The 57,671-nt window shown below is 63.9% G+C and carries 44 protein-coding genes (2 of these 44 cut by a window edge); 18 read left to right on the plus strand and 26 right to left on the minus strand.

The features are described 5' to 3' along the window. The 4 genes from ACYVHT_RS11070 to ACYVHT_RS11085 all read right to left on the minus strand — a co-directional run. Positions 1-7,223, minus strand: the 5' portion of a protein-coding gene (locus ACYVHT_RS11070; protein WP_460551213.1) for a T9SS type A sorting domain-containing protein. Its footprint begins 2,572 nt before the window's first position; only the first 7,223 of its 9,795 coding nucleotides appear in the window; its start codon is at positions 7,221-7,223; its stop codon lies off the left edge, out of view. A gap of 14 nt (positions 7,224-7,237) precedes the next feature. After that, entirely contained in the window at positions 7,238-8,236 is a 999-nt protein-coding gene (locus ACYVHT_RS11075; protein ID WP_460551216.1) for a hypothetical protein, read from the minus strand. A gap of 290 nt (positions 8,237-8,526) precedes the next feature. After that, positions 8,527-9,186, minus strand: a complete 660-nt coding sequence (locus ACYVHT_RS11080; RefSeq protein ID WP_460551219.1) for a Rossmann-fold NAD(P)-binding domain-containing protein — start codon at positions 9,184-9,186, stop codon at positions 8,527-8,529. Positions 9,187-9,289: 103 nt separating this feature from the next. Beyond that, positions 9,290-10,126, minus strand: a complete 837-nt coding sequence (locus tag ACYVHT_RS11085) for a CvfB family protein (RefSeq protein ID WP_460551222.1) — start codon at positions 10,124-10,126, stop codon at positions 9,290-9,292. A gap of 102 nt (positions 10,127-10,228) precedes the next feature. On the opposite strand from ACYVHT_RS11085, the gene ACYVHT_RS11090 reads away from it, so the two are divergent. The 3 genes from ACYVHT_RS11090 (at position 10,229) to ACYVHT_RS11100 (ending at position 12,796) form a co-directional block, all read left to right on the plus strand. Continuing rightward, positions 10,229-10,474 (plus strand): hypothetical protein, encoded by a 246-nt coding sequence (locus ACYVHT_RS11090; protein WP_460551225.1) that lies wholly within the window; start codon positions 10,229-10,231, stop codon positions 10,472-10,474. Positions 10,475-10,510: 36 nt separating this feature from the next. Next, positions 10,511-10,780 carry a hypothetical protein gene (locus ACYVHT_RS11095; RefSeq protein ID WP_460551227.1) on the plus strand — a complete coding sequence of 90 codons (270 nt, stop codon included), beginning with the start codon at positions 10,511-10,513 and terminating at the stop codon, positions 10,778-10,780. Between the two features lie 294 nt (positions 10,781-11,074). Further along, positions 11,075-12,796, plus strand: coding sequence for a lectin-like domain-containing protein (locus tag ACYVHT_RS11100; RefSeq protein WP_460551229.1), 1,722 nt, complete (start codon positions 11,075-11,077; stop codon positions 12,794-12,796). 69 nt (positions 12,797-12,865) lie between these two features. Here the strand turns inward: ACYVHT_RS11100 and ACYVHT_RS11105 are convergent, their stop codons facing one another. The 5 genes from ACYVHT_RS11105 to ACYVHT_RS11125 all read right to left on the minus strand — a co-directional run bounded on the left by ACYVHT_RS11105 (position 12,866) and on the right by ACYVHT_RS11125 (position 15,552). Continuing rightward, on the minus strand, positions 12,866-13,276 hold the full coding sequence (locus ACYVHT_RS11105) for an arsenate reductase ArsC (RefSeq protein WP_460551232.1): 411 nt from the start codon (positions 13,274-13,276) through the stop codon (positions 12,866-12,868). 69 nt (positions 13,277-13,345) lie between these two features. Beyond that, positions 13,346-14,011 carry an MIP/aquaporin family protein gene (locus ACYVHT_RS11110; RefSeq protein WP_460551235.1) on the minus strand — a complete coding sequence of 222 codons (666 nt, stop codon included), beginning with the start codon at positions 14,009-14,011 and terminating at the stop codon, positions 13,346-13,348. Beyond that, on the minus strand, positions 14,002-14,529 hold the full coding sequence (locus ACYVHT_RS11115) for a GNAT family N-acetyltransferase (RefSeq protein WP_460551237.1): 528 nt from the start codon (positions 14,527-14,529) through the stop codon (positions 14,002-14,004). Before ACYVHT_RS11115 ends, ACYVHT_RS11110 begins: the two co-directional genes overlap by 10 nt. A gap of 65 nt (positions 14,530-14,594) precedes the next feature. Further along, positions 14,595-15,158, minus strand: coding sequence for an ArsI/CadI family heavy metal resistance metalloenzyme (locus ACYVHT_RS11120; RefSeq protein ID WP_460551238.1), 564 nt, complete (start codon positions 15,156-15,158; stop codon positions 14,595-14,597). A 55-nt stretch (positions 15,159-15,213) separates the two neighbouring features. Then, on the minus strand, positions 15,214-15,552 hold the full coding sequence (locus ACYVHT_RS11125) for an ArsR/SmtB family transcription factor (protein WP_460551240.1): 339 nt from the start codon (positions 15,550-15,552) through the stop codon (positions 15,214-15,216). A gap of 380 nt (positions 15,553-15,932) precedes the next feature. On the opposite strand from ACYVHT_RS11125, the gene ACYVHT_RS11130 reads away from it, so the two are divergent. Further along, positions 15,933-16,388, plus strand: a complete 456-nt coding sequence (locus tag ACYVHT_RS11130; protein WP_460551242.1) for an energy transducer TonB — start codon at positions 15,933-15,935, stop codon at positions 16,386-16,388. 140 nt (positions 16,389-16,528) lie between these two features. Here the strand turns inward: ACYVHT_RS11130 and ACYVHT_RS11135 are convergent, their stop codons facing one another. Beyond that, entirely contained in the window at positions 16,529-18,487 is a 1,959-nt protein-coding gene (locus ACYVHT_RS11135) for a BamA/TamA family outer membrane protein (protein ID WP_460551245.1), read from the minus strand. A 290-nt stretch (positions 18,488-18,777) separates the two neighbouring features. Between ACYVHT_RS11135 and ACYVHT_RS11140 the strand changes: the two genes are divergently transcribed. Both ACYVHT_RS11140 and ACYVHT_RS11145 read left to right on the plus strand, forming a co-directional pair. After that, positions 18,778-20,046, plus strand: coding sequence for a putative DNA modification/repair radical SAM protein (locus tag ACYVHT_RS11140; protein WP_460551248.1), 1,269 nt, complete (start codon positions 18,778-18,780; stop codon positions 20,044-20,046). Between the two features lie 7 nt (positions 20,047-20,053). Further along, a complete protein-coding gene (locus ACYVHT_RS11145) occupies positions 20,054-20,320 on the plus strand; it encodes a hypothetical protein (RefSeq protein WP_460551250.1) in 267 nt (88 codons plus the stop codon). Between the two features lie 128 nt (positions 20,321-20,448). Here the strand turns inward: ACYVHT_RS11145 and ACYVHT_RS11150 are convergent, their stop codons facing one another. Further along, positions 20,449-20,829 carry a cupin domain-containing protein gene (locus tag ACYVHT_RS11150; RefSeq protein ID WP_460551252.1) on the minus strand — a complete coding sequence of 127 codons (381 nt, stop codon included), beginning with the start codon at positions 20,827-20,829 and terminating at the stop codon, positions 20,449-20,451. A gap of 82 nt (positions 20,830-20,911) precedes the next feature. On the opposite strand from ACYVHT_RS11150, the gene ACYVHT_RS11155 reads away from it, so the two are divergent. Continuing rightward, positions 20,912-21,844 carry a TIGR03915 family putative DNA repair protein gene (locus ACYVHT_RS11155; RefSeq protein WP_460551255.1) on the plus strand — a complete coding sequence of 311 codons (933 nt, stop codon included), beginning with the start codon at positions 20,912-20,914 and terminating at the stop codon, positions 21,842-21,844. A gap of 44 nt (positions 21,845-21,888) precedes the next feature. Here the strand turns inward: ACYVHT_RS11155 and ACYVHT_RS11160 are convergent, their stop codons facing one another. Beyond that, complete coding sequence (locus ACYVHT_RS11160; protein ID WP_460551258.1) at positions 21,889-23,514, minus strand: glycoside hydrolase family 43 protein; 1,626 nt, start codon at positions 23,512-23,514, stop codon at positions 21,889-21,891. Positions 23,515-23,642: 128 nt separating this feature from the next. Here ACYVHT_RS11160 and rfbD point away from each other — a divergent pair, with 128 nt between their 5' ends. After that, positions 23,643-24,506 carry an SDR family oxidoreductase gene (gene rfbD / locus ACYVHT_RS11165; protein WP_460551261.1) on the plus strand — a complete coding sequence of 288 codons (864 nt, stop codon included), beginning with the start codon at positions 23,643-23,645 and terminating at the stop codon, positions 24,504-24,506. A gap of 97 nt (positions 24,507-24,603) precedes the next feature. Here the strand turns inward: rfbD and ACYVHT_RS11170 are convergent, their stop codons facing one another. Next, the gene (locus ACYVHT_RS11170; protein WP_460551264.1) at positions 24,604-25,815 is read right to left on the minus strand and encodes an MFS transporter; all 1,212 of its coding nucleotides are present in this window, start codon (positions 25,813-25,815) and stop codon (positions 24,604-24,606) included. 112 nt (positions 25,816-25,927) lie between these two features. Beyond that, positions 25,928-27,271: an MFS transporter gene (locus ACYVHT_RS11175; RefSeq protein WP_460551267.1), complete on the minus strand. Its 1,344-nt coding sequence runs from the start codon at positions 27,269-27,271 to the stop codon at positions 25,928-25,930. A gap of 327 nt (positions 27,272-27,598) precedes the next feature. Here ACYVHT_RS11175 and ACYVHT_RS11180 point away from each other — a divergent pair, with 327 nt between their 5' ends. From ACYVHT_RS11180 to ACYVHT_RS11200, 5 genes are all read left to right on the plus strand, one after another. After that, positions 27,599-29,953: a TonB-dependent receptor gene (locus ACYVHT_RS11180; protein ID WP_460551270.1), complete on the plus strand. Its 2,355-nt coding sequence runs from the start codon at positions 27,599-27,601 to the stop codon at positions 29,951-29,953. A 135-nt stretch (positions 29,954-30,088) separates the two neighbouring features. Continuing rightward, positions 30,089-30,910 carry a DUF4249 domain-containing protein gene (locus ACYVHT_RS11185; RefSeq protein ID WP_460551273.1) on the plus strand — a complete coding sequence of 274 codons (822 nt, stop codon included), beginning with the start codon at positions 30,089-30,091 and terminating at the stop codon, positions 30,908-30,910. Positions 30,911-31,065: 155 nt separating this feature from the next. Next, positions 31,066-32,139: a sensor histidine kinase gene (locus tag ACYVHT_RS11190; protein ID WP_460551276.1), complete on the plus strand. Its 1,074-nt coding sequence runs from the start codon at positions 31,066-31,068 to the stop codon at positions 32,137-32,139. After that, entirely contained in the window at positions 32,117-32,836 is a 720-nt protein-coding gene (locus tag ACYVHT_RS11195; RefSeq protein WP_460551279.1) for a LytR/AlgR family response regulator transcription factor, read from the plus strand. The genes ACYVHT_RS11190 and ACYVHT_RS11195 overlap by 23 nt, the downstream gene beginning before the upstream one ends. A 61-nt stretch (positions 32,837-32,897) precedes the next feature. Further along, positions 32,898-33,875, plus strand: coding sequence for a bestrophin family protein (locus ACYVHT_RS11200; protein WP_460551283.1), 978 nt, complete (start codon positions 32,898-32,900; stop codon positions 33,873-33,875). A gap of 71 nt (positions 33,876-33,946) precedes the next feature. Here the strand turns inward: ACYVHT_RS11200 and ACYVHT_RS11205 are convergent, their stop codons facing one another. Beyond that, entirely contained in the window at positions 33,947-34,882 is a 936-nt protein-coding gene (locus tag ACYVHT_RS11205; protein WP_460551286.1) for a helix-turn-helix domain-containing protein, read from the minus strand. Positions 34,883-35,046: 164 nt separating this feature from the next. Here ACYVHT_RS11205 and ACYVHT_RS11210 point away from each other — a divergent pair, with 164 nt between their 5' ends. The 3 genes from ACYVHT_RS11210 (at position 35,047) to ACYVHT_RS11220 (ending at position 37,541) form a co-directional block, all read left to right on the plus strand. Further along, positions 35,047-36,576, plus strand: coding sequence for an aldehyde dehydrogenase family protein (locus ACYVHT_RS11210; protein ID WP_460551289.1), 1,530 nt, complete (start codon positions 35,047-35,049; stop codon positions 36,574-36,576). 205 nt (positions 36,577-36,781) lie between these two features. Further along, a complete protein-coding gene (locus ACYVHT_RS11215; protein ID WP_460551292.1) occupies positions 36,782-37,129 on the plus strand; it encodes a hypothetical protein in 348 nt (115 codons plus the stop codon). A 19-nt stretch (positions 37,130-37,148) separates the two neighbouring features. Continuing rightward, a complete protein-coding gene (locus ACYVHT_RS11220; RefSeq protein WP_460551295.1) occupies positions 37,149-37,541 on the plus strand; it encodes a DUF779 domain-containing protein in 393 nt (130 codons plus the stop codon). Between the two features lie 121 nt (positions 37,542-37,662). On the opposite strand, the gene ACYVHT_RS11225 is transcribed toward ACYVHT_RS11220, so the two are convergent. Next, positions 37,663-38,130 carry a MaoC family dehydratase gene (locus ACYVHT_RS11225; RefSeq protein WP_460551298.1) on the minus strand — a complete coding sequence of 156 codons (468 nt, stop codon included), beginning with the start codon at positions 38,128-38,130 and terminating at the stop codon, positions 37,663-37,665. A 93-nt stretch (positions 38,131-38,223) separates the two neighbouring features. Further along, on the minus strand, positions 38,224-38,973 hold the full coding sequence (locus tag ACYVHT_RS11230) for a DUF4197 domain-containing protein (protein ID WP_460551301.1): 750 nt from the start codon (positions 38,971-38,973) through the stop codon (positions 38,224-38,226). Positions 38,974-39,252: 279 nt separating this feature from the next. Between ACYVHT_RS11230 and ACYVHT_RS11235 the strand changes: the two genes are divergently transcribed. Further along, positions 39,253-40,473: an aminopeptidase gene (locus tag ACYVHT_RS11235; protein WP_460551303.1), complete on the plus strand. Its 1,221-nt coding sequence runs from the start codon at positions 39,253-39,255 to the stop codon at positions 40,471-40,473. 127 nt (positions 40,474-40,600) lie between these two features. Here ACYVHT_RS11235 and ACYVHT_RS11240 read toward each other — a convergent pair whose 3' ends face one another. From ACYVHT_RS11240 to pbpC, 8 genes are all read right to left on the minus strand, one after another. Continuing rightward, positions 40,601-41,344 carry an SDR family NAD(P)-dependent oxidoreductase gene (locus tag ACYVHT_RS11240; protein WP_460551306.1) on the minus strand — a complete coding sequence of 248 codons (744 nt, stop codon included), beginning with the start codon at positions 41,342-41,344 and terminating at the stop codon, positions 40,601-40,603. Positions 41,345-41,425: 81 nt separating this feature from the next. Beyond that, positions 41,426-42,739 (minus strand): glycoside hydrolase family 1 protein, encoded by a 1,314-nt coding sequence (locus tag ACYVHT_RS11245; RefSeq protein ID WP_460551309.1) that lies wholly within the window; start codon positions 42,737-42,739, stop codon positions 41,426-41,428. Between the two features lie 141 nt (positions 42,740-42,880). Beyond that, positions 42,881-43,486 (minus strand): 2,3-bisphosphoglycerate-dependent phosphoglycerate mutase, encoded by a 606-nt coding sequence (locus ACYVHT_RS11250; protein ID WP_460551312.1) that lies wholly within the window; start codon positions 43,484-43,486, stop codon positions 42,881-42,883. Between the two features lie 70 nt (positions 43,487-43,556). Beyond that, positions 43,557-43,949 carry a DUF4259 domain-containing protein gene (locus ACYVHT_RS11255; RefSeq protein ID WP_460551315.1) on the minus strand — a complete coding sequence of 131 codons (393 nt, stop codon included), beginning with the start codon at positions 43,947-43,949 and terminating at the stop codon, positions 43,557-43,559. Between the two features lie 130 nt (positions 43,950-44,079). Then, the gene (locus ACYVHT_RS11260) at positions 44,080-47,298 is read right to left on the minus strand and encodes an efflux RND transporter permease subunit (protein WP_460551318.1); all 3,219 of its coding nucleotides are present in this window, start codon (positions 47,296-47,298) and stop codon (positions 44,080-44,082) included. A gap of 129 nt (positions 47,299-47,427) precedes the next feature. Then, positions 47,428-48,567, minus strand: coding sequence for an efflux RND transporter periplasmic adaptor subunit (locus ACYVHT_RS11265; RefSeq protein WP_460551321.1), 1,140 nt, complete (start codon positions 48,565-48,567; stop codon positions 47,428-47,430). A gap of 103 nt (positions 48,568-48,670) precedes the next feature. Further along, positions 48,671-50,026 carry a TolC family protein gene (locus tag ACYVHT_RS11270; protein ID WP_460551324.1) on the minus strand — a complete coding sequence of 452 codons (1,356 nt, stop codon included), beginning with the start codon at positions 50,024-50,026 and terminating at the stop codon, positions 48,671-48,673. 171 nt (positions 50,027-50,197) lie between these two features. Continuing rightward, positions 50,198-52,660: a penicillin-binding protein 1C gene (gene pbpC, locus ACYVHT_RS11275; RefSeq protein ID WP_460551327.1), complete on the minus strand. Its 2,463-nt coding sequence runs from the start codon at positions 52,658-52,660 to the stop codon at positions 50,198-50,200. A 41-nt stretch (positions 52,661-52,701) separates the two neighbouring features. On the opposite strand from pbpC, the gene ACYVHT_RS11280 reads away from it, so the two are divergent. After that, positions 52,702-53,277, plus strand: coding sequence for a transposase (locus ACYVHT_RS11280; protein WP_460551330.1), 576 nt, complete (start codon positions 52,702-52,704; stop codon positions 53,275-53,277). A gap of 98 nt (positions 53,278-53,375) precedes the next feature. Here ACYVHT_RS11280 and ACYVHT_RS11285 read toward each other — a convergent pair whose 3' ends face one another. Beyond that, positions 53,376-57,671: the 3' portion of an alpha-2-macroglobulin family protein gene (locus tag ACYVHT_RS11285; RefSeq protein WP_460551333.1), read on the minus strand. 1,287 nt of this gene lie beyond the right edge of the window; 4,296 of the gene's 5,583 nt are visible here — the last part of the coding sequence; its start codon lies beyond the right edge, outside the window — the gene reads right to left on this strand; the stop codon is at positions 53,376-53,378.

A 57,671-nucleotide genomic window follows, 5' to 3' on the forward strand; every position in this document is an offset into this window, starting at 1 on the left:
GAGCCCGTGGCAATAGTGAAGTGGTGGAACGTCGTCGCCACCGCGCCGCCGATGGTTTGCAGCACCGTGCCGTTGAAGGTCACCAGCTTGCCATTGGCGAGGAAGCCGCCGTTGTTGGTCCAGTTGCCGGTCAGGAAGATGTTGTTCTGCAAGGTCACGCCCAGCACGTTGGCAAAAACCACGTTGTGGAAGGTGAGCGTGCCCGTCGAGTAGATGTTCTGGGCGATGCTGCCGTCGAAGTACACAATGTAGCCGCCGGCCGTAAACAGCGCCAGGTTGCGGAAGTCGCCGCGTACCCGGATGTTCTGGCCCAGGGCCACGCCCACCGCGTTGTTGGTCGTGATGTCGCCGAAGATGGTCGTGCTCGTCCCGCCGATGGTTTGCAGGGCGGTGCCGTTGAACGTCACGAGGTAGCCGGCGCAGCTGAAGAGGCCGTCATTCACCAGGTTGCCCCGGATGAAAATCGGCCCGGCTATGCTCACGCCGCCCACCGTGTTGCCGATGTTCAGCCCGAAGAACGTCGTGGTGGCCGAGCCGCCAATCAGCTGCGCGATGCTGCCATCGAAGTACACCGTGTAAGTGGCCGGGGCGAATACGCCGTTGTTCAACCAGCCGCCGCGCACCCGAATATCCTGCCCCAGCGTCACGGTGCCGGTATTGGCGAAAGTGATGCCGTAGAAGATGGTCGAGGTGCTGCCGCTGATGAGCTGCGCGATGCTGCCGGCAAACGTCACCGTGAAGTTGCCGTGCAGGAAGCTGCCGTTGTTGGTCCAGTCGCCGAGGATGGTGACCACGCGGCCCAGCTGCACCTGCGCCCCCGTGAGGATGGTGAGGTGGTGGAACAGTGTGGTGGCCGTGCCCGCAATGACCTGCGTCGCGCCCGTGCCGTTGAAGAACACCGTGTAGCCGTTGGCCACGAAGCCGCCATCGTGCGTCCAGCTGCCCAGCAGGTAGATGTTCGAGAGCAGCGTTATCGTCGTCGGGTTGTTGAAGCGCAGGTCGAAGAAACGTGTATTCAGGCCGGCCGTAATGGTCTGGACGGCCGTGCCGTTGAAGTACGTGAGGTAGCCATTGCCGAGGAACACGCCCGCGCCGGCCCAGTTACCGAGCACGGTGATGGGTTGCAGCAGCGACACCGAAACCGCGTTGGTGATGGTGACGTGGTGGAACGTGGTCAGTGCCGGGCCGCCGATGGTCTGGGCCACGTTGCCAATGAAATTGACGAGGTAGCCGTTGGCCAGGAAGCCGCCGTTGTTCAGCCAGTTGCCCCACACGCTGATGTTCTGGTTGAGCGTGATGCCCGCCAGGTTGTTCCAGGTCACGTGCCAGAACTCGAACACGCCCGTGCTGCCAATCAGGCTTTGGGCCGCCGAGCCGCCGAACGTGAAGGTGTAGCCCGTGTACACGCCGCCCACCAGGTTGTAGCCGTAGAAGGTGCCCAGGTTGCCGAAGCTGCCCAGCAGCGTCACGTTCTGAATCAGCCGGACGTAAGCGCCCGCCCCGATGCCCCAGGTGTGGAAGGTGAGAGGAATGTAGCCGCCCACCGTCTGCACCACCGTCGGGCCTTCGCTGCCGTTGAAGTACACCGTGTAGGTGCCGGGGTTGAAGCTGCCCGAGTACAGGTAGTAGTTGCCGGCGATGTAGATGCTGGTGGCCAGGCTCACGCCGGCCGCGTTGTCGGCGTAGAAGTGGTAGAAGTAGGTCGTGTTGTTGGCGGTAATCACCTGCGCCGTGGTGCCGCCGAAGCGCACGAAGTAGCCGTTGGTCACGCTGCCGCTCAGGTACCAGCCGTAGAACACGCCCGTGTTCACGAAGCCGCCCAGCACGTAGATGTTCTGGTGCAGCGTCACGGAAATCAGGTTCTGGAACGTCACGCTGTAGAAGTTCGTGACCTGCGTGCCGCCGATAATCTGGGCCACGGTGCCGGCGAAAATCACCGAGTACGTGCCGCCCGAGAACGCACCGTTGTTAATCCAGTCGCCGAGCACGGTGATGTTGTTTACCAGGCTCACGCCCACCGTGTTGTTGATGGTGATGCCGTAGAACGTGGTGCCGGTGCCGCCGATGGTCTGGGCCGCCGTGCCGTTGAAGGCCACGCCGTAGCCCGTCGCGTTGAAGAGGCCGGTCGCCGTCACGTTGCCCAGAAACACCGTGTTGATGCCCAGGTTGACCACCGCGCCGCTGCTCACCAGCACGTTGTAGAAGCTCGTGACGCTGCCGCCGCCGATGACCTGCGTGCCGCCCGCGCCATTGAACACCACGTTGTAGGCGCTGTTGCCCACGTAAAGGCCGTTGTTGGTCCAGCTGCCGTAGATGTTCAGGGTAGCATTCACGTTCAGCGTCACGCCGCTGTTGATGACGAAGCTGCCGAATTGCAGCGGGTTGCCGCTGATGGTCTGGCTGCCGCCCCCCACGAAGCTCCACGTCGAAGCCGTGCCGCTCAGCACCGTGCCGTTGTTGACGATGCTGCCGTAGAGGTTGAAGCTGGAATTGACCGTGAACGTGGCCGTGCTGGCGATGGTGATGTTCAGGGCCACGGCCGTGCCCCCGGTGATAACCGGGTAGAAGGTCGCGCCGCCCGGAATCGTGACCACGCTGGTGGCGGTGGGCACCTGCCCGCAGCTCCAGTTGGCGGGGTTGAACCAGTCGGTGCTCACGCCGCCCGTCCAGGCGAAGGTGAGGGCATTCACGGTCAGGTTCGCGCCGTTGTCGGAGCCCACGGCGGCCGGGTTATCGGCCACCACGCGCACGCGGTAGCCGCTGCCGGCCGGGGTGCTGGTCGGAATCACGGCCGAAATCGTGCCGCTGGCCGCGCTGCTGCTCAGCGAGCCGATGGTCACGGGCGAGGCAAACGAGCCGCTGGCATTCGAGAGCTGCACCGTGAAGGTATTGCCGCCGTTCACGCTGCCCGTCGTCACCGCGTACGGCACCGAAATGGCCGAGCCGGGGCAGAGCGAGCCGCTCACCGGGCCCGTGCTGATGGCCAGCACCGGCGCCCCCACCACCACCTGCACCTGCCGCGTCACCGAGCAGCCATTGAAGGTCACGGTGAAGCTGTAGGTGCCCGCGTTGGCCGCGTTGGCGTTGGCAATGCTGGGGTTGGGCTGGCTGCTGCTGAAGCTGTTCGGGCCGGTCCAGGCGATGGTGGCGCCCACCGGCACGCCGCTGCTGTTGAACTGAATCAGGGCGCCCGAGGCTACCGGCGAGTTGGAGCCGGCCGCCACGTTAATCAGGTTCGAGATGGTCAGGTTCGCGCCGTTGTCGGCGCTGGTCAGGGCCGGGCCGGTGCTCACCAGCCGAATCCGGTAGCCGGTGCCATCGGCCACCGAAGTCGGCATGGTAAAGCCGAGGCTGCCCGTGCCCGTGCCGTTGAAGCTCACGCTGCCCAGCGCAACCGGCGAAGCAAAGCTGCCGCTGGCATCCGACAGCTGCGCCGTGATGGTGCCATTGCTCAGGCCCGCGCCGCCCACGCTGTAGTTCACCGCGTAGCCCGTGCCCGCGCAAAACTGCCCGGAGAAGGCGCCCAGCGCCAGCGTGGTCGTGGCCGGCGGGTTCACCAGCACGCGCACGGAGGCCGAATCGGTGCAGCCGCCCTGCGTCACAAACACGTAGTAGAAGCCCGACGAAGCCGTGGTCACGTTGTTGAACGTCGGGTTCTGCTGGTTGCTGATGAAGGCCGTGCCGCCGCTGGTGTAGTTCACGTACCACTGGTAGGTGGCCGCGCCGTTGGGCCCGGCGTTCAGCTGCAGGGTGCCGCCCGAGGCAATGGGCGAGTTGCTGCCGGCCGTGGCCACCAGCGTGGTGGGCACGGTCAGGTTCGCGCCGTTGTCCGTGGTGCTGGTCACGGCCGGGTTCGAGCCCACGAGGCGGATGCGGTAGCCCGTGCCGGCCGTGGTGCCCTGCGGCACTAGGGTCGAAACCGTGCCGCTGCCCTGCCCGGTGAAAGCCACCGAGCCAATGGCCACCGGCACCGCAAACGAGCCGCTGGCATCGGAAAGCTGCGCCGTGATGGTGTTGCTCGCGCCAAACACGTTGCCCGTCACCGAGAAGCCGATGTTCAGGCCCGTGCCGGGGCAGAGCGAACCGCCGAACTGCGCAATGGCCAGAATGGGCTGCGCCGAGGGGTTCACCGTCACCTGCGTAGTCGCACCGGGGCTCTGGCAGCCGTTCACCGTCACGTAGAGGGTGTAGGTGCCGCTGTTGCCGGGCGTGGCATTTGGGATGGTCGGGTTCTGCTGGGTCGAGGCGAAGCCGGGGCCGAACCACTGGTAAGTAGCACCCGCCACGGGAGCGGCCGTGAGCTGAATGGTGCCGTTGTAGGCCACCGGCGAGTTGCTGCCTGGTGTGGCCGTGGGCTGGGTCGTGATGCTGATATTCGAGCCGTTATCGGTGGTGCTGGTCACCGCCGGGCTGGAGCCCACCAGGCGAATGCGGTAGCCCGTGCCGGTAGGCGTGCTGGTCGGAATGGTGGCCGAAATCGCGCCGCCGCCCTGGCCCGTGAAGGCCGCCGAGCCAATCACCGTGGGCGCGGCAAACGAGCCGCTGGCATCCGAGAGCTGCACCGAAATAGTGTTGCCGCTCAGGAAGTTGTTGCCCGTCACCGAGAAGCCCACGTTGAACGTGGCCCCCGCGCAGCCCGAGAAGCCGAACTGGCTGATGGCCAGCACCGGCACCGTATTCGGCTGCACCAGCACCCGCACGCTGGCCGAGTCCTGGCAGCCGTTGGCGCTGTTCACAAACACGAAGTATTTGCCGCTCTGCGTGGGCTGGGCGTTGTTCAGGTTCAGCGTCTGGCCGGCGCCCACATAGGCCGTGCCGCCGCTGGTGTAGGCCACGTACCACTGGTAGCTGCTCTGGCCCGTGGGCTGGGCCGAAAGCTGGATGGTGCCGTTGTAAGGCACGGTGGTTTGCGCCGCCGAGGCCGTGGCCGCCGGAGTGGCATAAATAGTCAGGTTGGTCCCGTTATCGGTGCCGATAATACTTGGGTTAGAAGCCACCACGCGCACCCGGTAGCCGGTGCCGGCTGGCGTGCGGAAGGCCACCGAGTCGCGCAGAATGCCGCCGCTGGCATTCTGGCTAATCAAAGTGCCGTACAGCCGCGAGCCGGCCGTGAACACGCCATTGGCATCCGAGAGCTGGAAGCTGAACACGTTGCCCGCGCCGTAGCTGGCCACGTTGGTCGTGAACGGCACTTGGATGAGCGTGCTGGCGCAAAACGCCGAAGCCGACACCGCGCCCGTCGCAATGGTGGGCGGGTAGGCGAAGCTGCCCGCCGAGCAGGCCGTGCCGGCCGGCGTGGTCACGCAGATGGGGCCGGTGGTGCCGCCCACCGGGGCCGTCACCGTGAGGCCGGTGCTGGTGTTGTTGACGATGGTGCTCACCACCGCCGGCACGCCGTTGAAGGTCACGGCCGTGGCCCCGCTCAGGTTGGTGCCGGTGAGGGTGACCACCGTGCCCGCGCCGCCGCCCGTGGGCGTGAAGCTGGTGATGCTGGGGCTGGCGCAGTTGAAGTAGTACGCGCCCACGCCGCTCACCACCACGTAGTTGCCGCCCGTTTGCTGAAGCACCAGGCGCAGCGCCCGCACGTTGGTGGCCGGGGTAGCCAGCGTGCGCGTCACCGGGTAGGTGGTGTTGGCGTTGAAGGTGGCGGTGTAGGTGTCCACGGTGGTGTAGGGGCCGGCCAGCGCCGGGGCCGTCTGAACCAGGAGCGTGAAGTTGGTGGGCGTGGGCGAGTTGGTGAACTTCACCCGCACCTCGCTGATGGTCTGGGCCGCGCCCAGGTCGGCCTGCAAATAGCTGCCGTTGTAGCCGTAGAAGGTGTTGCTGGTGGTGGGCGTGGCCGGGTCGGTGTTGAAAGCCGTTTCGGACAGGCCGTTGGTGCTGCCGCCGTAGGTGTAGCTGCTGCTGGCCAGGCCGGCCGCCAGGCTGGGCGAGGAGGCGCAGCCGTTTTTCACGAAGCTCTTGTTGCTCACCAGGCTCCACTTGCCGTTGGCATCGCGCGAGCGGATGAAGATGCGGTGCGCCCCATCGGCCAGGGCGCTGGCATCGGCCGTGAAGCTGAAGTTGGCCAAATCCTGAGCCGGCGTGGGCACCGGCACATCGGTGGCCGAGCCAAAGCCGGGGTCGGTATCGAAGTAATACTCGATTTTGTTGACGTTGGGCGCGGCGGCCAGCACCGGCTCGTAGTAAAACGTCCGGACGTTGGTCAGGCTCCACTTGCCGTTGGCGTCGCGGCTGCGCACGCTCAGGGTGTGGAAGCCGGCCGCCAGGCTGCTCAGGTTCACGTTGAACACCAGCCCGCTGAGGTCCGTGCCGGCCGTCACCGGCACATCCACGCCGTTGCCGAAGCCCGGCTCCGCGTCTAGGAAATACTCCACCTTGGTCACGTTGGGCAGGGCTGCCAGCGCGGCCGGCTCGTAGTAGAACGTGCGCCGGTTGGTGAGGCTCCATTTGCCGTTGGCATCCAGGCTGCGCACGCCCAATTGGTGGAAGCCGGCCGCCAGGCTGCTGATGTTCACGTTGAAGGCCACGCCGCTCAGGTCGGTGCCGGCCGTCACGGGCACATCCACGGCCGCCGCGAAGCCGGGGTCGGTATCGATGAAATACTCGACTTTGGTGATGTTGGGCAGCGCATTCAGCGCCGCCGGCTCGTAGTAGAAGGTGCGCCGGTTGGTGAGGCTCCATTTGCCATTGGCATCCAGGCTGCGCACGCCCAGCTGGTGAAAACCAGCTGCGAGGCTGGTCAGGCTCACGTTGAAGGCCACGCCGCTCAGGTCGGCGCCGGGCGTTACGGGCACGTCGGTGGCAGTGCCGGTGCCGGGGTCGGTATCGATGAAATACTCGACTTTCACCACGTTGGGCAAGGGCCCGAGCGCCGCCGGCTCGTAGTAAAACGTACGCCGGCTGGTGAGGCTCCAGGCCCCGTTCGCGTCCTGGCTGCGCACGCCCAGTTGGTGGAAGCCGGTGCTCAAGCCACTCAGCGGAATGCTGGCCGACAGCCCCGCCACATCGGCCGCCGGCGTGGCCGGCAGCGCGATGGCCGTGGCCGAGCCCAGGCCGGGGTCGGTGTCAATAAAATACTCGGCCCGGGCAATGGTAGCCTGGCCGTAGCTGCGCAAGGCCCCGCCAATGAGCAGCAGGAGCAGCAGCCCCAGCAGCCGAAGCCAGCCAGCGCGCGTGCGTCCGCCGCCCGGCATGGGGCGCGGTTTAGGAAAGCGTTGCATAAACCCGGAGCCGCTTAGTTATTGGAGCGGGTGCCCAGGGTCACGTTCAGCGTGTTGCCGGTCACGGCCTGGTTGAGCTGGTAGATGGACGGGATGGCCGGCAGCCCGCCGAAGTGGTAGCCGTAGCCGGTGGCGCTGCCCGTGGCCCCGATATCGACGCCGCCCTGGCCGCCGCCCACGGCGGGGTTGGTGCCGGTTTTCAGCTTGTACCAGGCATCAAACTGGCCGGGCGCGGTGGGGGCCAGCACGAAGATGGACGTCTGCGGCACGTTGGCCACGTTGTGGGTGCCCACCGTGCCCAGCGTGGGCAGGGTGGTCTGGGCAAAGAAGTTGTAGTCCCAGTTGGTGTTGGCAGTGGGCGTGAAGGTGGTGATGAAGTAGTTGTTGCGCACCGTGAAGTTGTTGAGGCTGGTGCCCCCGCCAATCACCGAGTTGTTGGTAAACTCGCCCGACGACCCTACCGAGTTGATGCTGGTGCTGATGTAGATGATGTTGTTGGTGATGAGCGAGTTGGTGCTGGCGCTCGATTCCTGCACACCGTAGAAATAGTTCTGGCGAATTACCGCGCCGGTCGTGACTGAGCCATACCCCAGGTAGATGTAGCCCGAGAGCTTGCAGCGCTGCACCGTGATGTTGTTGGCGTTGATGTACCACGTCGTGTTCGACTCGATGCCCGAAACCGTGGTGCCCGCGCTGCCCGGCGCGAAGGTGATGGTGGAAATAACCGCGCTGATGGTGTTGGCTTGCAGGGCCGGCGGCTGGTTTTCGCCCAGGAAATACCCCGGTCCCACAATGGTGAGCTGCTTGGTGCAGGTGAAAGACGGGTACTGCGTGGTGGAAGGCTCCACCTGAATGATGTCGCCGTTGCTGGCCGCCGTCTGTGCCGCCGTCAGGTCAGTATAAATATTCGTGCCCGTGATGCCGTTGTTGTTCACCCGGCGAATGGTTTGGGCCGAAAGCTGGCCGGCCAGCGCCAGCAGCACGAACAGGAGGGAAGCGGAGAGTTTTTTCATGGATAGGAACAGAAAAAATTGGTGGAGAAAGTGTCTGCTGATGCCCATCTCAGCCCCTTTTTACAGTAGCGCCAAAACAGGCCTTTGCAGAGGTAAAGTTGACCGCCATACCGGCCGCCATACAATCCGTGCTGTCCCGTATTTTCCCTGCTCCCGGCATCCGTGCCAGCACGGATGTAGTGCGCGAAAAAAGGCCTTCCCGCACTGGAAAGGCCTTGAAGACAAAAATTGAATTATAAATATATTTTGCCCCGATTCGCCGCTGCCAATCCGGCCGGCGCGGCCTCCGGTTACCCCTGGGAACGGCCGCTCAGCTCCGCCGATTCGTGCACCCGGATGCCGCCGCCATCGTCCTCGGCGGCGCGCAGCATGGCGGCGGCCACCGCCGCGCCGGTCACGGGCCGGTACTGCCGCAGCGGCCCGCGCATGACGGGCGTCAGCACCCGCAGCAGCACGGCCGCGATGCGCTCGCCCAGGCGGGGCTGGCTGCGCTCGCCGAGCAGCAGCGAGGGCCGGAAAATATGAATGGCCCGAAACGGCGTCTGGCGCACGGCGGCTTCCATCTCGCCCTTCACCCGGCTGTAGTAGATGCGGCTTTCGGCGTCGGCCCCCATGCTGCTCACCACCAGCAGCTGCGAGGCAAAATTGCCCGCCGCCACCGCCGCCAGCTGCACCACGTACAGAAAATCGACCTTGAAAAACGCCTCCTTCGAGCCGGCCTGCGCCATGGTGGTGCCCAGGCAGCAGTACACGTCGTCGGCAATGAGCCTGAGGCGCACGGCTTCCAGTTGGTCCAGCTCCGTGGTCACCTGCACCAGCTTGGGGTGGAGGATGGGCACGGCCCGGCGCCCCACCACAATCACCTTCGCATACCGCTCCGAAGCCAAAAGCAGCGGCAGCAGCTGCGAACCAATCAGGCCCGTGGCCCCGGCAAGTAAGGCAGTTTTCATAAGTAGGGTGCGGGGCTTGCCCCCGCCCTTCGGTGAACGAGTATCAGGGCGTTGAATATAGCGTCATAATTGTTCAACGGCGGGCGGGGGCAAGCCCCGCACCCTACTTCAACTGGGTCGCCTCCGGCTCCAGCAGCACCAGGCCCTGCCGAAACAGCGCGCCCAGCGCCTTTTTGAACACCTTTTTGCTCATGCCCACGCGGCGGTACACGTCCTCGGCCAGGCTTTTGTCGCCCAGCGGCAGGCGGCCGCCCGGCGCGGCCCTGAGGGCGTTGAGCAGCGTATCGGTGGCCGATTCTACTTCGCCGTAGCCCTCCTTGTGCAGGCGCACGTCGAGCTTGCCGTCGGGCCGGATTTGCTTGAGGTAGCCGGGCAGGGTTTCGCCCAGGCGCAGGGGCCGGAACACCTCGTTGTGAAACAGCAGCCCCTGGTGTGTCCCGTTCACGATGACGGGGTAGCCTAGCTCGGTTTCGTCGGCCACCAGCAGGCGCACCTCGTCGCCGGGCTGGCCTCTGAACGGGGTGTTTTTCAGGAACTGCTTCCACTTGGTGGAGGCCACCAGGCGGTCGCTTTCCTCGTCGAGGTACACGTACACAAACACCCGCTCGCCCACGCGGAGGTCGCGCCGCTGGTTGCGGTAGGGCAGGAGCAGGTCTTTCTCCAGGCCCCACTCCAGGAAGGCGCCGGCCGGGCCGTGGTCCTTCACGGTGAGGGCCGCAAAGCTGTCGACCAGGGCCAGGGGGCGCAGGTTGGTGGCAATGAGGCGGTCTTCCGAGTCGCGGTACACGAACACGCGCACGATGTCGCCCACGCGGGTGCCGGCCTCCACGTACTTTTCGGGCAGCAGCAGGTCGCCGTCGTCGGAGGTGAGGTAGAGGCCGATGCTGGTTTCGCGGGCTACTTCGAGGTCGTTGTAATCGCCGAGGAGGAGGCTGGCCATCTGAGAGGTATTTAAATTTGGGAAAGCTGCAAAGGTCGGCTTGTCTGACGGCTACCACAAGAATCACGAGCGGCTTTGTGCCAGGCACCCAAATGGCGGGAGATGATGAACGAGAATAACATGGTGCCCATCGAAACCGTGGGCTGGGCGCAACTGCAGCAGTACGTGTACGAAGCAGACGGCTCGTGGCGCGATATCTACGTGCTGGACGCGACCCGGGCAGACTGGAAACGCTGGGCCGATTTCGTCAATGCGAACTACCGCGTGGAATTCTGCGACGGCGAAAGCACCCGGCTCGACCGCATTGACTTTGCCGCAGTAGAGCGCTTCTGGGACAGCCACGGCTAGGCCAATATGCCCGGGGCGAGCTTTTTTGTGGGAGCAATGCCCATCAGATGCCATTTCTTCCGCGATGATGAGCTGGAGAATGATATTGACCCGCAAAAAGTCACTTCTTATGCAGTCCATCAGCAGCTGATGGATTATCTGACGCGGCTTTCCCTGGCGCTTGGGAAAGAAGTGGTGCTGACGCCCGAAAACGACACCCCGGCGGGGTGTAATCCGCAGTGGCCCGGGCCCTGGCAGCCGTTGCTTGCCGCCAATGGCAGGCAGGTATCGGTTCAGGCCTTTTGGTTGGGTGCTCAGCCGTCTTAGCAGTGCCCGCGCCGGAAGTCGAAAAACCGTTTGGCGTGGGACGGGCGTTGCGTTCATCGGCGCGGCAGGCGCGGTGTGGAGCTGCGGCCGAAAGGCCACTCGCGGTAGAGGCGAATGCGGCGATATTCATAGCCGGGAGCAGGTAGAATTGGATACCTGCGACGCGGGCCAGCAGGTGCGGTATTGCGTGGTGAAGGGGCAACGTCCGGGAGGAAATGCGGGGGCTCCCGGTAAGTAGCCCGAAATTGCCTTTGCGGCCGGCCAATGGCCACCGGATTCTACCTTTAGCCCAATATGTCAGCTCCTTTCCGCTACCCTCCTGCATTTGCCATCTTCCCGAGTCGTGCAGTCCGCACGTTCTGCATCCTGAGCCGACGGCCGGTGCGCCGCTCGCTGCTATGGCTGGTGCTACTGGCGGCGAGTTTGGCCACCCGGCCTGCCACGGCGCAGGACTGCCTGAGCAGCTTTGTGCTGCAAGGCACGGCCACCGCCACCAACGGCTGCTACCGCCTCACCCAGCAGGGCGTGCTGAGCAGCTCGGGGGCCATGTGGAATGCGCAGCCCATCACCCTCGCCAACGACTTCGACTTCTCGTTTGCCATCAACCAGTGCGGCGCGGCCGATGGCGTGGTGTTCGTGCTCCAGAACGTGGGCACCAACGCCAGCAACGCCGATGTGGGCCGCACGCTGGGCTACTACCTGGGCAATGGCGCGTTTGCCCGCTCGGTAGGCGTCGAGCTGGACTTTTACCAAAACGCCGAAGCGCCCTACCTCGACCCCTATTACTCGCACCTGGCGCTGGCCCTCAACGGCAACCCGGCTCCGGTGCAGGGCCCCGTGTCCATTGCCATTGGCGGCTGCAGCAGCCACACGCTGCGCGTGAGCTGGAGCGCCGCCGCCCAGCTGTTCACGGTGCGGCTTGACGGCACCACGGTGTTCAGCTACCCCCGCGATTTGGTGAATGCCGTGTTTGGCGGCAATCCGAGCGTGTGGTTTGGGCTGGTGGGCAGCACGGGCGGCTCTACCTCTACCCAAACGGTGTGCCCCGGCGTGCTCACGGCCACGGTGGCCACGCCCGCCATCCGGGCCGGCGGGGCCACCGTGCTGTGCCCCGGCGAGCGCACCACGCTCAGCGTGGCCAGCCAGCCGGCCGGCACCACCTACCAGTGGGCGCCGGCCGCCGGCCTGAGCACCACCAGCGGGGCCAGCGTGACGGCTGCCCCGCTGGCCAGCACCACCTACCGCGTGACGGCCACCACGCCCGGCGGCTGCCAGAGCCGCGACTCGGTGCGCGTCACGGTGCTGCCCCGGCCCACGGTGGCCGTGGGCCCGGGGCAGGTCATCTGCCAAGGCGAATCGGCCCGGCTCACGGCCAGCAGCCCCGAGGCGGGCACTTTCCAGACCTGGGCTCCGGCCACGGGGCTGAACACGGCCACCGGCCCGGTGGTGGTGGCCTCGCCCGCCGTTACCACGCGCTACACCGTCACCACCACCGGGCCCGGCTTCTGCATGCGGCAAGACACGGTTCGGGTAGTGGTGCACCCGCCCATTCCGCTCGTGGTGGAGGCCGTGCTGCCCACCGTGCGCGGCGGCAGCACCCGGCTCACCGTTGCCAACCCCGGGGCGGGCCTGACCTACGCCTGGGCCCCGGCCGCTGGCCTGAGTGCCACCACGGGCAGCACCGTCACGGCCTCGCCCGGCACCACCACCACGTACACCGTCACGGCCACCGACGCCTTCGGCTGCACGGCCCGGGCCTCGGCCGTGGCCCAGCCCTTCCTGTTGCCCAACGTCATCACGCCCAACGGCGACTACCAGAACGACACCTTCCAGGCACTGGTTTCGCTCGAGCCGGTCACGCTGCAAGTCTTCAACCGCTGGGGCCGGCTGGTTTTCGAGCAGGCCGACTACCACGACGGCTGGGATGCCGCCAACCTGTCGGCCGGCCTGTATTTCTACTACCTGAGCACCGCCCGGGGCCAAAGCTGGAAGGGCTGGGTGGAGGTGATACGCTGACCAGCGCCGGACGAAGCCCGTGTGCTGCTAATAATCAAAAAAAGCCCTTACAAATCCTGTTGAGGCGCATCAACGGGTGGCTGCCGGCCGCACGCCTGCTTCCTGCAGCAGGGCCAGCACCTGGCGCTCCACCAGGTCGCGCACCGCGCGGAACCCGGCGGGTTCCAGGTGCTTGGGGTCGGGAATCTGCCAGTCGCGGCGGTGCCGGGCCGCGATGAACGGGCAGGCATCGCCGCAGCCCATGGTCACCACGTAGTCGAACTCCAGGTCGCGCACCGCGTCGAGGCTTTCGCTGGCGTGGGTGCTCAGGTCGTAGCCCAACTCGGCCATGTGGGCAATGGCCTTGGGGTTTACCACCCCCGAGGGGCGCGAGCCGGCGCTGTAGGCCGCCACCTGCGCGCCGCCGTGCATGGTGGCAAAGGCCTGAGCCATCTGGCTGCGGTTGGCGTTTTCGATGCAGACGAAGAGGAAGGTTTTCATGCGGGAGAAAAGAAATTTGAATGAACGAAAAGGCGTGCTTCGGCTGGGCTCAGCCCGACGGGCTGCGTGTTAGCAGGCCGGCGCTTTGGGCTGCAGCAGCCGGTCTGCCGCCACGGCCAGCAGCGCGCCGGCCACCGGCCCCGCGAGGTACAGCCACCAATCCGTCCAGACGCCGCTGAGCAGGGCGGGGGCGAGGGAGCGGGCCGGGTTCATGCTCGCGCCCGTGAGCGGGCCGGCCACCAGCGCCTCCAGCCCCACCGTGGCGCTGATGGCCAGCCCGGCCAGCATGCCCGCTTCCTTCGAGCCCGCCGTCACGCGCAAAATCACCAGCATCAGCCCGAAGGTGAGAAAGGTTTCGATGCCCAGCGCCGGCAGCGCGCCGTGGGCTGGCAGCGTGGCGCCCAGGTGCGAGCCCGGGGTGGCCACCAGCTTTACCAGGGCGCTGCCCAGGGCCGCGCCCAGCAGCTGCGCCGCCACGTAGGGCAGCACCCGCCGGCCCTCAAACCGGCCCGCCGCCCAGAAGCCCACCGTCACGGCCGGGTTGAGGTGGCAGCCGCTGGTATCGCCCAGGCTCTGAATCAGCAAAAACACCACCAGCCCGAAGGCCGCCGCCACGCCGCCGTGTCCCAGCGCGTGGGTCTGCTCATCGACTACCACTGCGCCGGTCCCGAAAATCAGCAGCAGGGCCGTGCCGAGCACTTCGGCCAGCAGGCATTGGCGCAGGGTTAGCGGCATCGCGAAGTCGAATTACAAGCCCCTGCCTCAATTCCCACCACGGCGCTGCGGCGCTCCAGCAGCAGGGTGTCCTGCCACTGCCCGCGCAGCTGCCCGATGCGCTCGCGCCGCCCCACCACCCGGAAGCCGGCAGCTTCGTGCAGGCGCAGGCTGGCCGTGTTCTGTGGGAAAATACCGGCCTGCAAGGTCCAGAAGCCGTGCTGCTCCGACTCGGCCACCAGGGCGGCCAGCAGGGCCCGGCCCACGCCGCGCCCCCGCGCCGCCGCGGCCACGTACACGCTCACCTCGGCCACGCCCGCGTACACGCAGCGCCCCGACACCGGCGAGAGCGCCGCCCAGCCCAGCACGGTCTGCTCATCGGCCACGGCCATCAGGCGGCCGGTGGGGAGGTGGCCGGCATCCCAGTCGGCCCAGGCCGGAACGTCGGTGGTGAAGGTGGCCGTGCCGGTGGCAATGCCCTCGGCGTAGATGGCGCTGGCAGCGGGCCAGTGCGCAGCAGTGAGTGGAAGCAGGTTCATGCCGTGAAGTAACGGCGGACGGACGAAAGCGGATTGACTGTGCGCATCGGAGGGCCGGGCATTGCTCAGCAGCACCCGCCGCCAGGCGTGCACGCCGCCGGCGCGGCTGCCGCCGCCGCCAGCGGGAAGGCCATGGGAGCGGTGGTCAGCGCTTCCTCTGCGATGGGTGCCGCTGCCGCCGGCGCAATGCAGCACTGGCTGCTGCCGGCCGCGTCGTACTCCTGCTGGTAGCGCGGGTCGTTGAACTCGGCATCGGCGTGGAAGTAGTACACTTCCCACTCCACGCCGTCGGGGTCGTTCACCCAGAACTTGTCCTGCCTGGCGTAGCAGCAGTTGGTGCCCATTTCCTCGCGGCTCACCAGGCCGGCCCGGCGGGCGGCGGCCAGGCGCAGGTCCAGCTCTTCCACGGTTTCTACCTGAAAGCCGAGGTGGCCAAAATGGCTCTGCACCCGCGCCGCATTCTCCACGAAGGAGATGATGAGCGACGGCTGGTCGAGCACGTATTTGGCGTAGCCGGGCTTGATTTTGGCCGCCGGCTGACCAAAAAAAGCGGTGTAGAAATTGACCGTGGCGGTCAGGTCCGTCACGTACAGCGAGACGTGCATGCGGGGGAAGACGGCAGTGTTCATGAGGAAAGTAGGGGGGAATGGTGGTGTAAAAAGCTTGCCGAAGCAGTGAAGAGGGCTAGCAGGCGCAGCCCGGGGCGGAGGCCGCCGGCAGCTCGGCCAGCAAGCCGCCCAGCAATTGCCGGGCGCGCTCCCAGCCCGCCGGGTCGATGCAGTAGCACACGCGGGGGCCATCGATTTCGCCCTGCACCAGGCCGGCCGCTTTCAGCTCCTTCAGGTGCTGCGACACGGTGCTCTGCGAGAGCGGCAGCTCCAGCACCAGCTCGCCGCACACGCAGGCCCGGCGCTGGGCCAGCAGCCTCAGAATGGCCACCCGCGCCGGGTGCCCCAGCGCCTTGGCAACGGTGGCGAGCTGCTGCTCGGCCTCGGTAAACTGTTCGCGCTTGTGAATGGCCATGGCTTATTCGTTTATCGTAGATTTACGATTGCAAACATCCGAAAGAAAAGGTAAACCAATGATAATTCAGCGACGAATATTGGAATAATTAAAAAATAAAATACGAAAACAAAAAACTAAATCCTGCGCGGCGTGGTGCGGAATAAGGTGGTTTCAGCGCTGATTTCATTCTTTATAGGTCGTTTTGGAGGAGAAAATGCCTGTCCGGACCCCGGCCGGCTGCGCCGTCGCCCGGGGCAGGCTGCGGCTCCGAAAAATTTGGGATTTCTGTAGAAAAGACAATTTTTATAAAAACCGTATGTATCTTTAGTGCGTTACCGGCTTGTCGATATATAAAAGCCACCGCTACCCAATCATTTTACTCGATATCCTCCCCACACATGAATCATTCGCTACGCTTGCTGACTTTCGTGGGCTTGCTGGGGGCACTCGCCACCGGCCACAGCCACGCCCAGACCGGCCCCAACGCGACGGCCGTGCACAACGGCCCCGCCGCGCCGGCCGCCATCAAACCCGATTCAGTGTTCATCAACCCCGAGGTGCGGCCTCAGTTCACGGGCGGCGATAAGGCCTTTATGGCCTACCTGAGCAAAAACATCCGCTACCCGCAGCAGGCTTTGCAGCGCCGGGTGTCGGGCCGGGTGTATGTCAATTTTATTCTCAGTGCCCAGGGCAAGGTGCAGGATGCCCACGTCATCAGCGGCCCCGGCAGCGGGCTCAACGACGAGGCCCTGCGCCTGATTTGGCTGATGCCCCCGTGGGAGCCCGGCCGCTCCAACGGCCAGCCTGTGCGCGTGGCCTGCACCGTGCCCATCGCCTTCAACTCGGAGCGGTAAGAGCAACTGGGCAGAACGTCCTGCTGAGCGCAGGCGAGGCATCTCTCCCGCAATGGTAAATCCTGACGATTGGATTGGCGCTGCGGTAAGGATGCTTCGGCTGCGCTCAGCAGGACGGTTATTTATCCATCCCCCATCCACTACTGGTACTGCACCGTGCCGGGGGCTCCCAGGCCAAAATCGGTGAAGGTGACGGTTTCGCGGGCAGTTTCGAACATGCGGATGCCGTTGGGCGCGGTGAGGCCGCGCGGGTAATAGCCAATCAGCAGCTGGAAGGTGCGCAGGGCCGTAAACTCGTTGCGGAAGCGCAGGCCCATGCCGATGCCCATGTAGGGCGCGCCGTTGAAGGGCGAGCCGCCGTTGGGCTTGTCGCTCACCCAGGCAGCATCGGCAAACACGAGGCCCGCCAGACGAAAGCCCAGCAGCGAGAGCGGGGTAAACAAGGTGTTTTCGTAGCTGAGCACGAAGCGGCTGGTGGCAATGATGGACTGCGCCGGCGAAAAGCCCCGGATGCCGCGCTCGTTGGAAATGCCCTGGAGCAGCTCGCCCGGCCGCCGGTTGAACCCGATGGTGCCCTTGCTGGTGAGGAAATGGCGGTACTGCCAGTTGCCGAAATGGTAGAGCTTGGTAAAGGCCGTGAGCTCGGTGGAGAGCAGGCCCTGCTCCCAGGCGCGGGACTGGTCGAGCTTCTGGTACGCGCCGATGTCCACGGCCCCGTAGAGGTAGCCGGTGTTCACGCCGAAGCCGGCGGCGGCCAGGCGCAGGTCGAGGTAGCGGCGCGGAATCACGCGGTTCACGTCGTAGCCCGCCGTGAGGCTGATGAGCGTGCCGGTGGGCACGTCCTCGGTGCGGCCAAAGCCAAACAGGTACCGGTCCTTATAATACCGCCGCACCGAGTAGCCCACCGTGCCCAGCAGCAGCGTGCCGTTGTAGTAGGGCGGGGTGGGCAGGCCGGTGCTGGGGTCGGGCTGGGGCGTGGCCGTGAAGATGGTGTTGATGGCCCGGGCCGCCACAATGATGCGGCCGGGGTTGTCGTAGCCAAGGTCGTAGGAGCGCAGGTGCAGGGCGCGGCCCACCCACACATCCTGCACGTTGGAGTTGAGCGGATAGTAGCGGTAGGGCTCGCCCGGGGGCGGGGTCGTCAGGGCCACGTTCTGCTGGTAGGTGTTGAGGTTGAGGGCCCCCGCGTAGCGGGTGGTGGTGGAGTAGAAGTCGCGGGTGAGCGACACGCCCCCCGAGCGGTAGTTGTACTGGTTGCGGTAGCGGGCCTGGGCGTAGATGAAGTTGCGGAACGGGGCCGTGTAGCTGCCCTCGTACGACCAGGTCTGGGGCGTGCCGCCATCGGCCCCGTACTCGATGCCGTAGCGGTAGGCATTGCTCAGCTGGTGGCCCTGGCCCAGGAAGTTGTCGTCGCCCAGGGTGATGAGGCCCGCCGTGGCCGAGCCCAGCTCGTAGCCCGCCGTGATGCTGAACACGTCCTTGGTCAGCACCTCAATATCGACGCTGTCGCGGGTGGTGGTGCGCTCGTTCACCAGCACGCGCGCATCCAGAATTTCGGGCGTCTGGCGCAGCAGGCGCTCCGACTCGGCCAGGTCCTGGGGTTCCAGCGGCTGGCCGGGCCGGAACAGCAGCACCTGCCGAATGCGCGAGCGGCTGGTTTTGATGTGCAGGGCATTGCCCGCTTTCTCGATGATGGTGCGCGGCACCCGGGTCGAGTCCGAAATATTATACCCGAAGGCGTCGAGCGTGCGGATGTTGATGTTTCGCACGATTTTGAAGTTGTGCCGGTCAAACTGCCGGTCCAGCAGCACGGCATCGATGCCGGCCTGCTCTTCCTGCCGCCGCGTGAAGTTGAACAGCGCCGACAATGCCCGGCCGGCAATGGTTTTGCGGCGCGAGTAGGCCTGCAGGCGCTTGATGAGGCGCTCCTGGTCGAAGCGCTGGCGCAGCGAGTCGGGGCTTTGCGGCAGCATTTCCAGGGTGGCGCGCAGCGAGTCGGGCGGCACCGCCGAGCGCGGGTCAAACGTCTGCGCCCGGGCCGGCCGGACCAGCCCGCCCAGCAGCAGTAAAAGCAGACAGAAACAACCGCGAAAGCTCATAATGGGACGCAACGCCGCAAAGTACGAAAAGGAGCCGGGGCCGGGTGCAGCCGTTGCATGGAGGCGGGCCGGGGCAGCGGGTAGCCGCTGCCCCGGCGCTGGTGGCGCAGGCCAGCGCCGGGGCAGCGCCGCGGTCCGACCAGCAGCACCCTCTTTACTAAAGAACCGGACCAACACGGGTAGGCTGTTTTCTCAGAAAAGGAAACTATTTCCAAAAAAATTAGCTTAAAGCCTTGTGCCCAACTGGCCGCTATCTATTACTTTTAAGCCCGAAAGCAACCCGCTGCCGTATGAACGAGCGCATTCAGGAGAAACTAAGCATTTTAGCTGATGCCGCGAAGTATGATGCTTCGTGCAGCAGCAGCGGCGGCAAGCGCAAAAACGAAAGCAAGGGACTCGGCAACGCCGAAGGCATGGGCATCTGCCACAGCTATACCGAGGACGGCCGCTGCGTGAGCCTGCTCAAAATCCTGCTCACCAACCACTGCATCTTCGACTGCGCCTACTGCGTGTCGCGCCGCTCCAACGACGTGAAGCGCGCCGCCTTCACGGTGGAGGAAGTGGTGGACCTCACCATCAATTTCTACCGCCGCAACTACATCGAAGGGCTGTTTCTGAGCTCCGGCATCTTTTCCAGCCCCGACTACACGATGGAGCGCCTGGTCCGCATCGTGAAAAAGCTGCGCACCGAGCACCATTTCAACGGCTACATCCACGTCAAAACCATTCCCGGGGCGAGCGAGGAGCTGATTCAGGAAGCCGGCCTGTATGCCGACCGCCTGAGCGTGAACATCGAGCTGCCCTCCGAGCTGGCCCTGACCACGCTGGCGCCGGAAAAGAACTACCAGGAAATCCTGACCCCGATGGGCCAGATTCGGGACGGCATCATCCAGAACAAGGAGGAGAAGGCGCTCTTTCACAAAGTGCCCAACTTCGCCACGGCCGGCCAGAGCACCCAGCTCATTGTGGGGGCCAGCGCCGAGACGGATTTGCAAATCATCAAGCTCACCGACAGCCTCTACCAGGGCTATGGGCTGAAGCGGGTGTACTACTCCGGCTACATTCCCGTGACCGACGACGCCCGCCTGCCGCAGGTCACGCAGCCGCCCGTCATCCGGGAGCACCGCCTGTACCAGTCCGACTGGCTGATGCGCTTCTACGGCTTCCAGGCCGATGAAATCCTCGACCCCGCCCACCCGCACCTCGACCTCGAAATCGACCCCAAGCTGGCCTGGGCCCTGCGCAACCGCCACGTTTTCCCGGTCGATGTGAACACGGCCGACTATGAAATGATACTGCGCATTCCCGGCGTGGGCGCGCGCTCGGCCCGGCGCATTGTGGCCGCCCGCCGATTCGCCCGGCTCAATATGGAAACCCTGCGCCAGCTGGGCGTGGTGCTGAAGCGCGCCAAGTTTTTCCTTACCTGCCAGGGCGAGCACCAGCCCATCATCGGCGAGCTGAGCGAGCAGCAGGTGCGCCGCCAGATTCTGTTCGGCTCGGGCTCGGTGCGCTCCGCCCTCGTCACCCAGCAGCTCGACCTCTTTGCCCAAGCTTCCTGATTTCGCCATGCAACCCGACTCCTTCTTCTTTCAGCAAACCCCCAAACGGCCCACCAGCCAGCTGGGCGGCGTGCAAAACGACATCTTTTTTTCTGTTATGAAAGTCATTCACCGCCAGCCCGAGCGCCTCGTAGCGCCTTCCGACAAAGTGGCACGCCTCTCCTGCGTGTGCCGCATCAGCGAGCTGATGCCGCTGGTGCGCCAGCTGCACGACGATGCCCGCGCCCGCTACCAGGCCCAGCAGGGCGGGCGGCAGCGCCAGCAGGCGGCGTAGGGCCACGGGTACGGAACGTCATGCAGAGCGCAGCGAAGCATCTTGCTTGCGCAACGCACTCCAATCGACAGGATTAGTAACTGCGGGCAAGATGCTTCGCTGCGCTCTGCATGACGTTCTTTCTTAGGCTACACTTGCTCCCGCTTCAGCCCCAGCCGCTCCACGGTTTCGCCTTCGAAGTCGAACTCGATGAGCACGGCCGGCGAGGTGCCCACCACCCAGCCGTCGTGGCCCGGCGCGATGGCCACCACCTGCGGGGCGATGAACTCCTCCAGCGTGCCGTCGGCGTACTGAATGTTGAGGTGGCCGGCGGCCAGAAAGCCGACGTGGGCGTGCTGGCACAGCTCGGTGCCCACCACCGGCTTCATGTCCTTCGACCAGCGGAAGCCGGCCGGGTACACGATGCGCTTCACCCGCGAGTTGCCGGTGCGGACTACATCGACCTGCGCGCCGCCTGCTTCGCGGCGGGTGGCCCCTTTCAAGGGGCCGAGGAGGGTTTCGAGATTCATGAGGCGTGGGAATTATGAGCGTGAAAAGGCCAGCAGCCTGCTGGCTTAAATATAGATGTTTCGGCGAGAAGCCAGCCTGCCCGTGAAGCCTGTTCCGCGTCCTTATTCCAGCCAGCAGCCGGCCGCCCGGCCCCCGCGCCGGCCCGCCCCGGAGCTTACGGCCCCGCCCCGCGACTATACCTACGACGGCACGTTTGAGGGCCTGCTCACGGTGCTGTTCACCATTTATGACTGGCGGGCCGCGCCCAACAGCATTCAGCCCGAGGCCACGGCCCAAGCCGGCCTGTTTGCCCAGCCCGCCCACCGCGAAACCGACGAGGCCCTGGCCGCCCGCGTGTGGGAAGGCCTGTTGAAAACGATGAATAAAGAGGCCCGCACGCGCCTCTACCACGTTTTCCTGAGCGAAGATGCGGAGCGGGAATTGCTGATTTTCCGCTACGTGGATTTGGCCCTGCGCGCGGCCCGCGACGTTGCCGAAAACTACGCCAACGCCGACGTGCGCCGCGTGCAGCGGCTGGCGCAGCAGATGTTTCGGGAAAAGCACCGCATGGAAGCCTTCGTGCGCTTCGAGAAAACCCAGGACGGGCTGTTCCACGCCACCATCGGGCCGGACATGGACGTGCTGCCGCTCATCGCCGCGCACTTCACCAAGCGCTACGCCGACCAGCGCTGGCTGATATACGACCAGCGCCGGCACTACGGCCTGTACTACGACCTCACGCGCACCGACGTGGTGCAGTTTGAAAACGCGGCCGGCGCGAAAGCAACCGACATTTCGGCCACGGTGCTCGATGAGCGGGAGCCCTTATTCAAGGTGCTGTGGCAGGCGTATTTCGACCACGTCAACATTCCCGAGCGCAGGAACCTGAAGCTGCACCGCCGCCACATGCCGCTGCGCTACTGGAAATACCTGAGCGAAAAGCAGCCGCGCGAGGGGCGCTTCGAGCCGATTCAGAACAAGCAGGTGATTGCAGGAAAAGAGGTGGCGGCGGGGCAGAAGCGGCTGGCGGAGTAGGGGGGTGGCAGCTTGCTCCGGATGGTAGAAGCTAATGCGAGATTCTACTCCACCCGAAACCAGTCCACGTCGGCACTGCCGGCGTCGTTGAACTTGGTGGCGCGGGTGCAGAACAGGCCCACTTTGGCCCCAATCCACTTGCCCTCGCGGGCCTGAAACTCGACGCCGGCCTGGGTAAATTCCTTGCCGTCGAAGCTGTAGCTGAACTGGCATTTGCCGCCGGCGCGCACGGCCACGCGCAGGTAAATGGGCTCGCCGCTCTGGGGCGCGCGCACCTCGGCCTCGGGCGTGCCGATTTCGGGCGCGAGCTGGTCGGCATTGCGGCAAATGCTCTGGCTGAAGTGCAGCCGCCCGTCGATGCTGGTGGCCGAGAGGTAGGCGTAGTCCAGGCCCATTATCAGCAGGCCCAGCTTTTCGCCCTCCACGCGCGGGTTGAAGGTGAGCTTGGTGGTGACGGTGAACGTTTCGGCCGGGAATTTCTGCAGCAGCAGGTTGGGCACCTGCCAGAGGTTTTTGGTGCCCTCGGGCTGCTGCACGGAGTAGAGGCGCAGGTAGCCCCGCGGGCCATTCAAATAAGCCCAGAAATCCTGCGGGTTGGCGTGCCACTGCCATTGCAGGCCCAGCGTGTTGCGGTTGAACTCGTCGGAAGTGGCGGGCGTGGCCGGGGCGGGGGCCGGGCCTTTGAGGCGCGGCTTGCGGTAGCGCAGCACGGGCTGGCCCTTGCCGTCGCCGTCGGGGTCTTCGCCGATGACGGGCCAGTCGTTTTTCCAGCTCATGGGCTGCAGGTGCACCACGCGGCCATACGGCCCCTGGTCCTGAAAGTGCAGAAACCAGTCTTCGCCCAGGCTGGTGCTCACCCACGCGCCCTGGTGCGGGCCGTTGACGGCGGTTTTGCCCTGGTCCATCACCGTTTTCTCCTCGTAGGGGCCGTACATGCTTTTCGAGCGCAGCACCAGCTGCCAGCCGGTGCTCACGCCGCCGGCCGGCGCAAAAATGTAGTAGTAGCCGTTGCGCTTGTAAAACTTCGGCCCTTCGAGGGTGGGCTGCCTGGGGTGGCCGTCGAACACCAGCGCGTCGGGGCCGGTGAGGTGCTGGCCGTCGGCGCTCATCGGGCTCACAGCCAGAATGCTCTTGATGCCCGCCCGCGAGCCCGCGAAGCCGTGCACGAGGTAGGCCTTGCCGTCCTCGTCCCAGAGCGGGCAGGGGTCAATCCAGCCCCGGGCCTTCTTCACGCACACGGGCTCCGACCACGGCCCGGCGGCGTTTTTGGCCTTCGTGACGAAGATGCCCAGGTCAGGGTCGGGGTAGTAAATATAAAATTCCTGGTTGTGGTAGCGGATGGCGGGGGCCCACACGCCGTTGCCGTGCTGGGGCGTGGCGTAGCGGGCCAGCGGCGGCTGGGCGGCAAACACCGCCCCGATAATGGTCCAGTTCACCAGGTCTTTGGAGTGCAGAATCTGCAGGCCCGGCACGCAGTTGAAGCTGGAGGAAGTGAGGTAGAAGTCGTCGCCCACGCGCACCACGTCGGGGTCGGAGTAGTCGGCGTAGAGCACCGGGTTTTTGTAGGTGCCGTTGCCCAAATCGGGCACCCAGACTTTGGAAAGGCTTTGGGCCCCGGCCGTAGCGGGCCGCAGCGCCAGCAGGCCGAGCAGGATAACCAGAAATTTCATAGCAGGAAAAAGGAGGAGCGGGGACGAGACGAAGTACGCCCCAGCAAATTAAGCCGCGCCGCCCAACCGCCATTCATTGCCATTTCAATTGGCTCTAACTTGCGGCCCGAAATGCAGCCTGAGCAATTATGAGCAATACCTTGATTTTTGGGGCCTCCGGGCAGCTGGGGCAGTGCCTGGCCCACGTCGCGCAGCAGCGCCACACCCCCGGGCTGATTTTTTTGCCCGAGGAGCAGGCCAACATCCTGAACCCCGCCGGCCTGGCCGCACTGTTTGAGGAGCACCGCCCGGCCTACGTCATCAACTGCGCCGCCTATACGGCCGTGGACAAGGCCGAGGACGAGGTGGAAATTGCCCGCAAAGTGAACCGCGACGGCGTGGAAAACCTGGCCCGCCTCTGCGGCCAGCACGGCACCGTCCTCATCCAGATTTCCACCGATTTCGTGTTTGCCGGCACCGGCAACGAGCCCCTGACCGAAACCGATGCCGCCGCGCCCATCGGCGTCTACGGCCTCACCAAGCTCGAAGGCGAGCAGGTGATTCCCGGCCTCACCGAGCGCTATTTCACGCTGCGCACCAGCTGGCTCTACTCCGAGTTTGCCGCCAACTTCGTGAAAACCATGCGCAAGCTGGGCCGCGAGCGCGACGAGCTGCGCATCATCTGGGACCAGGTGGGCACGCCCACCTACGCCATCGACCTGGCCGGCCTCATCCTGCACCTCATCGAAACCGGCAGCCAGCAGTTCGGCCTCTACCACTACAGCAACGAGGGCCTGACCTCGTGGTACGATTTTGCCACGGCCATCTTCGAGCTGAGCGATATTGCGGTGAAAACCATGCCCATACGCACCGCCGAGTACCCCACCAAAGCCGCCCGCCCCGCCTTCTCGGTGATGGACAAGACCAAGGCCAAAACGCAGCTGGGCATTGCCATTCCGCACTGGCGCACCAGCTTGAAAGCGTGTCTGGCCCGCCTGGCGGAGATGGAGTAGGCTGTTAGCTCAGCAGGCACTTCGCCGCCACCGAGGCGCGGCATATCGGCGCTGCAGGACGAGCGGAATGAAAACGGGTAGCCGGGCAGCCGCCCGGCTACCCGCGCCCGTAGAACCGGCTCACCAGCCACGCCCCGCCGGCGAAGGCCGCGCCCAGCACGCACACGCCCGGCCAGCCACCGTGCGTCCAGGCCAGCCCGCCGGCCACCGAGCCGATGGAGCCGCCCGTGAAATAGCCGGTCATGTACACGGTGTTGAGGCGGCTGCGGGCCTCGGGCACCAGCGAGAAAATCTTGGTCTGGTTGGAGATGTGCGCCGCCTGCACGCCCACATCCAGCAGAATCACGCCCAGCACCAGGCCGGCCAGGTGGTAGCCGGTCAGGCCCAGCACGGCGTAGGAAGCCAGCGCCAGCCCAATGCCCACGCCGATGGCAAAGTCCGGCCCGCGCGTGTCGGCGGCCTTGCCGGCCAGCGGCGCGGCCAGCGCGCCCACCGCCCCAATCAGCCCGAAAAAGCCGGCCACATCGGAGCCGTAGCCGTAGCTGGGACCTTCCAGAAAAAACGCCAGCGTGGTCCAGAACACGCTGAAGGCGGCAAACAGCAGCCCGCCCACCACGGCCGAGCGGCGCAGGGCCGGCTGCTCCCGCGTCAGGGTCAGGATGGATTTCATAAGCGTTGCGTAGCTGCCCGCGAAATTGGGCCGGTCCTGCGGCAGGCGCCAGGCCAGCAGGGCCAGCAGGGCCAGCATCAGCCCGGCCGCGATTTCGAACATGGCCCGCCAGCCCAGGTGCGCCCCCACGTAGCCGCTGATGGTGCGCGAGGCCAGAATCCCAATCAGCAGCCCGCTCATGATGCGGCCCACGATGCGGCCCCGGTCGGTCTCCGGGGCGAGGTGCGCGGCCATGGGCAGCAGCAGCTGCGGCACCGCCGAGCAGATGCCAATGAGCACGCTGGCCCCGGCCAGCACCGCAAAGCTGGGCGCAAAGGCCGCCAGCGCCAGGCAGGCCGCCGCGCCCAGCAGCATGAGCAGCATCAGGCGCTTGCGCTCCAGCATATCGCCCAGCGGCACCACAAACAGCATCCCCGTGGTGTAGCCAATCTGGGTGGCGGTGGCCGCGAGGCTGGCGCTGCTGTCGCTCAGGTGAAAGGTGCGGCCGATGGCGGCCAGCAGCGGCTGGTTGTAGTAGATATTGGCCACCACCAGCCCGCAGGTGAGGGCCATGAGCCAGACCAGCGCGGCATCGATGCGCGGCGCGGCGGCGCGGGCCGGGGGGGAAGAGACAGAAACGGAAAGGGGAGTATCAGACATGAAGAAGGGAGCCTGCCGGCCCGATGGCATCAGGCTACTCAACCGGCCGGCCGGGCGATGGTTGCGGGCCGGCCGGCGCAAAGGCGTCTGGCTCCGGTCAATCGCGCGGTTTTTAGCTCTGCCCGAGCTGCCCCGCCGGGGCCTGCGCTGCCGGCTTGAGGGTTTCGGGCATCAGGGCCCAGAAAAACACCAGGCCGGCCGCCGCAATGCCCGCCAGCACGAGAAAAGTGAAGTTGTCGCCCTGGCTTTTGGCCAGGAAGCCGGCCACCGAATTGCTCAGAAACGCGCCAATGCCCTGGGCCGTGGCAATGGCGCCCTGCGCGGCATTGAAGCGCCCGGTGCCCCGCGTGAGGTCGGCGATGATGAGCACGCCCACCACCCCGAAGATGCCCGCGCCCAGCCCGTCCATGCACTGCACGGCAATGAGCGCAGCCGGGTGGTGGCTGAGTGTGTAGAGCACCCCGCGCAGGGCAAGCGCCGCAAACCCGAACAGGAACAGCGGCTTGCGCCCCAGCCTGCCGGCCAGCCGGCCGCTGGCGGCTGCCACCACCAGAAACACCAGCTGCGAGGCCAGCATGTAGCCCGACGTGTACAGCACGGCCTGCCGGGGGCCCACGCCACGCCCCAGCAGCTGCGTCACGAGGGGCACCATGGCCGCGTTGGCAAAGTGAAAGATGACGGCCGACACCAGAAACACCACCACCGGCTTCTGCCGCAGCAAGTCGCGGAAGCAGGCGAGCAGCTCGCGCAGCGCGTCCCAGAGGCTGCCACCGGGCGCTGCCGGGGCCTTTTCGTGGGGGGCGTCATCGCCGCACACTTCGTTCTGGTCGGCCCCGCGGGCCAGGTCGAAATCAATGTCATCGGCCCTGATGCGGGCCACGCACAGCGCCGCCCCCACGCACAGCGCGCCCACCAGGTAGAACATCCAGCGCAGGTTGAAATAGTAGCCCACCGCGCCCAGCACCAGCGCCGCAAACATGTTGCCCGCCGCGTTGAAAGCCTGGTTGGTGCCCTGCGCCTGGTCGAACCGGGCGCGGCCCACCAGCCCCAGCGCAATGGCCGCCAGGCAGGGCGGAAACACGGCCCCCGCCACCCCAATCAGTGCCTGGCCGCCCATCACCACGGGCTTCAGCGTGAAAAAAGCCGTGGCCAGCACGGCCAGCGCTATCAGCGCGATGCCGCCCAGCAGCAGGGCGCGCTTCTGGCGGAGGCGGTCGATGAGGGCCCCGGCCGGGGCCTGGGCCAGCACCTGGGCAATGTTGCCGGCCGCCAGCGCCGAGCCAATCTGGGCCGGGTTCCAGCCCACGCTGGCCTGCAGAAACAGCGCCATGTAGGGCCCCATGCCGTTCTGCACGTCGGCCACGAAGAAATTGAGCGCCCGCAGTGCCCGGATGCTGCCGCGCTTGGGGTCGTGGGCCAGGTCGAGCCGGGCGGCTTGGTTGTTGGAAGAAGGCATGGCTGGAAGTCAGCTTGGCGGTACGCAACTTTTTGGCCCAAAGGTTCTGGCTGTTGTGCCCGGCAATGTTGAAAACCCCGCGCAAGCCTGCGTGGAACAGCCGGCGCCACTGCTGTCTGGCTGCAAAAACCGGCCGGTTGCGAAAATTTCATGTTGACGTAACGCGGCTGCCCACGCGGCCGAAAACAGCTTTTCTTCGGGGCTGCGGCCTTCCGTATTCATCTATTTTTTATCGGCGGTTGTAGAATAAAACGGCCCGGCGCTGACGGGCGGCGGTAAGTTTGGGACATGAAGTCAGCGCGTACCCCGTCCTCATCGGTTGTTCTATTGTTTCGTGAGCTGCTCCGGCGGCCGGTCGTTGGGGCCGGCGCGGTGCTGCTGCTGAGCGCCGGCCCGCAGCTGGTGCAGGCGCAGGGCCGCGTCACCATCAGCGGCACCATCAAGGACGCGGGCACGGGCGAGGACCTGACCGGCGCGTCCATCCGCATTGTGGAGCTGCCGGGCACCGGCACGGCGGCCAACGCCTACGGCTTCTACACCCTCACGCTGCCGGCCGGCACCTACACGGTGGAGGCCACGTTCGTGGGCTACAAGGCCCAGCCGCGCAAAGTCACGCTGGAGAAAAGCCAGCGGCTCGACTTCCGGCTGAGCCCCGGCGGCCAGGAGCTGAACGAGGTGGTGGTGACCGGCCGCAGCGGCCAGGCCAACATCAGCAAGGCCCAGGCCGGCGTCGAAACGCTCGACATGAAGCAGATTGCCAAGGTGCCGGTGCTGTTTGGCGAGAAAGACGTCATCAAAACCCTGACCTTGCTGCCGGGCATCAAAACGGCGGGGGAGGGCAGCAGCGGCTTTTCGGTGCGCGGCGGCAACGTGGACCAGAACCTGATTCTGCTCGACGAGGCGCCCGTGTACAACGCCTCGCACCTGCTGGGCTTCTTTTCCACCTTCAACTCCGACGCCATCAAGGACCTGACCGTGTTCAAGGGCGGCATGCCGGCGCAGTACGGCGGGCGGCTCTCGTCGGTGGTCGACATCAAGATGAAGGACGGCAACAACCAGCAGCTGCACGGCAGCGGCGGCATCGGGCTCATTGCCTCGCGCCTGGCCCTGGAAGGGCCGCTGGTGAAGGACAAGGGCTCGTTTCTGGTGACGGGCCGGCGCACGTATGCCGACGTTTTCCTGGGCTTGTCGTCGAACCCGACCACCAAGAGCGCCAGCCTCTACTTCTACGATTTCAACGCCAAGGCCAACTACACGCTCAACGACCGCAACCGCCTCTACTTCTCGGGCTACCTGGGGCGCGACGTGCTGGGCATCCAGAGCTTCGGCAACAACTACGGCAACCAGACGGCCACGCTGCGCTTCAACCACCTGTTCACCGACAAGCTGTTTTCGAACACCTCGCTCATCTACAGCAAGTACAGCTACCAGATTAAAATCAAGAGCAACGACCTGGATTTCAGCATCGATTCCAAAATCATGGACTTCAACCTGAAGCAGGATTTCGAGTATTCGCCCAGCGCGACGCAAACGCTGCGCTTCGGGGTGCAGGGCATCTACCACACCATCACGCCGGGCCACGTGACGGCCGCCGCCGATGCGGCCGTGAACGCCACGGCCGACAAAACCAACCACTCGCTCGAAACGGCGGCCTATGCCTCGCACGAGTGGGCCCTGACCGAGAAGCTGGACTTCACCACCGGCCTGCGCCTGAGCGAGTTCAGCCTGCTGGGCGCCGGCGACTACTCCACCTACAACACCGCCGGCACGGTGGTCAGCACCACGCACTACGGCGCGGGCGAGTTCATCAAAACCTACTTCAACCTGGAGCCGCGCTTTGCCGCCAGCTACCAGGCCACGGCCCATACGGCCCTGAAAATCGGCTACGCCCGCAACGTGCAGAACCTGCACCTGCTCAGCAACTCGGCCTCGTCGTCGCCCACCGATTTGTACGTGCCCACCACGCTCAACGTGAAGCCCGAGCTGGCCGACCAGCTTTCGGCCGGCTACTTCCGCAAGCTGGGCAAAAACCAGGACTATTCCTTCTCGGCCGAGGTGTACTACAAGTGGCTGCAAAACCAGGTGGACTACCGCGACGGCACCCAGCTGCGCGGCAACCAGGACGTGGAAAGCACGCTGCTCTACGGCAAGGGCCGCGCGTATGGGGTGGAGTTGCTGCTGAAAAAGGAAACCGGCCGCCTCACCGGCTGGGTGGGCTACACGCTCAGCAAATCGGAGCGCCAGTTTGCCGAAATCAACCGCGGCAGCTGGTTCAATGCCCGCCAGGACCGGCCCCATGACGTGTCGGTGGTGGCCGTGTACGACTTCAGCCCGAAATGGAGCTTCTCGGGCACCTTCGTGGCCAGCACCGGCAACGCCGTGACCTACCCCGTGGGCAAATACTACGTGGCCGGCCAGGCCGTGAGCCTCTACGGCCCGCGCAACGCCGACCGCCTGCCCGGCTACCGCCGCCTCGACGTGGGGGCCACCTTCGAGAAGCCCCGCCAGGAAGGCAAGCGCTTCCACCACAGCTGGAATTTCTCCATCTACAACGTGCTGGGCCGCGAAAACCCCTACAGCATCACCTTCGAAACCGTGCCCGACGACCCCAGCCGCACCCAGGCCCTGCAAACGGCCCTGTTTAAGATGGTGCCGTCGGCCACGTACAACTTTGAGTTTTAAGACCGATTCAATACCTGCGGAACGTCATGCTGAGCTTGCCGAAGCATCGCTACCGCGCCACTAATTCAATCGACTGATTTTACTCTCGTGGTAGAGATGCTTCGGCAAGCTCAGCATGACGTTCTGATTTTCTCCATGAAGCCTGCCCATTTTCTCGCCTTCGCCGCCCTGCTGCTCCTGGCCACGTCCTGCCAGAAGGTCATCACCCTCGACCTCAAGGAAACCGCCCCGCAGCTGGCCATTGAAGGCAACCTGGCCGACGACGGCCACCCCTGCACCGTGCTGATTTCGCGGAGCGTGAGCTACACCCAGACCAACACCTTCCCGGCCGTGAGCGGGGCCGTGGTCACGCTGAGCGACGACGCGGGCGGCCTCGAAACCCTGGTCGAAACCAGCACGCCCGGCCAGTACCAGGGCCGCACCGTGCGGGGCCAGACCGGCCGCCGCTACACCCTGCGCGTGGAGGTGGAAGGCCAGGCCTACGTGGCCACGTCCGCCATGCCGACGGCCGTGCCCTTCGCCGGCCTGCGCGCCCAGAAAGCACCCATTGGCACCAGCATTCAGGCGCTGCCCGAATTCCTGGACCCGGCCGGCGTGCGCAACTACTACGTGTTCCGGCAATACCGCAACGGCCGCCTGAACAAGGCCCTCTTCCTGCAAAACGATGAATTCACCGACGGCAAGCCCAACAACCGGGGCCTGGGCGCGGGCGGCGGCGGCGGCGGCAGCTCCGACGATGCCGACAAGCTGGCCACCGGCGACAGCCTGCGCGTGGAAATGCAGAACGTGGACGCCGATACCTACGAATATTTCCGCACCCTCAACCTGACCCTGCAGGGCGGCGGCATGGCCACCGCCTCACCCGCCAACCCGAAATCGAATTTCAGCGGCGGCGTGCTGGGGTACTTCAGCGCCCACACGCGGCGGCAGCGCAGCATCATTGTCCCGGCGCTGTAGTGGCTGGGCGGTTGGGGCGTAAAAGCAAAAAGGAACGGTCATGCTGAGCGCCGCCGAAGCATCTCTACCGCTTTGTTGCCCATCGATTACTTACGCGGTAGAGCGGTTTCGGCGGCGCGCAGCATGACCGTTCACTTCATCCCTTCCAATCACCCATGATACTCACCGTCTTTCAGCCCCGGGTGTTGCGCGTGCTCATTCACGTGGCCGTGTGGCTGGCGCTGGCAGTGCTGGTGGTTGGGTTTGTGCAGCTGGGGCTGGGGGTGGAGGTGAAGTTTAGCTGGCGGGTGCTGCGTATTTTGTTTCCGCTGGGCCTGCTGGCGGGGTTTTTCTACCTCAACTACTGGGTGCTGATACCGCGGCTGCTGGCGCGGCGGCGCTTTGCGGGCTACTTCGCGTTGGTGGTGTTCATTGGGGTAGGGTTTGCCATGCCGATGATTTTGCGGCACTTCGGGGTCATTACCAAGCCGGAGCACCCGGCCCGGCTGGCGGCCTACCACCCGCTCCAGATGGTGTTTGTGGCCCTGGCCCTCACGTGGATAGTGAGCAGCGCCCTGCGCATCACCGGCGAGTGGCTGCAGAGCGAGGAAGTGCGCAAGCAGCTGCACAGCGACCAGCTGGCCGCCGAGCTGGCCTTCCTCAAGTCGCAGGTGAACCCGCATTTTCTGTTCAACACCCTCAACAACGTCTATTCCCTGGCCGAGCTCAAGAGCGACGACGCGCCCGCCGCCATCCTCAAGCTCTCGCACCTGATGCGCTACATGCTCTACGAAGCCCACGCGCCCCGCGTGCCGCTCACCCACGAAATCGAGCACCTGCGCACCTACACCGACCTGCAGCGCCTGCGCCTCGATGCCGACCAGGTGCCCATCCGCTTCACCATCGAAGGCGACCCGCACGGCCACCTCATCGAGCCCATGCTGCTTATTCCCTTCGTGGAGAATGCCTTCAAGCACGGCATCAGCTTCCAGCACCCGTCGGCCATCGGCCTGCACCTGCGCGTGGACGACGACGGCCTGACGTTCACCGTGCGCAACCGCGTATTTGCTGCCGCGCCGGCCGCGCCCGCCGGCGCCACGCCCGTGGGCGGCGTGGGCCTCCAGAACGTGCGGCAGCGCCTCCGGCTGCTCTACCCCGGCCGCCACACCCTGGGCCTGGCCCGCACCGAAACCGACTTCACCGCCACCCTCACCCTCACCTTCGACCATGCTCCGCTGCCTGTTAGTTGACGACGAGCCGCTGGCCCTGCGGCTGCTGGCCAGCTTCGTGGCGCGGGTGCCCGGCCTGGTGCTGGTGGGCACCTGCCGCAGCGCCCTGGAGGCGCACGAAGTGCTGCGCCGCGAGCCGGTCGATGTCATTTTCCTCGACATCCAGATGCCCGACCTCACCGGCGTGGAGTTTGTGCGCAGCCTGCGGCCCGAGGCCCTGGTCGTCTTCACCACGGCCTACGAGTCGTTTGCCGTGGAAAGCTTTGCCCTCAATGCGCTCGACTACCTGCTGAAGCCCATTGCCTTCGACCGCTTTGTGCAGGCCGTGCAGCGCGCCCAGGACCGCCTCGCCACCCGCCCCGAAGCGGCTGCGGCCGCCGCACCCGCCCCGCCCGAAGACTACATTTTTGTGAAGGCCGACTACCACTCCCAGCGCGTGAGCCTGCGCGAAATCCGCTACCTCGAAGGCCTGAAGGATTACGTGAAAATCTTCGCCGCCGCCCCGCGCCCGCTGCTCACGCTCAACTCCCTCAAAGCCTTCGAGGAGCGCCTGCCCGCCACCGATTTTGTGCGCGTGCACCGGTCCTACATCGTGGCGCTGGCCCACATCGATTCCATCCGCAAAAACCGCATCTACATGGGCGCGGACGTGATTCCGATAGGGGAGGCGTTTGTGGAGGCGTTCAACAAAGCCATCGAGAAGCGCAACATGCATTAGCCCCTCGCAGCACACCGCTGAAGCATCGGACGCTACGCAAGCGGAAGCCTGTGCTGCGAGGATGAGCGTAATTTCGCCCGGCCCGTCCCTAACCGACGGCCGCCTGCTCCGCATGATTGTCTATAAATCGACCGACTGGTGGGAGGCCCTGCGCCACCTGCGCGCCTCCGGCGTTATCCGCCTGCTGCTGAAACGGGTGCTGTGGGTGGGGCTCTACGCCGCCGTGGTCACGGCCTTGGTCATCCGGTTCGATACCATCAATGTGGCCGTGGACAAGGAGTTTTTCTCCTTTCTGGGCATTCTGCTCAGCCTGCTGCTGGCCTTCCGCACCAACACCGCCTACGACCGGTTTTACGAAGGCCGCCGCCTCTGGGGCCAGCTCGTGAACAACTGCCGCAACCTGGCCGTGCTGCTCCACGCCCGCCTGCCCGCCGACGACTACGCCACCCGCGCCTACCTCGCCCGCCTGCTTTCCAACTTCCCCATTGCGCTGGATGGCCACCTGCGCAGCGGCGTCCGCTTCGAAAAGCTGGAAGCCGTCGAGCCTGGCTTCATCGAGCACCTGCAAACCGTTCGGCACGTCCCTTCGCGCCTGGCCGCGCTGCTTCAGCAATTCTACGAAGCGCTGCTGCGCGAGGAGCGGATTCTGCCCACGCACCTGCTCACCCTGCAGCGCCACCACGAAGCGCTGCTCGACGTGGCCGGCGCCTGCGAGCGCATCAAAGCCACGCCCATTCCCTTCTCCTACAGCTATTTCATCAAGGGTTTCATCTCGGTGTTCATCCTCATCATGCCCTTCAACCTGCTCGACTCTTACGAGTGGCTCACCGTGCCCATCACCATGTTCGGGGCCTACGCGCTGCTGGGCGTGGAGATGATTGGCGACGAAATCGAAGACCCTTTCGGCAAAGACAGCAACGACCTGCCCCTCACCCAGATTTCCAACCGCATCCGCGCCAACGTGCACGAAATCCTGGGCGTGGACCTGCACGAGGACCTGCGCGGCCTGGCCGATGCCCCGTATAGCGTGGTGTTTTAACTGTAGCGCGGACTTTGTAGTCCGCGTCCCTACGCTGTTACAACGATTGGTGGATGACACCGGAACGCGGACTACAAAGTCCGCGCTACATCTTTCTTGTACGCCCCCGGCGTCATGCCCTCGTACTTCTTAAACAGCGCCTGGAAGTACGACAGGTTATTAAACCCCGCCCGTAGGCACACCTCCGCCACGCTGGCCAGCGGGTGGCGCAGCAGGCGCTTGGCCTCAGCCAGCCGCTCGCGGATGATAAACTCCACCGGCGTGAGGCCGAACTCGCGCTTGAACACGCGGAAGAACGTGGCCTTGCTCATGCAGGCCAGCGCGCTGAGCTTATCGATGGTGAGATTCTCGGAAAGGTGGTCCTTGATGTAGCCCACCACGGCGGCAAAGCGGTGCGTGGTGAGGTGCCGGGCATAATCGTGAAAAATGAGCTGGCGGGCCTGCGTCTGCATCAGGCGCACCAGCAGTTCCTGCAGCGTGAAGCCGGCCAGCACGTCCTTATTGATATCCGAAGCGCGCGACACGGCCACCAGGCGGCCCAGCGTATCGGTCAGCTCGGGCGTGTTGGTGAGGTGGGCGTACTCGGGGCCTTCGATGGCCCAGGGCTGGTGGGGTTCGGCTTTGGGGTAGCGCTCGTTCAGCAAATCCACGGTGTGGCGGATGGTGTCGGGCGCGATGGCCACGGCCAGGCACTGGGTGGGCTGGCACAGGCAGGCATCGGGGAAGTCGATTTCCATCAGCTCGTCCTTGTCCACCACCACCGACTCGCCGGGCAGGTAGTCGAAGGCTTCGCGGCCGGGCAGGTGCATCACTTTCTTGCCGCGCAGCATGGTAGTCAGGGCCAGTCCTTCGAGGCGCAGGGGCACGCGGTGGGCGGCGCGGTGCGTTTCGAACACGTTGAGCTCGAAGCCTTCCAGGTTATACACGGTCCGGTTCTCAACCAAAGAATGCAGGCGTTCGAGGGCGAGCGGAGCAACGGCGGCGGGCAGGTGGACGCGGGTGGGCATGAGTGAAACGCGGTTGGTGAGGGAGCACACACTCCCAACACGGGGATGGGGTAGCAAGTTGCGACAATTTCCGCACTCTTTGCGATAATACCACAACCAGCCGGCCCGGGAGAAAGGGACCTTTACATCGTTTCCATTTCACCTAATTCCCATCCAAAAAAGCCATGGCTGAAACCCTCGAAGAAACCACCACCGTGGTGGCCCGCCCCCAGTTCAAAAACCATTACGACAACTTCATCGGCGGCAAGTGGGTGGCGCCCGTGAAGGGCCAGTACTTTGACAACCCGTCGCCCATCGACGGCAAAGTATTCACCAAAGTAGCCCGCAGCACCAGGGAAGACATCGACTTAGCCCTCGATGCCGCCCACGAAGCCTTCAAAACCTGGAGCAAAACCTCGGCCACCGAGCGCAGCAACATCCTCAATAAAATTGCCAACCGCATCGAGGAAAACCTCGCCCACCTCGCCGCCGTGGAATGCGTGGAGAACGGCAAGGCCATCCGCGAAACCACTTACGCCGACCTGCCGCTGGTCATCGACCACTTCCGCTACTTCGCCAGCGTGATTCGCGCCGAGGAAGGCAACGTGACCGAGCTGAACTCGACCACGGTGTCGATGAACATCAACGAGCCGCTGGGCGTCATCGGCCAGATTATTCCCTGGAATTTCCCGCTGCTGATGGCCACCTGGAAGCTGGCCCCGGCCATTGCGGCCGGCTGCACCGTGGTGATGAAGCCCGCCGAGCAAACCCCCGCCAGCATCATGGTGCTCATGGAGCTGATTCAGGACCTGGTGCCCGCCGGTGTGATAAATGTGGTGAACGGCTTCGGGCTGGAAGCCGGTAAGCCGCTGGCCTCGTCGCCGCGCATCCAGAAGGCTTCGTTCACGGGCGAAACGACCACCGGCCGCCTCATCATGCAGTACGCCGCCGAAAACCTCATTCCCGTGACGATGGAGCTGGGCGGCAAGTCGCCCAACATCTTCTTCAAGAGCGTGATGGATGCCGACGATGACTTCCTCGACAAAGCCATCGAAGGCGCCGTGATGTTTGCCCTCAACCAGGGCGAAATCTGCACCTGCCCCTCGCGCATGCTCGTGCACGAAGACATTTACGACGACTTCATTGCCCGCGTCATCGAGCGCGTGAAAGCCATTAAACTCGGCAACCCGCTCGATATGAACACGATGATGGGCGCCCAGGCCTCGAACGACCAGTTCGAGAAAATCCTGAGCTACCTCGAAATCGGCAAGGCCGAAGGGGCCGAGGTACTGGTGGGGGGCGACGCTTACTCGCAGGCCGACGGCGCGCTGGCCGAGGGCTACTACATTCAGCCCACCATGTTCCGGGGCCACAACAAGATGCGGATTTTCCAGGAGGAAATCTTCGGCCCGGTGGTGTCCGTGACAACCTTCAAAACCGTGGAGGAAGCCATCGAAATTGCCAACGATACGCTCTACGGCCTCGGCGCCGGCGTGTGGACGCGCGACGCCCACGAGCTGTACGAAGTGCCCCGCGCCATCGAAGCCGGCCGCGTGTGGGTGAACTGCTACCACGACTACCCCGCCGGTGCGCCCTTCGGCGGCTACAAAGCCTCCGGTTTCGGCCGCGAAAACCACAAGATGATGCTCTCGCACTACCGCCAGAACAAGAACATGCTCATCAGCTATAGCCAGCAGAAGCTGGGCTTCTTCTAGGGGTTGAACCAGCTAGCTGACGTTGAAAGAACGTCATGCTGAGCGCAGTCGAAGCATCTCGCGTGCAGCAGTAATCCAATCGCCCGGATTAGTGATGGTTCGCGAGATGCTTCGACTTCGCTCGATATGACGCTCTGTTTTTTAGGCTAGTAAGCATCCTTTTTTCAAGCTGTGCGTCTTGATGAGAAACTATTACGCTAGTTCTATGAAAGGTTTGTTCGTGCTCCTCTTGTTGTGTGGCGGTGCTACTGCCGCTCATGCCCAACTATTGCCAGTTCCCGGCGCCAAAAACCCGAACTGGAAAACGGAAAAATTTGCAGCGCTGCCCGAGGCTACGCCGTTTGATGAGCCGCCGAAAACCGACCGCATGCCGAATGCTGCGCAAAGAAGCATTGCCAGCGCTGGCAACCGCCACTATTACTGGGATGCCAGCCGGCAACTGTCGTATCAGTGGCTGAGCCGCCCTGGCTCCAACACCATCGCACCCGATAAAGAGGTACTGGTGCGTGAAGACCGGACGGGCATTACCTACACATTTCGCCGAAAACAGTAATCCCCAACCAGTCCCACCCATGTCCACACCCCGCGTCCTCGTCACCACCGCCGCCGAAGCCACCATCGACCTGCTCCGCGACGAGCACGGCCCGCTCATGTTTCACCAGAGCGGCGGGTGCTGCGACGGCTCCTCGCCCATGTGCTTCGCCAAGGGCGAGTTTCGGGTGGGCGGCAACGACGTGTGGCTGGGCCGCATCCACGGCTGCGACTTCTTCATAAGCGCCAGCCAGTTCGAGTACTGGAAACATACCCAGCTCACCGTGGACGTGGTGAAGGGCCGGGGCGCCAGCTTCTCGTTGGAAATCCCGCTCGGCGTGCGCTTTCTCATTCGCTCGCGGCTGTTTACCGAGGAGGAAGAGCAGGATATGGAGCCGGTTTATGCTGGGGATGAGGTGCCGGAGGAAATGTGAGCAGTAAAAAACCGTCATGCCGAGCGCAGCCGAGGCATCTCGCGTGCAGGAAGTAAACTCATTGATTGAGTTACTCTGGCACGCGAGATGCCTCGGCTGCGCTCGGCATGACGGTTTTTCTCTAACCCTGGAAGTGGTATAAAAACGTAATCACGCCCGAGTAAGCCGGCTTTTTCTGGCCTTCAATCTCCAGCGTCACCTCGATGCGGGTTTTGGCAATGCCGCGCAGATTGGCTACGGAGAGCAGCTTGGCGTGCAGGCGCACGGCGCTGTTCACCGTCACGGCCTGGTTGAAGCGGAGCGACTCGATTTCGTAGTTCACCTGCATTTTCAGGTTCTCGATGGTCACAATTTGCTGCCAGAGGTAGGGCAGGAGCGACACCGTGAGGTAGCCGTGGGCAATGGTGGCCTTGAAGGGCGACTCGGTAGCGGCCCGCTCGGCATCGGTGTGAATCCACTGGAAATCGAGGGTGGCGGCGGCAAACTGGTTGATTTGCTCCTGCGTGATGGTGTGGAAGTCCGACGTGCCCAGCTCCTGGCCGGCGTGTTGTTCTAGTTCGGCAAGGCTGCGGATGAGGAGAGCGGGCATAAAAAGTGGCGTATGGTTGCGGTTTGGGGGCCGCAAACATACGCCACTATTTCGGGTCGTTTCAGAGGTAGCAGGCCCGTCATGCCGGCCTTATTAGCTGCGGCTGCCAAACACGCGGCGCAGCAGCTCGGTGGTGCGGGCCACCGGGTTCTCGCGGATGTTGGCCTCCTCCTGCGCGATGAGGGTGAACAAGCCATCCACGGCTTTGCCGGTGGCATACTGGTTGAGGTCGGGCTGCACCTTTTGCACCAGCGGCAGCTGGTTGTAAGTGGTAGCCAGCTGGGTGTAGTAGCGCGTGGCGCCCACCTGGTCGAGGCTGCGCTGCATGATGGGCGCGAAGGCCGTGGTGAGCTGGCTGCTGGTGGTGCGCTTCAGAAACTGCGTGGCGGCGTCCTTCTGGCCCGTCAGGATGTTCCAGACATCCGAAAACGTGAGGCTTTTGATGGCCGAGATGAAAATGGGCTTGGCGCTTTTGGCGGCATCCTCCGCGCCCCGGTTCAGGCTCAACTCAAACTTGTCGACCTGGCTGCCCAGACCGACGCTGCGCAGCGTGGTGGCCACGCGCTGGGCATCGGGCGGAAAGGGGATGCGGATGAGGCGGTTGAGGTAGAAGCCGTCGGTTTGCGAGGCCTGGTCGGCACCCTTGCCAATGCCTTGCAGCAAAGCTTCCCTGAGGCCGCTGGCGGCTTCGCTGCTGCTCAGGCCGCCTGCTTTGCTGCTCGTGCCGCTGGTGCCGGCGGGCCTGGTGAGAATGTTTTTGAGGTCGGACAGGCGGATTTGGGCCGAAGCGCTGAAGGAGCCCGCCAGCAGCAGGAGCAGAACGACCAGAATACGATTTTTCATGGCAAAATAAGCCCGGCGACATAACCCGGTAAAGTGGCCTATTGCAACGCTCATGCCGAATTTCCGGCGATAACCACAACACTGCAATAGCGCCTGTTTTTTGTATTTTATGCAAAAAAATCTATACTTAATATAATTAGTTGTAACATTGGCAATCAAACAGCGCCTTCACTGGCCAGACTGATAATCAGCTGCCTGGGCCTGTTGCGGGGCTGAGGAGCTGGTAGACTCAGGCCGGTTGGAGCGCTGGTCATTCTTACCCACTTAATCCCTGTTGTCATGTTGAAAAAACGTATACCAATGGCCTGCGTCTGGGGCCTGCTTTTGTCAACGGGTTCGGCCTTCGGCCAGAACTACGAGCAGATGGCCAGGCAGATTGTGAATACCTCCGCCGGCGTGAAGTCCGGCGACGCCGTCGTGATTACCGGCGGCCAGCACACCCTGCCGCTCATGGAAGCCGTGGCCGTGGAAGTAGCCCGCGCCGGCGGGCAGCCCACCATGTGGCTCACCACCGATAAAGTGGTGCACACCATCAATGCCGAAACACCCGAAGCCGCCATTCAGGCCAGCAAGGCCAACGACATGCTGTTGCTGGCCGATGTGCTCATCACCCTGCCCGGCGTGGAAGACGGCCGCGCGGTGGTGGCCGATGTGAGCCCGGCCCGCCGCACCAGATTTGGCCAGGTAGCGGCTGCTTCCGGCATAAATCAGAAGCTGGATGCCAGCAAGCTGCGGGGCGTGTTTGTGAGCTACCCCAGCAAAAGCTACGCGGCGGCGCAGCAGCTCGACTACCCGGCGTATGAGAAAATGATGTGGGGCGGCATCGGGGCCGACTATTCAGCCATTGCCGTGCAGGCCGGGCAGCTGAAGCAGCTGCTTGCCACGGGCAAGAAAATGCACATCACCTCGCCGGCCGGCACCGACCTCACCGTGGACCTGGCCGGCCGGCCCGTTTTCGCCGATGACGGCGTGGTATCGGCCGCCGACCAGCAGGAGAAGCTCATTTACAACCGCACGGCGCGCCTGCCCGGCGGCCTGCTCTACGGCACCTGCCTGGAAACGTCGGCCACGGGCCGGCTGGCCGTCGCCAACGATGCCATTGCCGACGGCCAGCCCCTGAAAGGCTTCAAAGCCGACCTGAAAAACGGCCAGCTTGAAAACGTGCGCGCCGACGTGGGGGCCGATTCCTTTCAGAAGCAAATGTCGGCTTACGGCGCTTCGGCGCTGCAGGTGGGCCGCTTTTCCATTGGGCTGAACCCGGTGATGAAGCCGGACGAAGCAAAAGCCTTTTACCCGACCACGGCCGCCGGCACGGTGTACATTGGCACCGGCACCAATGCCCTGTATGGCGGGCAAACCAGCGCACCGGGCGGCTACAGCTTCCCCATTGCCAACGCCACGGTGGAAATAGACGGCAAAGTGGTGGTGCGCAACGGCCAGCTCGTGTCCACGGCCACGGCCAGTACCATGGCCGCTCCCAAAAAAAGTCGCAAGCAATAGCCCATCGTGCCGAATAACAGGTCGTTATGCCGAGCTGGTCTCTGCATAACCACCAGAAAAGGCCCGTCAACTTGCTATTGACGGGCCTTTTCTGGTGGTCGCATCAACCGGAAACGACCAGCCGGACCTACAGCCGGTCGAGCCGGCCGCCGTCCACGCGCACTTCGGCACCCTGCACGAAGGCGGCATCATCCGAAGCCAGGTAGGCGATGATGGCGGCCACGTCTTCGGGCTTGCCCACGTCGTTTTTATCGATGACTTCGACGCCGGATTTCACGTTGGGGTTGTCCCAAAGCATGGGCGTGTCAATCGCGCCGGGCAGGATGACGTTGCTGCGGATGCCTTTCGGCTTGCCTTCCAAGGAGGACGAGCGGGTGAGGGACAGCATGGCGGCTTTCGCCGCCGCGTAGGGTGCCACCAGCGGGCTGGTTTCCACGGCGTGCACGCTGGCCACGTTCACGATGGCGCCGCCCGGCTTCATGTGCAGAAAGGCCTGCTTGGTGAAGTAAAACGCGCCCAGCAGGTCCACATTCAGGATGCGCAGCCAGTCGTCGCCGGTCAGCTCCTCCAGGGGTTTGAACTGCATGAGGCCGGCATTGTTCACCACCACGTCGAGCCGGCCGAACTGCTGCAAAGTGGCGGCCACGGTGGCTTCTACCTGCTTTTCGTCGGATACATTGCAAAGGCTGGCCAGCACGTCGGGCGCGCCGGCGGCTTTCACGTCGGGCGTGGCCGTGTCGAGGTTGGCCTGGTTGTAGTCGGCAAGCACCACGCGGGCCCCTTCGGAGGCAAAGCGTCGGGCGGCGGCCAGCCCGATGCCGCTGGCACCCCCGGTGATGAGGACTACTTTATCTTGAAATCGAGCTTGCATGAAGTGTGGGGGTAAGGAGTAGCGGAGCAGGCACGCCAAGCGCAGCAAGACGGTAAGTGCCTGATGTTCAGGTGATGTGCATCAGGATTGCGGGGCAGCGTTGGCCGGCTCGGTCGATTTATCGGCGGTGGCGGCTTTCACGTCGGCCTTGTGCTCTTTGGCCCAGTCGCTGTTGTTTTCCTGCGGCATCACGATGGGCACTTGCAGGCAGGCGCTTTGGGCGGGCAGCACCTGGTTCCAGTCGGTGATGAGCTGCTTGTAGGCCGCGCCCACGGGGCGAATGTTGCGGTCCAAATCATAGAGCCCCAGCGGATTCACGTTGCCGTTGGGCTCGCGCAGGGCGGTGTCCCAGTCCACCTGGTCGGTGAGGGAGTACCAGGTGAAGCCAATCATGGGCACGCCGTCGTTGCGCACGCGCAGCACGTTGGCCCACTCTTTCCAGAGCCAGTTCACGGCTTCGTCGCCGTTGGGGCCCTGCCAGAGGTTGGTTTCGGTGTGCATCACGGGCAGGCGGTAGCGGTCGTGGTACTGGCTGGTGATGACGTGGTAGCCAAATACTTCGCCCGAGGCAGAAGTGCTGCCGTCGGCCCGCACGCGGTGCTCGTTGGTGCGGTAGTAGTCGTTGCCCATCACACAGTGGTGCTTGAGGCTGTTGCCCTGGAAGAAGTGGTATTCCTCGCGGGTCATGCCGTTGTCGAGCAGAAACTCATACATCTCCGAGTCCACGCGGCGGCCGTAGTTCAGGTCCAACGACAGAAACCGCTCGGCGTTCATAATCTCGGCGGGCTTGATGGCGGCCGGGTTTTCGGCATGGAAATATTCCGACGACTCGCTCTGGATGAAAATGGCATCGGGCCGGATTTCCAGAATGGCCTGCATGGCCAGCACGTTGGCTTTCACAATGTATTTGAGCGCGTTCACAAACGGCCGGTCGCCGCTCAGCTGCTCGTTCCACCAGCCGTAGCGGGCCGAAAACTGCGCGCAGATGTACATCTCGTTCACCGGCGTGTAGAGCTGCACCCACGGAAACCGCTGCGCAAACGCCCGCGCATACTGCCCGAACAGCGCCGGAAAATCGGGGTTCTGGAAGTTGCCCAGCCAGTCAGGCACGCCGAAGTGGCACAGGTCCACGATGGGGGCAATGTTGCGCCGCAGCAGGTCCTGAAACGTCACGTCGGCAAAGCTCCAGTCGTACCTGCCCGGCCCCAGCCAGGTGGTGTGAATGGGCGGCCCGTAGCGCAGAAAGCAGATGCCCAGCTCCTGCACCAGCTCAAAATCGCGCTGCCAATGCTTGTAGTGGCCGCATTTTTCCATCTCATCCACCCGATGCCGGCCGTTCTGGATGGTGGGGTTGCTGTTTTCGATGCCGGTGGCGAAGAGGAATTGAGGACCCATGAAGTGGAATGCAGCGCTTGCTTCGGCTTGCGCCAGTGGGAGAAAAGAACTATCCCGCTTACTCCGTTCGGCGCCGCCGCGTTGCGCAGTAGCCCGGCCTTTCAGTGCGCGGCTTCTCCGTGCCCAGACTGAAAGCCCGCGCTACAGGTTCTGCGACTCCACCATGTTCATCTGTTCATCGAACTTGTAAACGTGCACGCCGCCGGTCACAATTTCCAGCGCCATCACCTGCTCGGGCGTGAGGTGCTCCAGGTACATGCGCAGCCCGCGCAGCGTGTTGCCGTGCGACACGAGGAGCACGTTCTTGCCGGCCCGCAGCTGGGGCACAATCTCGGCTTCGTAGAATTTCACGGCGCGGGCCTGGGTTTGCTGCAGGCTTTCGCCGCCGGGCGGAGCCACCTCGTAGCTGCGCCGCCAGATATCAACCTGCTCCTGACCGTATTTGGTGGCAATTTCAGCCTTGTTCAAACCTTGCAGGTCGCCGTACATCCGCTCCTTCAGGGCCTCGACGTGGTGCACCGGAATAGTGGCCCAGGCCGGCCGCGCCACAATGATGTCCAACGTACGCTCGGCCCGGATGAGGGTAGAGCTGTAGGCCACGTCGAAGTGGTAGCCGCGCAGCTTCTCGGCCACCACCCGGGCCTCCTCGTCGCCCCTGGGGCTCAGGGCCACGTCGAGCCAGCCGGTAAATATGTTCGCAAGGTTAGCCGTCGATTCGCCGTGGCGAACGAGCACAAGTAATCCCATCGGTCCAGGTTGTTAAGTAGCTGCCCACTGCCGTTCTACTTCCTAGCAACCCGTTTCGGCGCTTCAGGTTTCAGGCCAGGCGGTCGAGCAGGCCTTCCTGCACGGCCGCCCAGTCGGCGTATTCGCCGGCTTCTTCCTTTATTTCCTGTAATTCCGACTTTTTGATAATGGCTTTAATAGCCCGCCGGGCCAGCCGCTGGGCCGTTTCCGGACTGGTGAGGTGCAGGTTCTGGGCGCTGAGCAGCAGGTCTTCGGGGAAGCCGCGCACGGCCTTGCCCAGGGCGGCGGCAATGATTTCGGCGGCGGCCAGGGCTTCGCTGGCTTCGTCGGCCTCGGGGTAGCCCTCTTCGGCCACGGCTTTCAGGGTTTCGAGCAGCGTGGTTTCGCTGGGGTTTTCCTGAAAGTCAGCGGCGTAGTCGGCCGCCATGTCGTTGTCGAAATTGCTGTTTCCCCAAGTACCCATTTGCTGGAAGCTGTTAAAATAAAACGCTGCAATAATACTAAGCCAAGCTACTAACGGCCGGGGCAATAAAAAAGCCCCTGCAAGGAGAGGGGCTTTTTTAGCAATTTTCGGTGCGTTTGCGGGCGGCAGGTTAGGCCGGCGTGGGCTCCGGCGCGGGGCCTTTTTCCCCGGCGTGGTGGCCGCCGTGCTCCTCATCGGGCTTGTAGTTTTTCTCCATCTCGTCGAGCTTTTTCTTGCCGTAGGCGAAGCGCGTGATGACGACGTAGAGCACCGGCACGATGAAAATGGCCAGCGAGGTAGCAGCAAACATTCCGCCGAGCACCGTCCAGCCCAGGGTCTGGCGGCTGATGGCGCCGGCACCTTTGGCCAGCGTGAGCGGCGCAATGCCCAGCAAGAAGGCCAGCGAGGTCATGATGATGGGGCGCAGGCGCAGGCGCACGGCCTCCAGGGTGGCTTTCACCAGCGGCATGCCTTTATCGACCCGCTCTTTGGCGAATTCGATAATCAGAATGGCGTTTTTGGCCGAAAGCCCAATCAGCGTAATCATCCCGATTTGGGCGTACACGTTGTTGGTGAGCTTGGGCAGGAAAAACAGCGCCAGAATGGCCCCGAAAATGCCCACCGGCACCGCCAGCAGCACCGAGAACGGCACCGACCAGCTTTCGTAGAGCGCGGCCAGAAACAGGAACACGAACAGAATGGACAGGCCGAAGATGTACACCGTCTGGCCGGCGGCCAGCAATTCTTCGCGGCTCAGGGCCGAGAATTCGTAGCCATAGCCCTGGGGCAGCGACTTGGTCGCCTCTTCCTGCAGGGCCTTGATGGCATCGCCCGACGAGTAGCCGGGGGCTGGCTGCCCGTTGATTTCGGCCGAGCGGAACAGGTTGTAGTGCGAGATGAGCGGGGCGCTTTCGGTGCGCCGGTAGCTGGTCACGGCGCTCAGGGGCACCATGGTGCCGCTGGCGTTGCGCACGTAGTACTGGCCCACGTTGGCAATGTCGGTGCGGTAGCTGCTGTCGGCCTGGGCCAGCACCCGGAAGTTGCGGCCGTAGAGCGTGAAGTCGTTGATGTAGGCCGAGCCCAGGTAGGTGCGCAGCGCCGTCGAGATGTCGGCAATGCTCACGCCCAGCTTCTTGGCCTTCTCGCGGTCGATGTCGAGCTGGTAGCCCGGCGTGTTGGCCGTGAAGAACGAGAAGGCCGAGGCAATTTCGGGCCGCTTCCGGATGGCGCCCAGGAAAGCTTGCAGGTTGGCGTCGAACACCTTCACGTCGCCCTGGTTTTCGCGCTCCTGAAACACAAACGAGAAGCCGCCCGTGTTGCCGAGGCCCGGAATGGGCGGCGGCGAGAGCACCACCGTGGTGGCTTCCTTCTGCTGGTTGAGGCGCTGCTGAATGTTGGCAATCAGGCTTTGCAGCTGCAGCTCCTTGGCCTTGCGGTCTTCCCAGGGCTCGAGCTGGCAGAAGATGGTGCCGCTGCTCGATTTGGAGGAGAAGTTCACGGCATTCAGGCCGCCCAGGCCGGCGTAGTGCTTGATGCCTTTCACCGTCGAAAGCTCCTTCATCATGGTTTGCAGCGTCTCGACGGTACGGGCCGTGGAGGTGCCCTCGGGCAGGTTGAAGGTGATGATAATCCGGCCTTCGTCTTCGGTGGGCAGGAAGCCGCTGGGCTTGGCCCGGAACAGGAAGAACGTGCCCGCCACAATGGCCAGCAGCACGGTGAGCGTGCCCCAGCGGTGCCTGATGCTGAAATCGACGCCGTTGGTGTACTTGTCCGTTACGCGGCCAAACCACTGGTTGAACTTGAAGAAGAACTTGTCGAGGCCCTTCGAATTCTCGTCGCGCTTGGTGGGTTTCAGCAGCAGCACGCACAGGGCCGGCGTGAGCGACAGGGCCACGAAGGCCGAAATCAGCACCGAAATGGCGATGGTGATGGCAAACTGCTGGTACAGGCGCCCGGTGATGCCCGGAATGAAGCCCACCGGCACAAACACCGCCGCCAGAATGAGGGCAATGGCGATAACCGGGGCCGAAATCTCGCGCATGGCCTCCAGCGTGGCATCGATCGGGTTCATGTCCCGCTCGTTCATGTTGTGCTCCACGGCTTCCACCACCACAATGGCGTCATCGACCACAATGCCGATGGCCAGCACGAAACCAAACAGCGTGAGCGTGTTGATGGTGAAGTGCAGCGGGATGAAGAACATGAACGTGCCCACGATGGACACCGGAATGGCCAGCACAGGGATGAGCGTGGAGCGCCAGCTTTGCAAAAACAGAAACACCACCACAATCACGAGCACCAGGGCCTCTACCAGCGTGTGCACCACTTCCTCGATGGACACCTGCACCACGCTGGCCGCCTCGAACGGCACCACGTAGGTCAGGTCGGCCGGGAACTGCTTCGAGAGCTGCGCCATGGTCTTGTTCACGTTCTCGTAGGTTTCGAGGGCGTTGGCGCCGGGGGCCTGGTACACCAGCAGGTAGGCGGCGCGCTTGCCGTCCACGAAGGAGTTGTTGGCGTAGTTGAACTTGCCCAGCTCCATGCGGGCCACGTCTTTCAGGTACACGATGCTGCCGTCCTGGGGCCGGGTTTTGACGATGATGTTGCCGAACTCCTCGGTCGATTTCAGGCGGCCCTGCACGTTCACGATGTACTCAAACGTCTGGCCCATCTGCTGGGGCGGCGCGCCAATGGAGCCGGCCGCAATCTGCGCGTTCTGCTCCTGAATGGCGGCCGACACATCGCCGGCCGTCACGCCCAGCTGCGAGAGCTTGTCGGGCTTCAGCCAGAGGCGCATCGAGAAGTCGTCGGCGCGGGTCACGATGTCGCCCACGCCTTTGGTGCGCAGCAGCGCGTCCTTGATGTACACGTTGGTGTAGTTGTCGAGGAAGGTGGCGTTGTGGGTGCCTTTGGGCGCATACAGCGCCACCAGCATCAGAATGCTGGGGTTGCGCTTGCGCACCGTGAGGCCCAGGCGCTGCACTTCCTGCGGCACGGTGGGCAGGGCAATGCCCACGCGGTTCTGCACGTCGAGAGCGGCAATGTTGATGTCGGTGCCCACGTCGAAGTTCACCGTCATGCTCAGCTGGCCGTTGCTGGTGCTGTTGCTCTGCAGGTAGGTCATGCCGGGCGTGCCGTTCACCTGCACCTCCACGGGCGTGGCCACGGTCTGCTCCACGGTCTGGGCATCGGCCCCGATGTAGGTGCCCGATACCGATACCGTGGGCGGCGTAATCTCGGGATACTGCCCGATGGGCAGGTTCATCATCGCCAACAGGCCCACCAGCAGTATCACCAGCGCGCTGACGATGGCCGTGACGGGGCGGCGAATAAAGGTTTCTGCAATCATATTTTCTCTAGCTTATTCTGGCGGTCATGCAGAGCGCAGCGAAGCATCTCGCGTGGGGTGGTAACTCAATCGTAATTGCTTAGTAGCAGCAGGCGAGATGCTTCGCTGCGCTCTGCATGACGTTCTTTTTTATTTGCCGGGCGCGCCCGCCGCTGGCGCGGCCTTCGGCACTTCCGTGGTAATCTTGGCCCCGTCGCGCAGCTTCTGCACGCCTTCGGTCACTACTTTATCGCCTTGCTTCACGCCGTCGAGCAGCACAATCTGGTCTTTGAGGCGCGGGCCAAGCTTCACCTTGCGCTGCTGGGCGGTGCTGCTGTCGGTGGCCACGTACACGAAGTTTTCGCCCATCTGCTCGATGATGCCTTTATAGGGCACCACAATGCGCTGGCCCGACTGCGTGTTCAGCACCTGCACCACGGTGCTCATGCCGTCTTTCAGCAGGCGCTGGGGGTTTCTGAACTCCACCCGCACCGTGATGGTGGCCGTTTGGTTGTCCACGCCCCGGTCGATGGTCCGGATTTTTCCGTACTCTTTGTAGATGCTGCCGTCCGGCAGCTGCAGACGAATGGTGGAGTCGTTGGCCCCGAGCCGGGCGTTTTGCAGCTGGTTGAAGCGGGCAATGTCGGTGGCCGTCACCACCAAATCAACCCCAATCGGGTCTTCGCTCGAAATCGTGTTCAGCAGCGTGGTGCCCGCGGCCACCTGCGAGCCCAGCCGCACCTGCGAAATGCCGATGCGCCCGGTAAACGGGGCCGTAATATCCGAAAAGCCCAGGTTGGTGCGGGCAATGTTGACGGCGGCCTGCGCCTCGGCCACCTGCGCCTGGGCCGTGGCCAGGGCCGTGTTGGCGTTGTCGAACACCTGCTTGGCAATGGCGTCCTGCTCGTTGAGGCGCCGGTAGCGGTTGGCGTTCACGCGGGCGTTTTCGGCATTGGCCTGGGCGCTGCGCAGGCCGGCCAGGGCCTGCTGGTAGGCGGCCTGGTACTGGCGCTGGTCAATCTCGTAGAGCTTTTTGCCCTTGGGCACCACGTCGCCTTCCTTGAAGGTGATGCCCGTGACGAAGCCCGTCACCTGCGAGCGCAGCTCCACAATGTTGAGGCCCACCACGGTGGCCGGGTAGCTGTCGTAATAAACGGCATCGGTGGTTTGGGCGGCTACCAGCGTGACGGGCGTGGGCGGTGGCGCGGCGTTTTTCTTGTCCTCTTCCTTCTTGCCGCAGGCAGCCAGCAAGCCGAGGGCGGTGCAGAGCGCTAAGTAAGTTGCTTTCATATAAATAAATAGGGGCGGGGCTTGTCCCCACCGGCGCGGCCGGAGGCGTGCTGTGAGTATCGGTCAATGATGCGGGCGGGGCCAGCCCCCGCTCCTGGCAGTGCTAGTAGTTCGTGGGCAGCTGGCCAATGGCGCGCAACAGGTCCACCTTGCTGCTCAGCACCTGGAATAGCGCGGTGTAGTAGTTCAGCTGCGAGGTGCGGAGGGTGGTTTGGGCCACAATGAGGTCGATGTAAGCCCGGATGCCCTCGCGGTATTGCAGGTTGATGACGTCGTACACTTCCTTCGACGCCTCCAGGTTGCGCTTGCCCAGCAGGTATTCGGTGTAATAGCCTTTGTACGTGGCCAGGGCCGTGGCGTATTCCGTGTTTATCTGGTTGCGGGTGTTGCTGATGTCCTCGTCGAGGCGGGTGTTTTGCAGCCGGGCGCGGCGCACGTTCTGGGTGCGGCGGAAGCCCGTGAAAATGGGCAGCCCCAGTTGAATGCCGGTGTAGGAGTTCGGAAAGCGCGTGGCGTACTGGTCGCTCACGTTGTTGTTCTGAAACACCGAGTTATAGTTGGCAAAGGCCGACAGCGACGGCAGAAAGCCCAGTCGGTAATAATCGACGGTGAGGTCCTGCAGGCGCTTTTCGGTCTGGAGCTGCTGGAACTCAATCCGGTTGGTGGGGTCCAGGGCCACGGTGGTATCCACCACGGCGTCGGCTTCCAGCTTCAGCGTGTCGTATTGCAGGGCCAGCGGGCGGTCGGGGGCCAGGCCCATCTGCTGCTTCAGCGAGGCAATGCGGGCATTCACGGCTTCGAGCGCCTGCTTGCGGCCGGCCAGCGAGTTGTTGAGCGAAATCTCGGCCTGCAGGTACTCGGTTTTATCGGCGATGCCGGCCTCGTAGCGGGCGCGGGCGTCGCGGTAGTTGCGCTGCAGGCGGGCAATGTCCTGGGTGTACACGTCGAGTTGGCGCTGGGCCAGCAGCACGTCGTAAAACCCTTTGCTCACATTGGTTACGGTGCTGATTTTCAGGTTCACCGTGTTCTGCTCCGACGCCTGCAGGTTGAAGCGCTTGCTGCGGGCGGCCAGGCTCACGTCGTTGTTGTAAATCACCTGCGTGCCGCTCAGGCCCAGCGTGGTCACGTTGCGCACCCCCAGCTGGCGCGGCGTTGCAACGCCCGTCGTGGGGTCGGGAAACACGGTGAACGGCAGTTGGAAGTAGTGCTGCGCCGTGCCCGAGAAACCCACCTGCGGCAACCAGGCCGACAGCGCAATCTGGTTCGAAGCCTTCGTAATTTCCTGGTCGATGATGGCCTGGCGAACCAACGGCTGATTCACCAGGGCCACATTCAGGCACTGCGCCAGGGTGAGGCTGCCAGATGTGGGCGGGGGCGCGGTAGGTTGAGCGAAAGCGTAGAAAGGAGCAAATAAGAGTAATCGAAACAGCGATTTTAACGCCAATGGAGTCCGTTTCATAGGTGGATAAACAGGGGCAACACACGCATAGCCAGTGGTATCAGGCGGGGCCTCGGGGCCGGCGCATTGGTAAAAGCTATATAAACCAAGTTTCGTTAACACCCATTTCGCTGAAAGGTTACGAAGGCAACGTCAGTGGTCCGGCATTCTGCCGCTTTCATAGACAAACCCCTACATTTCACCTACCAACAGCTGAATGTCCACGTTGCGCCCGTGGTCGTCGGCGCAGGAAATCTTCACCGTTCCGCTGGGCGGCCGGAAAAATACCCGCTCCGTAGCCGCCGCCGCCCGCAGAAACCGGTCGTTCACGTACCAGAACACCTGGCGCACCTCGCTGCCGGCCGCGCAGCTCAACAGCATCTGCTGCTTGTCGCGGCGGTCGAGCACGTACTCGGCATGGTCGAGGGGCGAGGTGATGGCCAGGGCCGCGCCCGCGCCGCCGTCGGGGCCGCGCACCAGCTGGCAGGCCGGGTTGTGCGGCGGCAGGCGGCTCGCCGGCAGCCCCTGCGCCTCCCGAAACGCCAGCACCTCCGGCAATGGGTTGGGAAACAGCTGCCGCCGAAACCCCGCCGCCGGCACGCAGGCCCGGCAGTAGGCCACCGCGCCATCGGCCGACACCAGGGCCTCCTTCTGGTGCTCGCAGCGCCGGGCCGTGGACGTGCCCGGCAGGTAGTAATCAATCAGCTGATTGGGGCAGTGCTCGCCGGGCACCAGCCCGGTTTCGGCGCACACCAGCCGGAAGTCGAGCGTGGCGGGCGGCACGGCCCAGCGGTTGGGCGAGTTGTAGGCCAGGGTGTTGAACAGGTCGAAGAGCAGGGGCGAGGCCACGTCGGCGCCCGTCAGGGCCGGGCTGCCCTGCCCGCTGAAATTGCCCACCCACACGCCGATGGTGTAGTCCTGGTTGTAGCCGATGCTCCAGGCGTCGCGGCGGCCGTAGCTGGTGCCGGTTTTCCAGGCGATTTTGGGCAGGTGGCGGCTGTTCTGGTAGCCCATCGGCAGGTCGGGCCGGGTGCGCTGGGCCAGGATGTCGGTGATGAGAAAGGCGGCGGCGGGGGAAACGAGTCGTTCGGCCGGGACCTCACCCCCCCGGCCCCCCTCTCCCGCGGAGAGGGGGGAGCCTGACGATTTCTTGCGTTTGCGGACGACTGGCTCCCCTCTCCGCGGGAGAGGGGCCGGGGGTGAGGTGAACGTGGAGGGTGCTGTCAGGCTCAAGCGCCGCCAGCGTCCGCCATCGGCCAGCGCGGCGTACAGCCCCGTCAGCTCCTCCAGCGTCGCACCGCAACCGCCCAGAATGGTGCTCAGGCCCAGATAAGGCGCATTTTTGGCCACCGTTTTGAAACCGGCTTCGCGCAGCTTTTCGGTGAAGACGGGCACGCCCACATCGGCCAGTACGCGCACGGCCGGGATGTTGAGCGAATAGGTCAGGGCGCGCTCCACGGTGACCTCGCCGGCGCAGCTTTTGTCAAAATTCTCGGGCCGGAAGCCGCTGAAATTGGTGGGTACATCGGGCAGCTTGAGCTTCGGCGTCACGATGCCCTTGTCCACCGCCAGCGCGTACAAAAACGGCTTCAACGTGCTGCCCGGCGAGCGAATGGCCCGCACGCCGTCAACCTGACCCTGGCCGGCGGCATCGGCAAAATCGGCGGAGCCCACGTAGGCTTCCACGGCGCGGGTGCGGTTGTTCACCACCAGCACGGCGGCCTGGGTGATGCCCAGCTCGCGCAGGCGGCGCACGTAGTTTTTGGTCAGGTCTTCGGCCTTGGCCTGCGGGTTGCGCCGGAGCGTGGAATGGATGATGGGCCGGCCGGGAAACTGCGTCACCAGCCGCCGCGCCAGGTGCGGGGCCAGCGTGGGGGCGGCGTGGCGTTGCACATCGAGCGGCTCGTTGATGGCGTCTTCAATGTCCTGATTGGGAAACAAATGCTGCTGCTGAAACTGCCGCAGCCAGCGGTTGCGCGCGGCCACGATGCGGGCGTTGTTTTTGCCCAGCACCAGCCCGCGCGGCTGGTTGGGTATGATGGCCAGCGTCACGGTCTGGGCCAGGGAGAGGTAGTCGGGCGGCTGCTGGAAGTAGAGCAGCGCGGCCGATTTCACGCCTTCGATATTGCCGCCGTAGGGCACCAGGTTCAGGTAGAGCTGCAGGATTTCGGCCTTGCTGTAATGAGCTTCCAGCTGCATGGCGCGCAGCATTTCCAGCAGCTTGTTGCCGAAGGTGCGCTCCTTGGGTTCCAGCAGCCGGGCCACCTGCATGGTGATGGTGCTGGCCCCGGTGGTGCGGCCTTTCTTGAACGTATTCCGGCCCGCCGCCTGCAGTATCGCCAGCGGGTTCACGCCGAAATGGTAGCGGAAATACCGGTCTTCCTTCTGGATAATGGCCTGCTGCAACGCGGGCGTTATCTCGGCCAGCTCGGTTTTCATGCGCCATTTCTGGGTGGGGTTCAGGAAGGCGTGGAGCACGGTGCCATCGGCGGCCAGCACGATGGGGGAGTAGCGCGGGGCGGGCGGCAGGGGGAACAGGCGGTCGAGGGCGAAGATGAGGATGGGAATGAGCAGTAGAGACGCATATTTGCGTCTCGTCGTTGAACGGCTTGGAACCGAACGACGCACCCACAGATTCCGAACTTGGTCTAACATTATAAGGCGCAATACCAATCGTTCAACGACGAGACGCAAGTATGCGTCTCTACAAACACATGGAGGCTGATAAATTTGATGACCGGTTTCGAATTGCCTCGGCCCGGTGGGCTGGTTATGATTACGGCCAAAGCGGCATGTATTTCGTCACGATTTGTACACACAATCGGACTCGGTATTTCGGAGAAATAATATTACCGACCGGGGATTGGAATAGTGCCGAATTGTATCCTTCACCGCAAGCCCAAATCGCGCAAAACTGCTGGCTGCAAATTCCTTCGCGGTTTCCGTTTGTGTCGCTCGATGCATTTGTGGTGATGCCCGACCACGTTCATGGTCTGCTATTATTTGACAAGCCGGATGAGCAAACGCCACCATTGAATTACCAAAATGCTTTTGTGCCGCAGCGTGATAATCTGGCAGCGGTTATTCGTGGTTTTAAATCGGGCGTTAGTGCATTAGCGAAGCAAAACGGGCTGGCTTTCGGCTGGCAGAGTCGCTACCACGACCGGATAGTTCGAAATGATGTTGAGTTGAAGAAAATCCAGCACTACATCGCCAATAATCCGGCCCGCTGGAAGCATGAGCAATTTAGTGAAGAAGGCCTGTTTCGCTGAACGGTGTAGAGACGCATAATTGCGTCTCGTCGTTGAACGGCACGGTCGGAAATCGTTCTGGACGTAGCCGTTCAACGACGAGACGCAAGTATGCGTCTCTACTGCACACGCACCGTTCCCGCACCATTATAAGAATGGTAGTCCGCGTTATACATCGCATCCGCATTCACCGGCCCTAGCTTAAATGTGCCTTTTGACACGGCGCGGCACAAGTAGTAGAAGTGCTTAGGCGCGCCCGTGGCGGTGGTGAACAGGTTAATCCGGTCGTCGCGCACGTCCAGGTAATCGGGCGTTGAAGCGTCCTTCGCCCAGGCCAGCTCGCGCAGCGCGCCAATGCGCGGGTTCTCAATTTCCAGCCCGGCCGGCAGTAAATCCGTGATGGCCACGTTCTTGATTTCGCCGGCCGCGTCGCCGGCTTCGATGGAAATTCTCACCACCACCAAGTCGTTTTGACGGAAGCTGGGGGTGCCCAGCGGCACGCCGTCGCGGTTCAGGAACTGGCGGCGGACTTTCAGGTAGGCGTCTTCTTCTTTCACCTGGCCGCTGGCCGAGATGCCCTCGGTTTCCCAGAAGTAGTAGAGGCTGCCTTTGCCGGTGGTGCGGATGCTGACGTTGCGGTTGGCCACGTTGCGTAGTGTGAGGTCTTTGCCATCGAATTTGCCGGCGGGTTTGCCGTCGATGAAGAGGGTGGCGGTGGCGGTGCTGCGGGCGTTTTGGCGGGCTATTTTGCCGAGGGCGAGGAGGGCGAAGGCGCTTTCCTGGGTGCTGAGCCAGTAGGCCTGCTTCATCTGGCGGCTGAGCTGGCGGGCGATGCCGGGGATTTGAGGGTTGTTGGGGTCGGTGCTGACGAGGGCGTTGAGGATGAGGCCTTCGTCGCGGATGGGGGAGTAGAACGAGCCGTCGAGGGCGCGCCGGGCGGCTCGTTCGCTGCCGAACTTGGTGGGCAGCAGCTCGCGGAAGGCGCGCTGGTTGCCGAGCAGGCTCTGGGTGCAGGCGAGGAGGAAGCGGGAATCCTCGGTGAGCAGGGGGCGGTTGGCGCGGTAGTAGTTCATGGCCACGGGGGCCTGGCGGCCGGCCAGGGCGAGGACGTAGAGCGAGTAGGCGATTTCCTTACTGGCGATGGTGCGCTGGCGGGCAATGTTGCTGACGTCGAAGTACTGGTAGGGCTCGGTTTCGCGCTTTTTGAGGCGGAAGGCCAGGTATTTCAGCACCTTGTCGAGGACGGATTTATTCACCGCGAAGCCGGCCTGCTGGGCTTCCTGCAGGAAATGGGCGGCGTAGGCGGTGGCCCACCAGTTGTCGTAGTCGCCGCCCGGCCAGTAGCTCAGGCTGCCGTTGTAGAGCTGCATCGCCTCAATCTTGCGGATGGCTTCCTGCACGTGGTAGTTCGGGTTGTAGCGCTGGGCTTTGGCGGCGGCCCCGGTTTTCTGCTGCAAAGTGGCCGCCAAATCGGCGTAGTAGAGCTGCGGGAAGGCGGCAGACACGGTTTGCTCCAGGCAGCCATAGGGGTATTGCAGCAGGTAGCGCAAATCCTTGCTGAACTCCGTGAGCGGCGAACGGCTCACGACAAGCCTACTGCTGAGCGAGGTGGGCAGGAAATCGGTTTTCAGGTTGAGCGGGAGCGTGGCCCCGCCGGCAATCACGCCGCTGCCGGTGCGCTTTTCGAGCGAGGCGGCCGGGCGAACGGGCATTTCGATTTCTTCACGTAAACCGTTTCCAGTAAGCGGGATGCTATTGGTCATCAAGCCAACGGTAATAATATCGTTGCCTATTGATAGAGCCGTGACTCTGAAGGTAGTTCTGCGTTCAGCATTGGGAGGCAAGCTGATATCATGTCCATCTCCTCTAAATGTTGAGAGGTCTATGGTCTCTAATTCAGCTTTGGTATACACCGTTCTTAAAGGAAGACGGACTTTATCTTCAATAGACTCATGCGAATTGCCAAGTTTCAAGAGAACCTTGCCAGTAATGATTTTATTGGTCGTATTCGTCAGCGTTACCGGCACGTCAATCGTGTCGCCGGGGCTCATAAACCGGGGCAGCGCCGTGGAAATCACCACTGGGTCGGCCACCTTCATCGTGAATTCGGCCGAGCCGAAGGCATCGTCTTTGTAGGCCACGGCCATGATGCGGAGCGCCCCGCTGAACTGCGGCACGCGCACCCGGTAGCGCACTTTGCCGTCGCCGTCGGCGGTGAGCACGCCGCTCCATTTCGAGACCAGTTTCACGCGGCGGTTGGGCACGGGGTTGGTGCGGTTGCGCATGTCGGCCGCGTCGCCGCCGCTGCTGCTGGTGCCGAGCTCGGGCAGCAGGAAGGGGTACACGTCGAAGGCCGATACTTCCAGGGCCCGTTTCTGGTAGAAGTAGGCGTGCGGGTCGGGCGTCTGGTAGTTTTTGAGCTGGAGAATGCCCTCGTCCACCACGGCCAGGGTGAGCTGGGCGCGGGGCGCGGTGGTGATTTCCACGGTTTGCCAGGTCTGGGAGCGGCTGGCGGCGGGCGCGGCAATGGCCACGGCGAGGCGCGAATCGGCCTTTTCCACGGTCAGGGGCAGGAAGCCGCGGGCCACGGTGAGGGGCAGGCGGTCCTGGGCAGTGTGGGCGCGCACGGCGGTGGCGGTCACGTACACGTTGGGGACGTGCTCGGCTTTGATGGGGATTTCCACCTCGGCCGCCTTGCCGTCGGTGGTCACGTAGAAATGGTCGAGCACGTTGGCCCGCTCCACCGTTACCAGAATGCGGCCGGCGAAGGGCGATTTCAGCAGCAGGTTGGCCGTTTCGCCGGGCGCGTACTTGGGCTTGTCGGCCTCGATGGTCACCTCGCCCTCGTTGTTCACCTCGAAGGAATTGGCCTGCGTATCGCCGTAGCCGTAGGCGTAAAACCGCTGCGTGACGTAGCTGCTGGCGCCCGGCCGGCTCACGCGCACCTCGTATTCGCCCGAGTAGATGGGGGTGAAGCTGAAGCTGGTTTCGGCCCCCACGGCGCGGCTTTGGCTCAAAATCACCTGGTCGCGCTGCTGCGAATTGTAGACGTAGCGGCCGCCCTGGCGCTCCAGCACGGTTTCCCAGAGCTTGCGCACCACCTTGATATCGGCCTGCGCCGAGGTCGGTTTGCCGGCCGGCGTGAGGGCCAGCAGCTTCACCGTGAGGGCCTGTTTGGTGCTGATGAGGTCGGGCAGGTTGGCGATGCCGAACATCGTGGCCTGGGTTTGCACGTCGAAGGTGGCGAGGCGGTTCACGGGCCGGCCGGTTTCGTCGAACACCGTGGCGAAGGCCACGCCTTCGAGCGTGCCGAGGTCGTGGAAATCGGGCACGGTGTAGGCGGCCGTGCCGTGGCCGGCGGCGTCGGTGGTGCCTTCGCGCACGGTTTTCTCGAAGCGCGAGGTGAGGGCGTTGTCGCTGGCTTCGCCGTCGTCGTTGGTGGTCCGGCGCTTTTCGCCGCTGTTGATGGTGAAGGTGTAATCGGGGTATTTGGGGGCCGAGAAATACTTCTGCTTGAGCGAGAATTCGACCTCAAACTTGCGGTCGGCGGCGGGCGGGCCGAAGAGATTCACGGCCGTGATGCTGGCCGTCACGTCCTGGCCCGGTTTTACGGTTTTGGGCGCGGCCGTCACGGTCACCTTCATGCGGTCGGGGATGAATTCTTCGACGCTGATTTGGCGCGAGGTCAGCAGCACGTCGTTGCCGGTCAGCACCTCCATCGTGTAGAGGCCCGTCATGATGGTGGGCGGCAGAATGAAGCGGCTTTCGAAGCTGCCCGCCGCGCTCAGTTTCTGCTGCAAGCTGCTGTATTCCTTGCCGCTGGGCAGCAGCAGCCGGATTTTCATGGGTAGGCCGGACGGCGGACTTTTCCAATCCTCGGTGCGGATGACGGTGTTGGTCCGCACCGTGTCGCCGGGCCGGTACAGGTTGCGGTCGCCGTACAAAAACGCCTGGTAATGCGCCGCGTTCGAGGTCAGCCCGCCCACCTCAAAGCGCGAGGTTTCAACCCGGCTTTTGGTCAAATCCAGAAAGGAAAAATCGGCATCCTTTACCGCCGTAATCATGCCCAGGGTGAAGCGCTTCATGCTCGCCGCCGAATCGAACTGCGCCACGCCGGATTTGTCCGTCGTCGTCGTGCCAATCACCTGGTTATTCGAGCTCACGAGGTTCACCGTCACGCCGCTCAACGGCTCGGCCGTGCGGATGGAATTGGCGAAAACCACCGTGCCGCCCGTCGCGCCCTGTTTCACGATGAGGCCGAGGTCCGTGACGGCCACCAACTTGCTCACTTGCAGCCACTGCCGCTCGGTATCCTGCACCCGAATGACGTACATCCCCTTCATCGGCCCCTGAAATTCCAGGTCTTTCAGGTTGAGATTGAGCAAGCGCAGGCCGGCCTCCTTGGGCAGCGCATC

Source organism: Hymenobacter daeguensis (genome assembly GCF_054780555.1).

Coding starts and splice junctions, on each gene's coding strand:
- ACYVHT_RS11075 (WP_460551216.1), bottom strand. CDS start 8,236: ATGAAAAAACTCTCCGCTTCCCTCCTGTTCGTGCTGCTGGCGCTGGCC.
- ACYVHT_RS11080 (WP_460551219.1), bottom strand. CDS start 9,186: ATGAAAACTGCCTTACTTGCCGGGGCCACGGGCCTGATTGGTTCGCAG.
- ACYVHT_RS11085 (WP_460551222.1), bottom strand. CDS start 10,126: ATGGCCAGCCTCCTCCTCGGCGATTACAACGACCTCGAAGTAGCCCGC.
- ACYVHT_RS11090 (WP_460551225.1), top strand. CDS start 10,229: ATGATGAACGAGAATAACATGGTGCCCATCGAAACCGTGGGCTGGGCG.
- ACYVHT_RS11095 (WP_460551227.1), top strand. CDS start 10,511: ATGCCCATCAGATGCCATTTCTTCCGCGATGATGAGCTGGAGAATGAT.
- ACYVHT_RS11100 (WP_460551229.1), top strand. CDS start 11,075: ATGTCAGCTCCTTTCCGCTACCCTCCTGCATTTGCCATCTTCCCGAGT.
- ACYVHT_RS11105 (WP_460551232.1), bottom strand. CDS start 13,276: ATGAAAACCTTCCTCTTCGTCTGCATCGAAAACGCCAACCGCAGCCAG.
- ACYVHT_RS11110 (WP_460551235.1), bottom strand. CDS start 14,011: ATGCCGCTAACCCTGCGCCAATGCCTGCTGGCCGAAGTGCTCGGCACG.
- ACYVHT_RS11115 (WP_460551237.1), bottom strand. CDS start 14,529: ATGAACCTGCTTCCACTCACTGCTGCGCACTGGCCCGCTGCCAGCGCC.
- ACYVHT_RS11120 (WP_460551238.1), bottom strand. CDS start 15,158: ATGAACACTGCCGTCTTCCCCCGCATGCACGTCTCGCTGTACGTGACG.
- ACYVHT_RS11125 (WP_460551240.1), bottom strand. CDS start 15,552: ATGGCCATTCACAAGCGCGAACAGTTTACCGAGGCCGAGCAGCAGCTC.
- ACYVHT_RS11130 (WP_460551242.1), top strand. CDS start 15,933: ATGAATCATTCGCTACGCTTGCTGACTTTCGTGGGCTTGCTGGGGGCA.
- ACYVHT_RS11135 (WP_460551245.1), bottom strand. CDS start 18,487: ATGAGCTTTCGCGGTTGTTTCTGTCTGCTTTTACTGCTGCTGGGCGGG.
- ACYVHT_RS11140 (WP_460551248.1), top strand. CDS start 18,778: ATGAACGAGCGCATTCAGGAGAAACTAAGCATTTTAGCTGATGCCGCG.
- ACYVHT_RS11145 (WP_460551250.1), top strand. CDS start 20,054: ATGCAACCCGACTCCTTCTTCTTTCAGCAAACCCCCAAACGGCCCACC.
- ACYVHT_RS11150 (WP_460551252.1), bottom strand. CDS start 20,829: ATGAATCTCGAAACCCTCCTCGGCCCCTTGAAAGGGGCCACCCGCCGC.
- ACYVHT_RS11160 (WP_460551258.1), bottom strand. CDS start 23,514: ATGAAATTTCTGGTTATCCTGCTCGGCCTGCTGGCGCTGCGGCCCGCT.
- rfbD (WP_460551261.1), top strand. CDS start 23,643: ATGAGCAATACCTTGATTTTTGGGGCCTCCGGGCAGCTGGGGCAGTGC.
- ACYVHT_RS11170 (WP_460551264.1), bottom strand. CDS start 25,815: ATGTCTGATACTCCCCTTTCCGTTTCTGTCTCTTCCCCCCCGGCCCGC.
- ACYVHT_RS11175 (WP_460551267.1), bottom strand. CDS start 27,271: ATGCCTTCTTCCAACAACCAAGCCGCCCGGCTCGACCTGGCCCACGAC.
- ACYVHT_RS11185 (WP_460551273.1), top strand. CDS start 30,089: ATGAAGCCTGCCCATTTTCTCGCCTTCGCCGCCCTGCTGCTCCTGGCC.
- ACYVHT_RS11190 (WP_460551276.1), top strand. CDS start 31,066: ATGATACTCACCGTCTTTCAGCCCCGGGTGTTGCGCGTGCTCATTCAC.
- ACYVHT_RS11195 (WP_460551279.1), top strand. CDS start 32,117: ATGCTCCGCTGCCTGTTAGTTGACGACGAGCCGCTGGCCCTGCGGCTG.
- ACYVHT_RS11200 (WP_460551283.1), top strand. CDS start 32,898: ATGAGCGTAATTTCGCCCGGCCCGTCCCTAACCGACGGCCGCCTGCTC.
- ACYVHT_RS11205 (WP_460551286.1), bottom strand. CDS start 34,882: ATGCCCACCCGCGTCCACCTGCCCGCCGCCGTTGCTCCGCTCGCCCTC.
- ACYVHT_RS11210 (WP_460551289.1), top strand. CDS start 35,047: ATGGCTGAAACCCTCGAAGAAACCACCACCGTGGTGGCCCGCCCCCAG.
- ACYVHT_RS11215 (WP_460551292.1), top strand. CDS start 36,782: ATGAAAGGTTTGTTCGTGCTCCTCTTGTTGTGTGGCGGTGCTACTGCC.
- ACYVHT_RS11220 (WP_460551295.1), top strand. CDS start 37,149: ATGTCCACACCCCGCGTCCTCGTCACCACCGCCGCCGAAGCCACCATC.
- ACYVHT_RS11225 (WP_460551298.1), bottom strand. CDS start 38,130: ATGCCCGCTCTCCTCATCCGCAGCCTTGCCGAACTAGAACAACACGCC.
- ACYVHT_RS11230 (WP_460551301.1), bottom strand. CDS start 38,973: ATGAAAAATCGTATTCTGGTCGTTCTGCTCCTGCTGCTGGCGGGCTCC.
- ACYVHT_RS11235 (WP_460551303.1), top strand. CDS start 39,253: ATGTTGAAAAAACGTATACCAATGGCCTGCGTCTGGGGCCTGCTTTTG.
- ACYVHT_RS11240 (WP_460551306.1), bottom strand. CDS start 41,344: ATGCAAGCTCGATTTCAAGATAAAGTAGTCCTCATCACCGGGGGTGCC.
- ACYVHT_RS11245 (WP_460551309.1), bottom strand. CDS start 42,739: ATGGGTCCTCAATTCCTCTTCGCCACCGGCATCGAAAACAGCAACCCC.
- ACYVHT_RS11250 (WP_460551312.1), bottom strand. CDS start 43,486: ATGGGATTACTTGTGCTCGTTCGCCACGGCGAATCGACGGCTAACCTT.
- ACYVHT_RS11255 (WP_460551315.1), bottom strand. CDS start 43,949: ATGGGTACTTGGGGAAACAGCAATTTCGACAACGACATGGCGGCCGAC.
- ACYVHT_RS11260 (WP_460551318.1), bottom strand. CDS start 47,298: ATGATTGCAGAAACCTTTATTCGCCGCCCCGTCACGGCCATCGTCAGC.
- ACYVHT_RS11265 (WP_460551321.1), bottom strand. CDS start 48,567: ATGAAAGCAACTTACTTAGCGCTCTGCACCGCCCTCGGCTTGCTGGCT.
- ACYVHT_RS11270 (WP_460551324.1), bottom strand. CDS start 50,026: ATGAAACGGACTCCATTGGCGTTAAAATCGCTGTTTCGATTACTCTTA.
- pbpC (WP_460551327.1), bottom strand. CDS start 52,660: ATGTTAGACCAAGTTCGGAATCTGTGGGTGCGTCGTTCGGTTCCAAGC.
- ACYVHT_RS11280 (WP_460551330.1), top strand. CDS start 52,702: ATGCGTCTCTACAAACACATGGAGGCTGATAAATTTGATGACCGGTTT.